This is a genomic window from Dokdonia sinensis (assembly GCF_003688895.1).
Classification (GTDB): Bacteria; Bacteroidota; Bacteroidia; order Flavobacteriales; family Flavobacteriaceae; genus Dokdonia; species Dokdonia sinensis.
In genome coordinates, this window is record NZ_REFV01000015.1 from 1 (window position 1) to 57671 (window position 57671).

The 57671-nt window shown below is 39.7% G+C and carries 50 protein-coding genes; 23 read left to right on the plus strand and 27 right to left on the minus strand.

All coding sequences use genetic code 11. The annotated features are described in order from the left end of the window. Positions 1–140: 140 nt before the first annotated feature. The 4 genes from EAX61_RS13430 to gldA form a co-directional block, all read right to left on the minus strand. Positions 141–572 carry a hypothetical protein gene (locus tag EAX61_RS13430; RefSeq protein ID WP_121918224.1) on the minus strand — a complete coding sequence of 144 codons (432 nt, stop codon included), beginning with the start codon at positions 570–572 and terminating at the stop codon, positions 141–143. 464 nt (positions 573–1036) lie between these two features. Then, entirely contained in the window at positions 1037–3265 is a 2229-nt protein-coding gene (locus EAX61_RS13440) for a polyribonucleotide nucleotidyltransferase (protein ID WP_121918293.1), read from the minus strand. 580 nt (positions 3266–3845) lie between these two features. Next, on the minus strand, positions 3846–4115 hold the full coding sequence (rpsO, locus tag EAX61_RS13445) for a 30S ribosomal protein S15 (protein WP_121918226.1): 270 nt from the start codon (positions 4113–4115) through the stop codon (positions 3846–3848). A 93-nt stretch (positions 4116–4208) separates the two neighbouring features. Continuing rightward, positions 4209–5105: a gliding motility-associated ABC transporter ATP-binding subunit GldA gene (gldA, locus tag EAX61_RS13450; protein ID WP_121918227.1), complete on the minus strand. Its 897-nt coding sequence runs from the start codon at positions 5103–5105 to the stop codon at positions 4209–4211. 332 nt (positions 5106–5437) lie between these two features. Between gldA and EAX61_RS13455 the strand changes: the two genes are divergently transcribed. The 4 genes from EAX61_RS13455 (at position 5438) to EAX61_RS13470 (ending at position 9546) form a co-directional block, all read left to right on the plus strand. Beyond that, positions 5438–6259, plus strand: coding sequence for a prephenate dehydratase (locus EAX61_RS13455; RefSeq protein WP_121918228.1), 822 nt, complete (start codon positions 5438–5440; stop codon positions 6257–6259). Next, positions 6256–7410, plus strand: a complete 1155-nt coding sequence (locus EAX61_RS13460; RefSeq protein ID WP_121918229.1) for a pyridoxal phosphate-dependent aminotransferase — start codon at positions 6256–6258, stop codon at positions 7408–7410. Before EAX61_RS13455 ends, EAX61_RS13460 begins: the two co-directional genes overlap by 4 nt. 154 nt (positions 7411–7564) lie before the next feature. Next, on the plus strand, positions 7565–8416 hold the full coding sequence (locus EAX61_RS13465) for a prephenate dehydrogenase (protein ID WP_121918230.1): 852 nt from the start codon (positions 7565–7567) through the stop codon (positions 8414–8416). Between the two features lie 38 nt (positions 8417–8454). Further along, positions 8455–9546, plus strand: a complete 1092-nt coding sequence (locus EAX61_RS13470) for a chorismate mutase (RefSeq protein ID WP_121918231.1) — start codon at positions 8455–8457, stop codon at positions 9544–9546. 225 nt (positions 9547–9771) lie between these two features. Here EAX61_RS13470 and xylA read toward each other — a convergent pair whose 3' ends face one another. Together xylA and EAX61_RS13480 are read right to left on the minus strand one after the other, a co-directional pair. Further along, on the minus strand, positions 9772–11082 hold the full coding sequence (gene xylA / locus EAX61_RS13475; RefSeq protein ID WP_121918232.1) for a xylose isomerase: 1311 nt from the start codon (positions 11080–11082) through the stop codon (positions 9772–9774). Further along, a complete protein-coding gene (locus EAX61_RS13480; RefSeq protein ID WP_121918233.1) occupies positions 11082–12581 on the minus strand; it encodes a xylulokinase in 1500 nt (499 codons plus the stop codon). Before EAX61_RS13480 ends, xylA begins: the two co-directional genes overlap by 1 nt. Before the next feature lie 71 nt (positions 12582–12652). Here EAX61_RS13480 and rsgA point away from each other — a divergent pair, with 71 nt between their 5' ends. The 8 genes from rsgA to rlmN all read left to right on the plus strand — a co-directional run bounded on the left by rsgA (position 12653) and on the right by rlmN (position 22090). Beyond that, entirely contained in the window at positions 12653–13606 is a 954-nt protein-coding gene (gene rsgA, locus EAX61_RS13485) for a ribosome small subunit-dependent GTPase A (protein WP_121918234.1), read from the plus strand. Further along, a complete protein-coding gene (gene dtd, locus EAX61_RS13490) occupies positions 13606–14058 on the plus strand; it encodes a D-aminoacyl-tRNA deacylase (protein ID WP_121918235.1) in 453 nt (150 codons plus the stop codon). Before rsgA ends, dtd begins: the two co-directional genes overlap by 1 nt. A 53-nt stretch (positions 14059–14111) precedes the next feature. Further along, the gene (locus tag EAX61_RS13495; RefSeq protein ID WP_121918236.1) at positions 14112–16004 is read left to right on the plus strand and encodes a DUF3858 domain-containing protein; all 1893 of its coding nucleotides are present in this window, start codon (positions 14112–14114) and stop codon (positions 16002–16004) included. 6 nt (positions 16005–16010) lie between these two features. Beyond that, positions 16011–18041: a DUF3858 domain-containing protein gene (locus EAX61_RS13500; protein WP_121918237.1), complete on the plus strand. Its 2031-nt coding sequence runs from the start codon at positions 16011–16013 to the stop codon at positions 18039–18041. 8 nt (positions 18042–18049) lie between these two features. Beyond that, on the plus strand, positions 18050–18376 hold the full coding sequence (locus tag EAX61_RS13505) for a nucleotide pyrophosphohydrolase (protein ID WP_121918238.1): 327 nt from the start codon (positions 18050–18052) through the stop codon (positions 18374–18376). 3 nt (positions 18377–18379) lie between these two features. Further along, on the plus strand, positions 18380–19651 hold the full coding sequence (locus EAX61_RS13510; RefSeq protein ID WP_121918239.1) for a 3-phosphoshikimate 1-carboxyvinyltransferase: 1272 nt from the start codon (positions 18380–18382) through the stop codon (positions 19649–19651). A 210-nt stretch (positions 19652–19861) separates the two neighbouring features. Next, positions 19862–20911 (plus strand): tRNA preQ1(34) S-adenosylmethionine ribosyltransferase-isomerase QueA, encoded by a 1050-nt coding sequence (queA, locus tag EAX61_RS13515; RefSeq protein WP_121918240.1) that lies wholly within the window; start codon positions 19862–19864, stop codon positions 20909–20911. Positions 20912–21049: 138 nt separating this feature from the next. Next, positions 21050–22090 carry a dual-specificity RNA methyltransferase RlmN gene (gene rlmN / locus EAX61_RS13520; protein ID WP_121918241.1) on the plus strand — a complete coding sequence of 347 codons (1041 nt, stop codon included), beginning with the start codon at positions 21050–21052 and terminating at the stop codon, positions 22088–22090. A gap of 83 nt (positions 22091–22173) precedes the next feature. Here rlmN and EAX61_RS13525 read toward each other — a convergent pair whose 3' ends face one another. Next, a complete protein-coding gene (locus tag EAX61_RS13525) occupies positions 22174–23076 on the minus strand; it encodes a T9SS-dependent choice-of-anchor J family protein (protein ID WP_121918242.1) in 903 nt (300 codons plus the stop codon). A 137-nt stretch (positions 23077–23213) separates the two neighbouring features. On the opposite strand from EAX61_RS13525, the gene EAX61_RS13530 reads away from it, so the two are divergent. From EAX61_RS13530 to EAX61_RS13545, 4 genes are all read left to right on the plus strand, one after another. After that, positions 23214–24188, plus strand: a complete 975-nt coding sequence (locus tag EAX61_RS13530) for a polyprenyl synthetase family protein (protein ID WP_121918243.1) — start codon at positions 23214–23216, stop codon at positions 24186–24188. A gap of 74 nt (positions 24189–24262) precedes the next feature. Continuing rightward, entirely contained in the window at positions 24263–24541 is a 279-nt protein-coding gene (locus EAX61_RS13535) for a twin-arginine translocase TatA/TatE family subunit (protein WP_121918244.1), read from the plus strand. Next, positions 24542–25102, plus strand: a complete 561-nt coding sequence (locus EAX61_RS13540; RefSeq protein ID WP_121918245.1) for a phosphatase PAP2 family protein — start codon at positions 24542–24544, stop codon at positions 25100–25102. It begins immediately after the preceding gene. 210 nt (positions 25103–25312) lie between these two features. Then, positions 25313–26842: a S8 family serine peptidase gene (locus EAX61_RS13545; protein WP_121918246.1), complete on the plus strand. Its 1530-nt coding sequence runs from the start codon at positions 25313–25315 to the stop codon at positions 26840–26842. Positions 26843–26922: 80 nt separating this feature from the next. Here the strand turns inward: EAX61_RS13545 and EAX61_RS13550 are convergent, their stop codons facing one another. The 10 genes from EAX61_RS13550 to kynU form a co-directional block, all read right to left on the minus strand. Then, entirely contained in the window at positions 26923–27564 is a 642-nt protein-coding gene (locus EAX61_RS13550) for an O-methyltransferase (protein ID WP_121918247.1), read from the minus strand. Between the two features lie 169 nt (positions 27565–27733). Continuing rightward, positions 27734–28819, minus strand: coding sequence for an amidohydrolase family protein (locus EAX61_RS13555; protein ID WP_121918248.1), 1086 nt, complete (start codon positions 28817–28819; stop codon positions 27734–27736). Positions 28820–28984: 165 nt separating this feature from the next. Beyond that, on the minus strand, positions 28985–29440 hold the full coding sequence (locus EAX61_RS13560) for a DUF1648 domain-containing protein (RefSeq protein ID WP_121918249.1): 456 nt from the start codon (positions 29438–29440) through the stop codon (positions 28985–28987). Between the two features lie 469 nt (positions 29441–29909). Continuing rightward, a complete protein-coding gene (locus EAX61_RS13570) occupies positions 29910–30689 on the minus strand; it encodes an SDR family oxidoreductase (protein WP_121918251.1) in 780 nt (259 codons plus the stop codon). Between the two features lie 282 nt (positions 30690–30971). Continuing rightward, a complete protein-coding gene (locus tag EAX61_RS13575; protein ID WP_121918252.1) occupies positions 30972–32465 on the minus strand; it encodes an aldehyde dehydrogenase in 1494 nt (497 codons plus the stop codon). Positions 32466–32501: 36 nt separating this feature from the next. Next, positions 32502–32819: a GIY-YIG nuclease family protein gene (locus EAX61_RS13580; protein ID WP_121918253.1), complete on the minus strand. Its 318-nt coding sequence runs from the start codon at positions 32817–32819 to the stop codon at positions 32502–32504. A 61-nt stretch (positions 32820–32880) separates the two neighbouring features. Then, the gene (locus EAX61_RS13585) at positions 32881–33312 is read right to left on the minus strand and encodes a RidA family protein (RefSeq protein WP_121918254.1); all 432 of its coding nucleotides are present in this window, start codon (positions 33310–33312) and stop codon (positions 32881–32883) included. 100 nt (positions 33313–33412) lie between these two features. Then, positions 33413–34840: an FAD-dependent oxidoreductase gene (locus EAX61_RS13590; protein ID WP_283806749.1), complete on the minus strand. Its 1428-nt coding sequence runs from the start codon at positions 34838–34840 to the stop codon at positions 33413–33415. A gap of 213 nt (positions 34841–35053) precedes the next feature. Beyond that, positions 35054–35668, minus strand: coding sequence for an FMN-binding negative transcriptional regulator (locus EAX61_RS13595; protein ID WP_121918256.1), 615 nt, complete (start codon positions 35666–35668; stop codon positions 35054–35056). A gap of 153 nt (positions 35669–35821) precedes the next feature. Next, complete coding sequence (kynU, locus tag EAX61_RS13600; protein WP_121918257.1) at positions 35822–37093, minus strand: kynureninase; 1272 nt, start codon at positions 37091–37093, stop codon at positions 35822–35824. A 145-nt stretch (positions 37094–37238) separates the two neighbouring features. Between kynU and EAX61_RS13605 the strand changes: the two genes are divergently transcribed. Together EAX61_RS13605 and EAX61_RS13610 are read left to right on the plus strand one after the other, a co-directional pair. Further along, positions 37239–37844 carry an OmpW family outer membrane protein gene (locus tag EAX61_RS13605; protein WP_121918258.1) on the plus strand — a complete coding sequence of 202 codons (606 nt, stop codon included), beginning with the start codon at positions 37239–37241 and terminating at the stop codon, positions 37842–37844. Between the two features lie 10 nt (positions 37845–37854). Then, the gene (locus tag EAX61_RS13610; protein WP_121918259.1) at positions 37855–39009 is read left to right on the plus strand and encodes an MFS transporter; all 1155 of its coding nucleotides are present in this window, start codon (positions 37855–37857) and stop codon (positions 39007–39009) included. Positions 39010–39104: 95 nt separating this feature from the next. Here EAX61_RS13610 and EAX61_RS13615 read toward each other — a convergent pair whose 3' ends face one another. From EAX61_RS13615 to EAX61_RS13660, 10 genes are all read right to left on the minus strand, one after another. Beyond that, positions 39105–39386: a DUF427 domain-containing protein gene (locus EAX61_RS13615; protein WP_121918260.1), complete on the minus strand. Its 282-nt coding sequence runs from the start codon at positions 39384–39386 to the stop codon at positions 39105–39107. Positions 39387–39513: 127 nt separating this feature from the next. Beyond that, positions 39514–40482, minus strand: a complete 969-nt coding sequence (locus tag EAX61_RS13620; RefSeq protein ID WP_121918261.1) for an L-histidine N(alpha)-methyltransferase — start codon at positions 40480–40482, stop codon at positions 39514–39516. Between the two features lie 34 nt (positions 40483–40516). Next, complete coding sequence (egtB, locus tag EAX61_RS13625; RefSeq protein WP_121918262.1) at positions 40517–41677, minus strand: ergothioneine biosynthesis protein EgtB; 1161 nt, start codon at positions 41675–41677, stop codon at positions 40517–40519. 132 nt (positions 41678–41809) lie between these two features. Beyond that, positions 41810–42235: an energy transducer TonB gene (locus EAX61_RS13630; protein ID WP_121918263.1), complete on the minus strand. Its 426-nt coding sequence runs from the start codon at positions 42233–42235 to the stop codon at positions 41810–41812. A 34-nt stretch (positions 42236–42269) separates the two neighbouring features. Continuing rightward, positions 42270–43094, minus strand: coding sequence for a thymidylate synthase (locus EAX61_RS13635; protein WP_121918264.1), 825 nt, complete (start codon positions 43092–43094; stop codon positions 42270–42272). 160 nt (positions 43095–43254) lie between these two features. Beyond that, a complete protein-coding gene (locus EAX61_RS13640) occupies positions 43255–44544 on the minus strand; it encodes a carboxypeptidase-like regulatory domain-containing protein (protein WP_201739463.1) in 1290 nt (429 codons plus the stop codon). Positions 44545–44810: 266 nt separating this feature from the next. After that, positions 44811–46211: a NupC/NupG family nucleoside CNT transporter gene (locus tag EAX61_RS13645; RefSeq protein WP_121918266.1), complete on the minus strand. Its 1401-nt coding sequence runs from the start codon at positions 46209–46211 to the stop codon at positions 44811–44813. Between the two features lie 20 nt (positions 46212–46231). Next, positions 46232–46843 carry a bifunctional nuclease family protein gene (locus EAX61_RS13650; protein WP_121918267.1) on the minus strand — a complete coding sequence of 204 codons (612 nt, stop codon included), beginning with the start codon at positions 46841–46843 and terminating at the stop codon, positions 46232–46234. A 152-nt stretch (positions 46844–46995) separates the two neighbouring features. Continuing rightward, complete coding sequence (locus EAX61_RS13655) at positions 46996–47961, minus strand: electron transfer flavoprotein subunit alpha/FixB family protein (RefSeq protein WP_121918268.1); 966 nt, start codon at positions 47959–47961, stop codon at positions 46996–46998. A 124-nt stretch (positions 47962–48085) separates the two neighbouring features. After that, entirely contained in the window at positions 48086–48826 is a 741-nt protein-coding gene (locus EAX61_RS13660; protein WP_121918269.1) for an electron transfer flavoprotein subunit beta/FixA family protein, read from the minus strand. Positions 48827–49223: 397 nt separating this feature from the next. On the opposite strand from EAX61_RS13660, the gene EAX61_RS13665 reads away from it, so the two are divergent. The 5 genes from EAX61_RS13665 to EAX61_RS13685 all read left to right on the plus strand — a co-directional run bounded on the left by EAX61_RS13665 (position 49224) and on the right by EAX61_RS13685 (position 57467). After that, the gene (locus EAX61_RS13665) at positions 49224–50201 is read left to right on the plus strand and encodes a pyruvate dehydrogenase complex E1 component subunit beta (protein WP_121918270.1); all 978 of its coding nucleotides are present in this window, start codon (positions 49224–49226) and stop codon (positions 50199–50201) included. 72 nt (positions 50202–50273) lie between these two features. After that, complete coding sequence (locus tag EAX61_RS13670) at positions 50274–52817, plus strand: DUF5686 and carboxypeptidase-like regulatory domain-containing protein (RefSeq protein WP_121918271.1); 2544 nt, start codon at positions 50274–50276, stop codon at positions 52815–52817. Positions 52818–53315: 498 nt separating this feature from the next. Further along, on the plus strand, positions 53316–53945 hold the full coding sequence (locus EAX61_RS13675; RefSeq protein WP_121918272.1) for a hypothetical protein: 630 nt from the start codon (positions 53316–53318) through the stop codon (positions 53943–53945). 457 nt (positions 53946–54402) lie between these two features. Further along, entirely contained in the window at positions 54403–54930 is a 528-nt protein-coding gene (locus EAX61_RS13680) for an inorganic diphosphatase (protein ID WP_121918273.1), read from the plus strand. 143 nt (positions 54931–55073) lie between these two features. Further along, positions 55074–57467 carry a sodium-translocating pyrophosphatase gene (locus EAX61_RS13685; RefSeq protein WP_121918274.1) on the plus strand — a complete coding sequence of 798 codons (2394 nt, stop codon included), beginning with the start codon at positions 55074–55076 and terminating at the stop codon, positions 57465–57467. The last annotated feature ends 204 nt before the right edge of the window (positions 57468–57671 follow it).

Here is a 57671-nt window from a genome sequence, read left to right on the forward strand (position 1 = left end):
TGTTCATTTTCTTTGAGAGCTTTGATAATCTGACTCTCACTAAATTTGCTGCTTTTCATAATGACAGTTTGAATTTAAAGTTAGTAAATTCGAATTAGTAACTGTCCTATTTATGGGGAAGTCTACATTTATGGGGAAGTCTACATTATAGCTGAAGAAAGAGAAGACATTCTTAATTCAAGAGAATTATGCGAACCCCAATTAAAAGTCAGAACGAATTTACAATCGGCGAGTTTTGAGTCAATTTCAGTGTTTGCGTATTCCACTTTTTTATTTGATTTATTCATCAACCTTTGGAAGAATGACTTTTTAGGCTGAAGAGATTCAAGTTCTTTTTGTAAATCAAATTCATCTTTGTAAAATTCAAAGTCCGAAATGAATTCCTTGTCCTTTAATTCCTCATTTTTTGGATTATTAAGTCGAATTTTAAAAGGTAAAAATCCACTATGGTCATTAAATGAAAAGTCAGGATGTATTTCACATTCCATATCAAATTGATTCATTCTTTCAATCCATTTAGGAATAATAGAATCATCAATTTTTTTTACATAAACATTTAAATCTAAACTCATATTTTCAATTTTGGTCTAATGGATGCTAACTCGTTATCTAACAATTTTTATTATCGATATACTGGAATATACTCAGGTTATCTTATAAGAATTGTTATCGTTATCTCGTAAAGATAACCCATTAAGTCCATTGTCTAAAGGGCTTCTTATCTGTTGTAAATCTTTATTTGTCACTTGGGTATATATCATAGTAGTTTCTGGTCTACCGTGACCTAATAGCTCTTGTATATAGCGTACATCTGTGCCCTTTTTTGAGTCGTTGTTGTATACGTATGGACTAAACCGTAAGGTGAAATATTCTTATTATTTATCTTTTAGCTAACATTTTCGCGAAAGCGAAACACAAAAAAATCGGCTACCCAATAAAGGATAGCCGATTCTCAGGATATCTAAGAGCAAGCTTTTAAAAGCTCACATTTATCATCTCAAATCTTAAAAAGATCCTGATCTACATCAGGAAAGTTTTAATCTCTCTTACGATCATCACGTCTGTTATCGCGACCTCCGCCACGATTATCACGACCACCACGATCATTGCTGCGCTCTCTAGGAGCAGGAGCTTTATAGCCTTCTGGCTTTTCCATAAGCGCCTTACGAGATACTTTCTCTTTGCGAGTACGCTTGTCTATACCGAAGTATTTTACCTCAAGTTCCTCACCCATAGAAAGTACGTCAGAAGCATTTTCTGTGCGTTCCCAAGCAAGCTCAGATACGTGTAGTAATACTTCATTTCCTGGAGCGTCCAGATATTCGACCACCGCACCAAAATCAAGCATCTTAATGACCTTAACCTTATAGGTGTCTCCTACAACTGGTTTAAAGGTAATAGAGTCTATTTTTGCAAGTACTGCGTCTATTCCTGCTTGTCCTGTTCCTAAAATTTCTACAACACCTTCTTCAGTTACTGGATCCTCGTTTATAACGATAGTGGTTCCAGTTTCTTTTTGGAGCTCTTGTATCACTTTTCCGCCAGGTCCTATTAATGCACCTATGTACTCATTTGCAATACGTACAGAAACCATTTTTGGAGCATATTCTTTTACATCTGCCCTTGGAGTGGCGATGGTATCCGTAAGCTTAGTCAGGATGTGTAAACGACCATCTCTTGCTTGCTTTAATGCAGCAACGAGAATCTCATAAGAAAGACCTTTTACTTTAATATCCATCTGACAGGCGGTAATACCGTCTGCCGTTCCAGTTACTTTAAAGTCCATATCTCCTAAGTGATCTTCATCTCCTAAGATATCAGAAAGTACTGCATACTTTCCAGTGTTACCGTCAGAAATAAGTCCCATCGCAATACCAGAAACTGGCTTAATCATTTGTATACCAGCATCCATCATCGCCATGGTTCCAGCACAAACTGTTGCCATAGAAGAAGAACCGTTAGACTCTAGTACTTCAGAAACTACACGTACTGTGTATGGGCAATCATCTGGTACCATTCCTTTAAGACCACGCTGTGCAAGATTACCGTGACCTACCTCACGACGTGAAGTCCCACGGATGGGTCTTGCTTCTCCTGTACAAAAAGGAGGGAAGTTATAGTGTAAGTAAAAACGCTCTTCACCTTCGTGAGATGGCATATCTATTTGATTTGCATCTCTAGATGTTCCTAGAGTTACCGTAGCTAGTGCTTGAGTCTCCCCACGTGAGAAAATTGCAGATCCGTGCACAGATGGTAAATAATCTATCTCACACCAGATGTCACGTACCTCGTCAGTCTTACGACCGTCCAGACGTAAGCCTTCATTTACAGTAAGGTCACGTACCGCAGCTTTCTCAGCCTTACGGTAGTAATCAGAAACTAAATCGCCAAATTCTTCCAGCTCTTCTTCTGTAAAAGAAGCTTTTACTTCTTCTTTAATAGCCGCAAATGCAGCACTACGCTCGTGCTTAGATGATCCAGCTTTTGCAACAGCATACACCTTATCATAAGCCATATCGTGCACTTTTTTTACAAGCTCCTCATTATCTACTGGCTCTTCGTACTCACGTACTTCTTTTCTTCCAAAAGCGTCTGCAAGACGGTGTTGCGCGTCTATCTGTACTTTAATAGCTTCGTGAGCAAATTTGATAGCCTCTACCATTTCTTCTTCAGAAATCTCGTCCATCTCACCTTCTACCATCATCACAGAGTCTGCAGAGGCTCCTATAATCATATCGATGTCAGACTCTGCAAGCTGTGCTCTTGTAGGGTTGATTATAAACTCACCGTTTACACGTCCTACTCTCGCTTCTGAGATTGCACACTCAAAAGGGAAATCTGATAACTGTATAGCCGCAGATGCAGCAAGACCTGCCATTGCATCTGGCATAACATCATCATCGTGAGACATTAATTGGATCATTACCTGCGTCTCTGCGCTGTAATTTTTTGGGAACAATGGGCGTAATACACGATCCACAAGACGCATCGTCAGTACCTCACCGTCAGACGGGCGCGCTTCTCTTTTAAAGAAACCACCAGGGTAACGACCTGCTGCTGCAAACTTCTCACGGTAATCTACCGTGAGCGGTAAAAAGGGTAAGTCTTTTTGTTCATAGTTAGAAACTACTGTACAAAGTAGCATACACTTTCCAGACTGTACAACTACAGATCCGTGTGCTTGCTTTGCAAGTTTTCCTGTTTCGATAGAGATTTCTCTACCATCGCCAAGGTCGATGACCTCTTTGTAAACTTTTGGCATCATAAAATAAATGTTTTTGTCTTTCCCGTGAAGACGGGAATCTCCTTGCTTAAGAAGAATCATAATAGTTATAATCCCGCTTTCGCAAAAAATGTTAATTCATCGAACACCCTTCGTGGGCATTCACTTGTGTCGTTGTGTTGTAGTTGTAGTTGATGTACTTTTTAAAAAGTACGGGTGATTAAGGGGTAGTTACTTCCCAGAATCGGACACCAATGAAAAACTAGCTGTTTAAGCTTTCTTTGTCTGACCTCGACTAGGCTCGGCCGCCAAACTTGTATGTTAATCCTATATAACTCTCGATGCCTGAGCGTAGTCGAAGGCGGAGATGTTATTTTGCCTTGCGGCAAAAAACTGTTTCTATTCCAAAGTTCTAATCATCATTGATAATAAGAAATTTTAAGTATCTACAGTTTTTAATCCGTTCTAAATATATTTTAGCAAAAGCGTAATTAAGAACATCAGTATTTCAAAAAAAATATCAAGAATATCACAATTTTGTCGCTTACTCTTGAGTGGGATTCCCACCTTCGTGGGAATAGACAAAAGAAAATGGGAGCCATACGGCTCCCATTTTAATAATTTATTTACGGATACCTAGCTCCTTAATAATAGCTCTGTAACGTAAGATGTCTTTCTTGATTAAGTAATCAAGTAAAGCACGACGCTTACCTACTAGCATTACTAGTGAACGCTCTGTAACGTAATCTTTACGATTGTTCTTGAGGTGAGCACTCAGGTGTGAGATGCGTTGTGTGAACAATGCTATCTGACCTTCGGCCGATCCTGTATCGTTCTTTCCTTTTCCGTGTTTTGCAAAAAGCTCTTGTTTTTGCTCTTTTGTTAAATACATTCCAATATTGTTTTAATGAGATTCATGTATATGATAGTATGTCTATCAGCGCGCAAAGATACATTTTTGTTTTTAATATAACACCTCAAAATATTAATTTGCAGTCAACTCCGCAAACAAACCTTCCAGACTCGCATTTTTCTGATTAAGCTGTAAAATCTTGAGTTCATTGTCGTGGGCAAAGTCAAAGACTTTAGCACGCATATCCTCCTTTGTGGCAAAGGTGATTTCATAAATGAAACCACTCGTATTTTTTGCAGATTTTACCTTGTCCAGTTTACTCAGAGCTACTTCCTCCACACGATAATCAAACTCTACGATGACTGTTTGCTCCTGCCCGTCGCGTAGCTCGCTCATTTTCTTGTCTGCAACGATGTGACCTTTGTTTATAATGATGACTCGGTCGCATATCGCTTCTACCTCTTGCATAATGTGGGTGCTCATTAATATGGTTTTTTCCTTTCCTATATTTTTAATCAGGTTGCGCACTTCCAGTAATTGGTTCGGGTCCAGGCCGGTGGTAGGTTCATCCAGAATCAACACTTCTGGGTCGTGCAAGAGTGCCGTTGCGAGTCCCACACGCTGGCGGTAGCCTTTAGAGAGTTGGCTTATTTTTTTATGAGCTTCAGGGGCAAGTCTCGTTAGATCTATGACTTCTTGAATTCTATTTTTTAATACCTTATACATGTCTGCATTAAATTGTAAATATTCCCGAACATACATTTCTAAGTACAGCGGATTGTGTTCCGGAAGATATCCCACGGCTTTACGCACCGCCTGTACGTCATTATGAGTGCTAAACCCATTTACCATCGCCGTTCCTTGAGACGGAGAAAGGTAGGTGGTGAGAATTTTCATCATCGTACTCTTTCCAGCCCCGTTGGGGCCAAGAAAACCCACAATCTCTCCTTTGTTTAATGTAAAGGAAACAGCGTCTAGTGCTTTTTGGGTGCCGTAGGTTTTAGAAATTTCAGAAACGGTGATGGACATAAGATTCGGTTTGCAACAAATTTAAAGAAAGATGTACGATTTATAACTAACGTTCGGTAGCAGGGAAAAGTGTGTTTTTACGCTTTCGCGAAAGCGTAATCTCAATATTTCTCCTTTTAATTGAAAATATGATAAAAGTGATTTTCTGGAATGGTCACCCACAAGATTTTTTCTACATTAGCAATTCAAAACATTTCATAATGACTAAGAACATTTATTACTGGAACAGCTTTTTTACTTTCTTCTTTTATAAGAAGCAAGCAGGACTGTTATAGTGTAAATGTAAAAACACTCAAACGTATTAGTCCTGATTCACCATCAGGACTTTTTTTATGCCTATGAAAATAGCGATACAAGGAATAAAAGGATCATTTCACCACAAGGTAGCTCAGGAGTTTTTTACTCCAGATGTCACCGTGACAGAGTGTGCTTCCTTTCCTATACTAATAGATGCGCTTCTTAGTGGCAAAAGCACGGACGCCGTGATGGCGATAGAAAATTCTATTGCGGGAGCCATATTATCTAATTATGCCTTGCTAGATCAGTATGACGTTAATATCGAAGGGGAATTTTATCTATCTATCCAGCATAATTTAATGGCGCTGGAAGGGCAGTCTATAAAAGATATTAAAGAGGTGTGGTCACATCCTATGGCGATTTTGCAATGTCGCGAATTTTTTAAAGATTATCCGCAAATAAAATTAGTGGAGGATATAGACACCGCAGATGTTGCTAGACGAATCCAGGAAAACCAACTCGAAGGCATTGCCGCGATAGCCAGCGAGGCCGCTGCGCAAATTTATGAACTGGAAATTCTCGCATCTTCTATCCAAACAATTAAGGATAACGCGACCCGCTTTTTTATTCTGAATACAAACGGAAAAGTAGAACATACCGAGGCGACCAAAGCATCCCTACGCATCACCACAGATCACAATCGCGGGAGCCTAGCCGCAGTATTAAACGTCTTGAGCGATTGTAAACTCAATCTTACAAAAATTCAATCAATGCCCATTATACAAAGGCCTTGGGAATACGCTTTTTTTATAGACGTCACCTTTGACAACTATAAAGACTATGCAAAGGCAAAAAAAGTGATGCACATCCTAGCCAAAGACTTTAAAGTACTAGGAGAATATAAAAACACAAAATGAGTATTAAACCAGCACATCGCCTCGCCGAAACAAAGGAATACTACTTCTCGAGAAAACTCAAAGAAGTACGTGCCCTCGTGGCAGACGGACACCCTGTAATAAATATGGGAATAGGAAGCCCAGATTTGCCAGCACCACCAGCGGTGACTACGGCCTTGTTACAAGGAATGCAGGATAAAGTAGCACATCAATATCAGAGTTACACGGGTATTCCAGCATTACGGGAAGCAATAGCAGCATTTTATAAAAAACAATATAACGTAAGTACAGACCCTGCCACCGAAATTCTCCCGCTTATGGGTTCTAAAGAAGGGATTATGCACATCAGTATGGCGTTTCTAAACCCTGGTGATAAAGTCTTGATTCCTAATCCTGGTTATCCCACATATAGTGCTGTAACAAAACTTGTAGAGGCCATTCCCGTTACCTACGATCTCGATGCGAGCAATGCGTGGATGCCAGATTTAAAAGCGCTTGCTCAACAGGATCTTAGTGATGTAAAAATTATGTGGGTAAACTATCCTCATATGCCCACGGGAGCAACTGCAGTAAAGGGATTGTTTGAGGATTTGATATCTTTCGCGAAAGCGCAATCCATACTAGTAATAAACGATAACCCTTATAGCTTTATCCTTAATGAAGAGCCACGTTCTATTTTAGATATAGACGGAGCCAAAGAAGTAGCACTCGAACTCAATAGCTTGAGTAAAACCTTCAATATGGCGGGCTGGCGTGTAGGAATGGTGCTGGGAAGTGCAGAAAATATAAATCATATTCTCAAAGTAAAGTCCAATATGGACAGCGGGATGTTCTACGGTATACAAAAAGGAGCCATTGCGGCATTGGGATTAGGAATAGATTGGTTTGAACATATCAATAAAATATACAATCGTCGCAGAGAAGCTATTTATAAACTCGCCGAAACCCTGAACTGCACCTTTGATAAAAGTGCTGTAGGAATGTTTGTTTGGGCAAAGCTACCCGCGGGAATTGATGCCGAAGATTTCATAGATAAGGTGCTTCTCGAGAAATATATCTTCATCACCCCAGGAACAATTTTTGGGAGTCAGGGAGAAGGATATATTCGATTTAGTTTATGTGTGGAAGAAGAAGAGATTGAGGAAGCGATTAGAAGATTAGACGATGAGTAGATGGGATGATTTGAAAATGAATAATTAAGTAGCACAATCAAAGGTGGTTGAGTGATTTTTATAAAGTGCAACGCACTTCATAAAAATTGTATCGAAACTACCTAAAACAAAAAGCCGAATTGCGGGAAGAGATTTCCGACTTCGCGGAAAATAGATGAAAAACATACACATCATAGGAATAGGATTAATAGGAGGCTCGTTTGCTCGGGACCTCCGAGTTGTAAATCCGAAGATGAACATATACGGGATCGATGCAAATCCAGAACACATTACTCAAGCCGTAGCGTTAGGAATTATTGATGCTCAAAGTTCGTTGTCAGATCTTAAAGATGCTGACCTTGTAGTGGTGGCAGTTCCCGTAGATATTGCAACGACCATTCTTCCAGAGGTATTAGATCATATAGGTAAGGATACGTTAGTTATCGATATGGGCTCGACAAAAAAAGCAATATGTGAGAGCGTTGCCACGCATCCTAACAGAAGAAACTTTCTAGCCTGTCACCCTATTGCAGGAACAGAGTTTTCTGGACCAGGTGCGGCAATTAAAGGGTTGTATGCGGGAAAGACAAATATCATTTGCGAAGTGGAAAAAACAACATTCAAGCTCCAAGAAAAAGCATTAGAGCTTTTTAAGAGTATCGGAATGCGTATACGCTATATGGATCCTGTGGCTCACGATAAGCATATTGCATATATGTCACACTTATCACACATAAGTTCCTTTATGCTTGGTAAAACAGTTATTGAGAAGGAGAAGAATGAGCGTGATATTTTTGATATGGCGGGTAGTGGATTTGCATCTACTGTAAGACTTGCAAAGAGTAACCCTACAACATGGACATCTATTTTTAAGCAGAACAAGGAAAATATTCTTGAAACGCTCGAGGAATACATTGAGAACTTAACCCATTTCAAACAACTGATGCAAGAGGATAATTTTGAAGGTGTCTATACAGAGATGGAACAAACGAATCATATTAAAGAAATATTAAAAGGACTAGAATAATTATTAAAATGGCTCTTAGGGCCTAAATTTGCAGGATTATGGAAAACAAGAAAGAATTAAGAAACTGGTTAGATGCTTACGGATTAGATCATCCGCTTGTAATCGCAGGACCTTGTAGTGCAGAGACAGAGGCACAGGTTTTAAAAATTGCTCACGAACTAAAGGATACGGATGCAACCGTATTACGTGCTGGAATCTGGAAACCTAGAACGCGTCCTGGAAACTTTGAAGGAGTAGGCGCTCTTGGGTTAAAGTGGCTTCAAAAAGCAAAGGAAGAAACAGGAATGCAAATCACTACTGAAGTGGCAAATGCAAATCACGTAGACCTAGCCTTAAAACATGATGTTGATATTCTATGGATAGGTGCGCGAACTACGGTATCTCCATTTATAGTTCAAGAAATTGCAGAGGCACTCAAGGGTACGGATAAACCTGTACTTATAAAAAATCCAGTAAATCCAGATCTAGCACTCTGGCTAGGAGCAGTAGAGCGTTTTTATACTCAGGATATTAAAAATCTAGGAGTAATCCATAGAGGATTCTCTACATACGAGAAAACGAGATATAGAAATAATCCAGAATGGCAAATTGCTATCGATTTACAAGCTAAATTTCCAGATTTACCTTTGATATTAGATCCGTCGCACATTGCTGGGCGTCGTGATATTATATTTGACCTTTGCCAGACAGGTCTCGATCTTAATTATGATGGTATCATGGTGGAGACACATTACGATCCAGATAACGCATGGAGTGATGCGGCGCAGCAAATTACCCCGTCTACACTCGTGCAGATGATGGTTGATCTTAAGATTAGAAAGGAAGAAGGAAACGATGCTGCTTACAATAATAAGCTCAACACCCTCCGAACTCAAATAGATGTTGTAGATCATCAACTGATTGAAAATCTGGGGAAACGTATGAAGATTTCAGACCAGATAGGAGCATTAAAAGCCGATAATAATGTGGCAATCCTCCAGACAAAACGATGGAATGAGATTTTAGGTAAAATGATTCTCGAGGGTGAGCAGAACAACCTGAGTGAAGAATTTATCCTTAGAGTTTTCAAAGCAGTACACCAAGAATCAATAAACCACCAGAAGAAAGTGGCAAAGATGGAGGAGGCATAAAAGCACTTAGTTAACATTAAAAAAGGTCAAAGACGGTTTACGAGTCTTTGACCTTTTTTTGTACAAATTTCATCTGGTGCGCCTTTGTAAGGCGTATCTGCTTAAGTTGTGCATTTCAAATGCACGCTACAAGTGGGAACGCGATGCAATCGCGCACCAAATTAAAATATCCACGCACTGCTATTCAACTTCAATTTCGATTTTCTGTTTCGATTTCAAGTTCCTCTAGATATATTGATTCATAATATTCTCAAATAGTTCTTGCTTTCCACTTTTTCGATCAATTGCACCTTGACCATTAGCTATTTTATAAAGTTCTTCGAGGCTGAGGTTTCCGTTTTCAAAAGCCTTTCCATCTCCGCTGTCAAAGGAAGAGTAACGCTCTTCTCTCATCTTTGTGTAATTTGAAGTAGAAATGATTTTATCTGCAATTAATAGTGCTCTTGCAAAAACATCTGCACCGCCTATATGCGCATAAAATATATCTTCAAGATCTGTAGAATTTCGGCGGATTTTTGCGTCAAAGTTCACGCCACCACCCTGCAATCCTCCAGATTGTAAGATGACGAGCATCGCCTGAGTCACTTCCCCAATATTATTCGGAAATTGATCCGTATCCCAGCCATTCTGGTAATCACCGCGGTTTGCATCTATGCTTCCCAGCATTCCAGCATTTGCCGCCACCTGAAGCTCGTGCTCAAAGGTATGGCTGGCAAGCGTCGCGTGGTTTACCTCCACATTCATTTTAAAATCTTTATCAAGTCCATACTCTCGCAGAAAACCTATTGCAGTAGCAGCGTCAAAATCATACTGATGCTTCATAGGCTCCATAGGCTTCGGCTCTATAAAAAATGTTCCCTTAAAACCCTGTGATCGCGCATAATCTCTGGCTTTGGTGAGAAACATTCCCATATGGTCCAGCTCGCGTTTCATATCTGTATTGAGAAGGCTCATATATCCTTCTCGACCTCCCCAAAAGACATAGTTCTCTCCACTCAGAGCAATCGTTGCGTCAAGTGCATTTTTAACTTGGCCGGCGGCGTGAGCCACCACTTTAAAATCAGGATTGGTCGCCGCACCATTCATATAGCGAGGGTGGGAGAAGCAGTTTGCAGTTCCCCATAAGAGTTTGATGCCCGTGTCCTTCTGTTTTTGCTTATGATAATCTACAATAGTGTGTAGGCGTTTTTCGCTTTCGCGAAAGCTATCTCCCTCAGCAACAAGATCAAAATCGTGAAAGCAATAATAGTCAAATCCCATCTTGCTTATGAACTCAAAAGCCGCATCTGCCTTAGCTCTCGCCGCGTCCAAAGGATCTGATGGTCTATCCCAAGCAAATTGTTGCGTGCCAGGTCCAAAGGGATCTGCGCCCTGACCGCAGAAGGTATGCCAGTATGCGATGGCAAACTTAAAATGCTCGCGCATCGTCTTTCCTGCGACAACTTGCTCGGGATTATAATATTTAAAAGCCAAAGGGTTATCGGATTCCTTTCCCTCAAATTGGATTTTGGAGATGTTTTTAAAATAAGTTTCCATTAAATGTTGGTTTTTAGTTTTTGAATTGCCTCTAGGGCATTTTTCCATTTGGAGTAGGCTTCGTGATAGGTGGCACCTTCTTGATCTGGAGAAAAAGTTGCTACCCTATCTTTTTCTATAATTTGTTGGAGCGTTTTGAAATCTCCCGTTGCAAGACCCGCACATCGGGCCGCACCCGTTGCTCCATTTGTTTCGTAGATTTCTATAGGCTGTTTGAGCAATGTGGCTAGGGTAGTAGGAAGTACGCTTGCGCGAAACAAGTTGTCATTCCCTGCCCGAATCACTTTTGCGCTAACTCCATCATTTTTGAGAATTTCCATTCCGTAAGCGTAGGAGAAAGCCAGTCCTTCTAATGCTGCTCTGAAAAAATGCGCCCTAGTATGGATGTTAAGGTTGAGGTTTAAAATGTGGGCACCTATGTTTTGATTATTGAAAATACGCTCTGCTCCATTGCCGAAAGGAAGTATGATTAACCCATCTGAACCTACGGGCACTTTTTCTGTCAGTTCATTCATTTCTTCATATCCATCTTCACTTACTTTAAAATTGTCTTTAAGCCAGCGATACAATATCCCAACGGAGTTGAGGCAAAGTAGCTTCCCAATGCGTGGTTTTTCTCTGGAGTGATTTACGTGAGCAAAGTTATTAATGCGCGTTCCCTCTTGTGTGTCCATACTGTCGGTCACCGCATAGAGAACGCCGGAGGTCCCACCGGTGGCAGCAATTTCACCAGGTTCCAAAACGTTAAGAGCCATTGCATTGTTGGGCTGGTCGCCAGCTCTGTAAACGATAGGCGTATTTTCGGTGAGGCCAGAGGATCTTGCTCCTTCTTTGTTTACAGTGCATTGATGTCCTAAAGATGGAGTGATCGAGGATAATACATTTTCCTCAAAACCAAAATGCTCCATAAGCATTGTAGAAACTTCGTCTTTTTTAAAATCCCAGAAAACCCCTTCGGAGAGTCCAGATTTTGTAGTGGTTGTTTCTCCCGAAAGACGGTAAGCGAGATAATCGCCGGGGAGCATTATCTTATGAATTTGAGCAAATTTTTTAGGTTCGTTATCTTTTATCCATTTTAGTTTTGAGGCTGTGAGGTTTGCAGGGGAATTCAACAGAGAGTTTAAGGATCTTGTCGAGCCCATTTTCGCGAAAGCGGAATCCCCTATATCTACCGCACGACTATCGCACCAAATAATTGCTGGTCGTACGATATTGCCACTCTTGTCTATAGTTACAAGTCCGTGCATTTGGTAAGCGATACCTATTCCCTTAATATCTTTAGGGACAATAGTCTTTTCCTTGAAGAGCCGTTTAGTGGCTATGCACAGGTTGTTATACCACAACTCTGGATCTTGCTCTGCCCATTCCGGTTGCGGGGTTTGAAACTCCATTTCGGTGGCGGGCTCTTGTGTAGTTGCGATATTCATTCCAGTACCAGCATCTATCAAAGATACTTTGAGGGAGGAAGTTCCTAAATCGTAACCTATATAGTATTTCATTAATGGTTTTGGTTTCAATAAAGCTACTAATAATCCATTAAAGATTCTATTTTTGTGGAAGAATAGAAACTATGACAGGAACTGTTTACAAATCTACTGGAAGTTGGTATACCGTTAAGGCGGAAGATGGACAATGGTTTGAGTGTAGAATAAAAGGTAAGTTTCGTATTCAAGGCATAAAAAGCACAAATCCCGTTGCCGTAGGTGATGTTGTAGATTTTGATATTGACACAAAAAGTGATGTAGAAACGGGTGTGATCACTACTATTCACGATCGTGAAAATTATATCGTGCGCAAGTCTGTAAATCTTTCTAAACAGACACATATTATTGCTAGCAATGTAGATCTGGTTTTTCTGCTAGTCACACTTAATAATCCTCCTACATTTACCGCATTTATTGACCGTTTTCTGGTTACCGCAGAGGCGTATCATATCAAAGCTGTTTTACTTTTTAATAAAATTGATACTTATACTGAAGACGAGTTGTTAGAGATAAAATATCTCGCAGCGATGTATAGAGAGGTGGGGTATGAGTGTATTGGGATTTCGGCGATTGAGAATAAAAATATTGATCAGGTTAAAGAAATGATGTTGGGTAAAACCTCAATGTTTACGGGTCATAGTGGAGTGGGTAAATCTACGCTCGTCAATGCCATTGAGCCATCGCTCGATATTAAAACAAAGCAGATAAGTGAGCAACATAAGCAAGGGCAACATACTACGACCTTTGCAGAGATGTTTGATCTGCACTTTGACGCAAGAATCATAGACACGCCAGGTATCAAAGGTTTTGGCATTGTAGATATGGAGCCAGCCGAAATCGGCAATTATTTTCCAGAGTTCTTTGCACTCAAGGATCAATGTAAATTCAATAACTGCTTGCACGATAAGGAGCCACATTGCGCCGTAAAGGAAGCACTGGACAATGACGAATTGCACTGGTCACGCTACAAAAGTTACCTCCAGATGTTAAGTGGAGAAGAGGAACACTACCGCAAGGACGTTTATCCAGAAGATCAATAATGAAAGCAGTCATTCAAAGAGTTTCTAAGGCCTCTGTCACTATAGATGGAAATGTAAATGGAGCCATTGATCAAGGTCTGTTAGTATTACTGGGAATTTCAAATGACGATTCCGCAGAGGATATCGAGTGGCTTACGAATAAACTTATCGGCCTCCGTATTTTTAGTGATCACGAGGGGGCAATGAATCTTTCGGTGATGGATGTAGATGGAGATATTCTTGTGATTTCTCAGTTTACATTGCACGCAAGTACTAAAAAAGGCAATCGTCCCAGCTTCCTGAACGCTGCAAAGCCCGATGTTGCCATTCCTTTATATGAGGAATTTTTGAGTACGCTTTCGCGAAAGCGTAACAAATCCATTCCCTCTGGTATCTTCGGGGCAGATATGAAGGTGGAGCTACTCAATGATGGGCCGGTGACTATCATTATTGATACGTTAAATCGTGCCTGAGCCATTGCGAACTAGAATACAATATTTATTTTCGCCGCACCAATCATAATTGAATGCGATTTTTAATATTTCTTATGACCTTGACACTATTACAAAGTGTGGCAGGTCAAAATTATTCTTTTCGAAATATTTCCTCTGAATTAATAGAGAATTCAAATAGTGTTGTCCGTTTGGACAGTACCGTCGTGACAATTCTCAATCAAGAAACCCTAGAGATTCACCGAAAAAGAATTGTGACGGTTCTCAATCATAAGGGAGATATCGACATTGATGCTTATGTTCACTACGATAAAGAAACTAAGGTTAAGGATATTGAGGCTCTTGTTTTCAATTCTAGTGGTAAGGAGATAGAGAAGTTAAAAAAGCGAGATTTTAATGATGTAAGTGCAATTTCTAATGGTACATTATTTTCGGACTCACGTGTTTTGTTTATGAATTATACACCAATTTCTTATCCGTATACGGTTGTTTTTAGTTCAACTACGAGGTCTGAAAATACAGCTTTTATTCCGAGTTGGGAACCTACAAGACGTTTCAATTCGAGTACTGAGAGAAGTGTTTATACTGTTTATCATAACGGTGACCTAGGTTTGAAGTACAAGGTGCTAAATGATACAGATTCCATCTTGATTAGTGAAGAACCTTATAAATTGACAATCTCTACTGAAAATTATTCATCTATTACACCAGAAGCCTATGGCCCTTCTTTTGATAAAATAGTACCTCAAATTATGTTCGGCCTTGATGAGTTTTACTTAGCCGGAGTGTCGGGAATTGGTACTGATTGGGAAAGTTTTGGACGGTGGATGGATGTAAACCTCTTAGAAAATACTCGAGATTTGCCCGAAAATACAAAGCAACAAATTATAAACCTTGTTAGTGGAATTGATGATAAGGTTGAAAGAGCAAGGAAGATTTATCAATATGTACAGGATAAGACACGCTACATAAGTGTTCAAGTAGGAATTGGAGGGTGGAAACCGATGCTAGCCTCGGAAGTAGATAAATTAGGCTATGGAGATTGCAAAGCTCTGACAAATTATACGAAGGCACTTCTAGAAGTGGCTGATATATCTTCATATTATACCATATTATATGCAGGACAAGAAAAAAAAGATATACAAGAGGATTTTGTGTCAATGCAGGGAAATCACGTGATTTTGAGTATTCCAATAGAGGATCGCTACATATGGTTAGAATGCACAAGTCAAGATTTACCCTTCGGATTTTTAGGTGATTTTACGGACGATAGAGAAGTCCTTCAAATTACACAAGATGGTGGTCAACTCGCTCACACCGATATTTACCAAACAAAAAATAATGGACAGCAGATAGATGGTTCTTATAGAATTAGGGATGATGGAAGTATTGAGGCTTCTGTAAGGCTCATTTCTTCAGGAGTACAATACGACAATAAATATTTTGTTGCTAGTAAAACAGATGAAGAAAAAAAAGAATTTTACTATAATCATTGGGATTATATTAATAATATGTCTCTTCATGATATTGATTTTGTAAACGATAGGAATGCTGTAGTTCTTACAGAAAAAGTAAATTTTACTGCAGAACGCTATGTGTCATTTGCAGGAGAAGAGATGCTTGTTCCATTAAATGCATTTAACAGAATGACTACAATTCCTAAAAAATATAAAGAAAGAAAATTTGATTTTCAAATTGATAGGGGTTTTGAAGATGCAGATAGGGTTTCAATCGCTTTTCCAGTAGATTACTTTCTAGATGAATTGCCTGAGGATGTTGAGATTGTAACAGACTTTGGATCTTACAATTTGTCTTATACAAGAGTTGAGGAAGGAATCAATTATTTCAGAAAACTTGTTGTAAACGACGGCTTATATCCTAAAGAAAAATATGAAGATTTTAGAAATTTTTTAAAGCGAGTAGCACGGCAGGATAAACAAAAAATGATCTTAAGAAAAAAGAAGTAAAATATTATGAATAAACTATTACTAGGAGTACTTATTTCAGTGGTTATGATCCAATTTTCAATAGCCCAAGATTATAGGTTTGGAAAGGTTTCTAAAGAGGAATTAATGGAAAATAAACATCCTCTCGAGAATGATGCAAATGCGGCTATTTTGTATAGAAGAATGCGCACAAGCTTTAATTACTCTCAAGACAACGGATTCGTTGCAAGGACAGAAGTACACGAACGAATTAAAATTTATAACAGAGACGGATATAATTGGGGAACAATAAGTATTCCATATTCAAATTCAGGAAGATTGAAGGAGAGTGTCGAAGGCTTGAAGGCTTTTACTTATAATCTTGAGGGAAAGAAAGTGGAAAAAGAAAAATTAAAAAATAAGGACATTTTTGATAAAGAAATCAACAAATACAGAGAAGAAAAGACATTTACGATGCCTGCTTTAAAGGAAGGAAGTGTTATCGAAGTAAGTTACATATTGAACACTCCCTTTATAGGAAAAATGGGGAAATATACATTGCAGGAAAATATTCCTATCAAAAAAGTAGATTTTCAATTCAATTCCTTAGAATGGCATTCTTACAAGCCTTATATCTACGGATGGACGAAATATGATATTGCTCAAGAGAGAGTCCCTAGGACGCTTAAATATACTTATACTAGCACAAATAGAGCGGGCACGTCAGGTAGGTTGCCCAGTTCTGTGACAAACAGATCTAATGAAGCTATAGAATTATCAGAAAATGTTTACCGTCTTGATGTGGACAATGTGGCTTCTTTAGGAAGCGAACCCCTCGCTCCAAATATTTCAGCATATCGGTTTGGAATAGAATTTGAACTCGCTCAAGTCAATTTACCTAATTCGCCTATAAAAAGATATTCCAAAAATTGGGAGAGCGTTGCAGAGTCTATTTATTTTTCCTCAGATTTTGGGAGTCAATTAGAAAAGTCTCGATTTTTTGAAAAAGACATCGATAATCTTATTTCTAATATTTCAAACCCTTTGGAGAAAACCATTCGAATTTTTGAATATGTAAAAAATAGAATGAATTGGAATGGTGTATATGGAGCTTATGCCGAAAATGGAGTTTCTAAAGCCTACGATGACCAATCTGGAAATGTTGCAGACATCAATTTGATGTTGGTCAGTATGCTTAAATATGCAAACATTGATTCTGCACCCATACTTTTAAGCACTAAGAGCAACGGCGTTCCATTATTTCCGACCCTATCTGGATTTGACTTTGTTATTGCCGCTGCAAATATTGGGGGCAACACAATTCTCTTGGATGGAACTGATAAAATGGGAGTTCCTAATCAATTACGTCCAGAATTAATAAATTGGTATGGACGATTAGTCCAGGAGGATGGGACTTCTGAAACTATTGGGCTTGATCCAGAAAAAGCGATACACCAAGTAATAATAAACGCTAGTATCAACCCTGAAATTGACGTCGTTGCTCAAGTAAAAAGCAGGTATTCGGGTCATTGGGCTAACAAATTTAGATATCAGCTTACAAACAGAACATTAGAGGATCAAAATAAAGCTTTATCCGATCATCACTCCATTGATAATTTAAAAAATTTAGAGTTTAGTGAACTATCTGATATTTATAAACCATTAGGTATAAACTACGATGTTATTTTAGAAGATGATATTGAGGATATGGAAAGTAAATTGTATGTAACCCCAGGACTATTTCTTACAATGGATCATAACTTTCTAAAAGCAGATACACGCTTGCTACCTATCGATTTTGAATTTCCTCAGGAAGAAAATTACATAATCAAAATAAAAATCCCTGACGGTTATAAAGTAAACTCATTGCCAGAATCCATATCCTTGAACACAGCAGAAGGTATTGGTAGTTATAAATACCAAGTTTCAGAAAATTTTGGAAATTTGCAAATTGCAATTACAAGAACAATTAATAAGTTTCTAGTAAGTTCAAGTTACTATGGAGACTTGAAATCATTCTATGACATAATAATTGAAAAAGAAGCTGAGAAAATCGTACTTTCAAAGGTTCAAGATTAAATTATTTTATGAACATTCAAGATTCCCAGAAAGCCGTAGATGAGTGGATTAAAAATCACGGCGTACGTTACTTTAACGAGCTCACAAATATGGCGCAACTTACTGAGGAAGTAGGAGAGGTCGCCCGTATTATCGCCCGTCGCTACGGGGAACAGAGCGAGAAGGAAAGCGATAAGGATAAAGATCTAGGCGAGGAGCTGGCAGATGTGATGTTCGTGGTATTGTGTCTTGCAAATCAAACGGGAGTAAATCTGCAAGAAGCTTTTGACAAAAAACTGGATATTAAGACTAAAAGAGACCACGATAGGCATCATAATAATGAGAAATTAAAATAGGCTATGTTATTAAAAGTCTCTCATAAAACTGTGTTGCCACCAGCCGAAATTGTAATCACAGGTTCAAAAAGTGAATCTAATAGATTGCTCATTCTACAAGCGCTTTTTGATAATCTTACCATAGATAATGTCTCTAATAGTGATGACGCTGCTGTGATGCAAAAAGCACTAGCATCCACTCAAGAAACGGTGAATATTCATCACGCAGGTACAGCGATGCGTTTCCTTACCGCATATTTCTCTATTCAAGAAGGTAGAAAAACCGTACTTACGGGAAGCGAACGTATGCAGGAACGCCCTATGAAAATACTCGTAGAGGCACTCCAAACTCTAGGAGCAGATATTTCGTATGTAAATAATGAGGGCTACCCACCTTTGCGCATTAAGGGAAAATTACTCCAAGAAAAGAAGGTAAGCCTGCAGGCAAATGTGAGTAGCCAGTATATCTCTGCATTAATGCTCATTGGAGGAGCTTTACCGGAAGGACTTGAGATACATTTGGAAGGAAAAATCACCTCTATACCCTATATCGAGATGACGCTTGCTTTACTTCTGGATGTCGGTATTCAGGGCTCATTTAAAAATCAAATAATTACGATTCAATCGCTAAAACAGAAACTGCCGGCTAAGAAAATAGTCGTCGAGTCAGACTGGAGTAGTGCGTCCTATTATTTTAGTATCGTCGCGCTCTCTGCGAGACAAGCTCAAGATAAATCGCAAAAGCAAAACCAATCAAATTCAACTATTTCCATTTCCAGTTATAAAAAAGATAGTCTTCAGGGAGACTCCGTTCTTCAGTCTATCTACGCGCAATTAGGGGTGTATTCTAAAATTGCGGGGCATCAATTGAATCTTTCTTTAATTGAAGATTTTAATTTCCCAGAGCAGATTAGGTTAGATTTATCTAAATGCCCAGACATTGCCCAGACCATTGCTGTGACTTGTTTAGGTCTCGGTATTTCCTGCGATCTTACGGGACTTCACACCCTAAAAATCAAAGAAACCGATAGGCTAGAGGCGCTACGTGAAGAAATATCAAAGTTAGGTGGCAACATTACAGTTACAAACGATAGTTTGCATTTAGAGGCTCAAACTACCCCGCTTACATCTGGTGTTTCTATCGCGACTTACCACGACCATAGGATGGCGATGGCCTTTGCACCTTTGGCAATGCTCGTGCCGTTACAAATTGAAGATGCCGGTGTTGTTTCAAAATCCTATCCAGATTTTTGGAGTGATCTTGAGCAACTTGGATTCTTGACAGAGCAAGTTTAGGCCACTCTTCCGAAGATATTTTTGGTAATTCAGGTGGACTAAAGCATAATATATGTGATGTACGCCGTATTAATGCCCAAAATACTTGACAACGCCTATCGCGAGATTGTATATTTGCAACTTTGTAAATAATAAGAGGGGGAAGGTGAGTACGCTTTCGCGAAAGCGTAAACCTAAAACACCACTTAAACTCAAAACACACGCTATTTAATGAAACTATCACACTTCCATTTTGACTTACCAGAAGAGCTCCTAGCCGAACGTCCCGCAGAAAACCGTGACGAATCCCGTCTTATGGTCCTCAACCGAAAGGAACAGACTATTGAGCACAAACAATTTAAGGATCTTATCAACTACTTTGATGAGAAAGATGTGATGGTGTTAAATAATACGAAGGTTTTTCCTGCCCGTCTTTATGGGAATAAGGAAAAAACTGGAGCGCGTATCGAGGTTTTCTTGTTGCGTGAGCTTAATCCAGAAACACGTCTGTGGGATGTACTTGTAGATCCTGCACGTAAGATTCGTATTGGGAACAAGCTATACTTTGGAGATGATGAAACGTTAGTAGCAGAGGTTATAGATAACACAACATCCAGAGGTCGTACACTTCGTTTTCTGTATGACGGTTCTTACGAAGAATTCCGTCAGAAGTTAACAGAGCTGGGAGAGACACCCTTGCCTAAATACATTCAGCGTGAAGTTGAGCCGGAGGATGAAGAGCGCTACCAGACAATTTATGCTACAGAAGAAGGTGCAGTTGCGGCTCCTACTGCTGGGCTTCACTTTTCAAAGCACCTGTTAAAGCGTCTTGAAATTAAAGGAGTAGATTTTGCAGAGGTGACCTTGCACGTAGGTTTGGGGACGTTTAGCCCTGTTGAGGTGGAGGATCTTTCTAAGCATAAAATGGATAGTGAGGAAGCTTATGTAAGAGCAGATACTGTTGCGACCATAAATAAGGCACTTACAGAAAAGCGTCGTATTTGTGCCGTGGGGACTACAGTAATGAGAGCGCTGGAAAGTTCTGTTTCAAGTTCAAATACCTTAAACGAATTTGGTGGATGGACAAATAAATTCATCTTTCCGCCATATGACTTTAGCATTGCAAACTGTATGGTGACAAATTTCCATACGCCTAAGTCTACGTTATTAATGATGGTTTCTGCATTTGCAGGGCACGATTTTATGAAGAGAGCTTATGATGAGGCAATCAAAGAGAAATACAAGTTTTATTCTTACGGAGACGCGATGTTAATCATCTAATCTGTACCTAAATTTTTAAATTGAAACCCAGTACAGTTGTGCTGGGTTTTTTAGTACGCTTTCGCGAAAAGAAAAGAAGAAAAATCCATTACGTTTTCTGACTATAGACTACCCACTAAAAACCCGTACTTTTGCCCTGTGCAGATAAAGAAAAAAGACATACGAGCATTATCAAAAGAGCAACTGCGTGACTTTTTTGTAAGCGAGGGAGATAAGGCCTTTCGTGGCAATCAGGTGTACGAATGGCTCTGGCAAAAAGGCGCTCATACCTTTGAGGATATGACAAACATCTCGTTACAAACAAGAGAGATGCTGGATACACATTTTGTCATAAACCATGTCGCTGTAGATCAAATGCAACGTAGTAATGATGGCACGATTAAAAATGCTGTAAAATTACATGACGGATTAACCGTAGAGTCTGTACTCATACCCACAAACAAACGTACGACCGCTTGTGTATCTTCTCAAGTAGGCTGTAGCCTAAACTGTAAATTTTGTGCCACAGCGCGACTCAAACGTATGCGCAACCTGAATCCAGATGAGATTGTAGATCAAGTTGTACTTATAGATAGACAGAGTAAATTGTATTTTAACCGTCCCCTTTCTAACATTGTTTTTATGGGAATGGGCGAGCCATTAATGAACTATAACAACGTACTCAAGGCAATAGATAAAATCACCGATCCAGAAGGTCTAGGGATGTCTCCTAAACGAATAACCGTTTCAACTTCTGGAGTGCCTAAGATTATAAAAAAAATGGCAGATGAGGAAGTGCGTTTTAACCTTGCAGTTTCTTTACACTCGGCGCTAGATGAGGTACGTACCGAGATAATGCCCTTTAACGAGCAGATGCCACTTAAAGATTTAAAAGAGTCATTAATATATTGGTATGAGAAAACAGGTAAACGTATTACCTATGAATATATCGTTTGGGGTGGGATAAATGATAGACGGGAAGATATAGATGCGTTGTTGGAATTTTGTAAAGCTGTGCCCAGCAAGGTAAATTTAATAGAGTATAACCCAATAGATGACGGACAATTCCAACAAGCAGCTCCAGAGATCATAGATCATTACGTAACCGTTTTAGAGGCAAATGGAGTAACAGTAACTGTACGTCGCTCTCGAGGGAAAGATATAGACGCAGCTTGCGGACAACTGGCTAACAAGTCTTAATATTTCTTAGAGAGGATATAAAGTATACCAATAAAAAAAAGCGACCCTCGGGTCGCTTTTTCAATATATTATAAGTTGTAAAATTATCTCTTTACAATCTTAAATGTTTCTGTTTGTCCAGCAACACTTACACGAGCGATGTAAACGCCAGCGTTAAGGTCAGAAAGGTTTACGGTCTCATTGTTAGAAGAAAGTGATTTATTTACCACTTGCTGTCCTACGATGTTAAAAAGGGCAACATTCTCTAAAGTTACGTTTGCACGTAAGTTAAGGTTTGAGTTTGTATCAAGGAATTGTGTGAAACCAGCAATGTTGTTATCATCTAAGCTTAAAGTATTGTCCGTTATTGTAAGAGTATCAACACCTACTGCGTTAGAATTATTACCACCTGGACCACCATCAGTAACAAAGTATCTAAAAGCCACGCGAGCAGCAGTTTCATCGGTTAATCCAGAAATAGTAACCGTGAATTCCTGCCAGTCCAACGGATAGTCAGTTGTATTCAAGTCAGGATTTATTTCGAGTAAAAGTGTTTCATAAGTTCCAACTTCGTCAGATGTAGTTGGTAATTCTGAATCATCACCGTCTGAACTTAAGCGTACTTCTAATCTGTCAGGGAATACAGTAGTTCCATCTTGACCAGTTGTGCTTCTAGTAAAGAATGTTAATTCGTCTCCGTCTTGTAACATTAATGTGGGAGTAGCTGCCCAATTACTAATCGTAAAACCTGTCGCAGCATTACCTGTAGTAGATTGAAAATTTGCCAATAGGTAGGCAGTTGGTTCTCCTTCTTGAGATTCAAAGATATTATCAGCGCCTTGTCTCCAGATAGCGGCTGCATCTGCCATATCACTTGCATTAGAGAAAGTCCAACCAGCCCCTTCCAAAGTTGTTGCATCGTCAAACGCCTCTTCAAGTATAACATCTTGAGCATTCATAGTAAAAACTGCAAATATTGCAGCAATAAGAGTAATTTTTTTCATCATTCAGTTTGTTTTAAATTAGGTTAAATTTTTAAAAAGGAAAGTTAATGATAAAAGTTAAGTATTACTACTAATTTAACATAGTGCTTACAATAATTTCAAAATGAAGTATAGGCTGTATTCTCTATCTTTACAAACCTATGAAAGTCGTTGCACAAATTAAAGAGCCCATTGCTTACGAAATGGAAATTTTTGAGAAAAAATTTGCACTTTCTATGCAGTCTAGAGTAGCACTTCTCAATAAGATAACTCACTACATCGTAAACCGTAAGGGAAAGCAAATGCGACCTATGTTCGTATTTCTTGTAGCAAAAATGTTTGGGGGAGGAGAAGTAAATGATCGGACATATAGAGGAGCCTCCGTTATAGAACTTATTCATACCGCTACACTAGTACATGATGACGTAGTAGACGATAGCAATAGGCGACGCGGTTTCTTTTCTCTTAATGCATTGTGGAAGAATAAAATTGCAGTCCTAGTAGGTGACTTTCTATTATCTAAAGGACTTTTGTTGTCTATAGACAATGAGGATTTTGATTTGCTCCAGATTATTTCTGTTGCTGTACGTGAGATGAGCGAGGGGGAACTCTTACAGATAGAAAAAGCACGACGCCTGGATATAACAGAAGATGTATATTTTGAAATTATCCGCCAGAAAACCGCAACGCTCATTGCAGCCTGCTGTTCCTTGGGCGCCTGCGCCGTGCACGCAAAAGAAGCTGTTGAGCCTATGCGTAAATTTGGAGAGCTTATAGGAATGGCTTTTCAAATAAAAGATGATCTTTTTGATTATGGGACCAAAAAAATAGGAAAACCTACTGGAATTGATATCAAGGAGCAAAAAATGACCTTACCATTAATTTATGTGCTCAATAACACTACCGCTAAAGACAAAAAGTGGCTTATAAATAGTATTAAAAATCATAACCTAGATAAGAAGCGCGTAAAGGAGGTAATCACATTTGTTATAGAAAATGGAGGGCTCGAATATGCCGTGACAAAAATGAAAGCATTACAGCAGGAAGCATTAACGATCCTTCTTGGTTTCCCAAAATCACCGTATCGTGATTCGCTAGAATTAATGGTTAATTATGTCATTGAACGTAAAAAATAAGATTTCAGGCAATGAGGTCTTAATAATAAACTTTGCTCACTTGTACTTCTCTACTTAATAAATATCTTTGCATTATGTTACTACCACTCTTTATAAGCGGCACCGAGATTGCCTTTATCATATTTATAGTGATAATAGTTTTTGGCGCAGATAAAGTTCCAGAAATCGCACGAGGACTGGGGAAAGGTATGCGCCAACTCAAGGACGCAACTAATGACATAAAATCAGAAATTACTAAGAGTGCAGAGAAGAACGGTATTGATATAGATGTTACAAAAGACATCCGTAAAGAGATAGACAAGGCAAAGGAAGATATAAATGACATTACTGGGCCCGTAAAAAGAAACCTGTAAATGTGGGAGCAGCTCAATCGGTGGGATAGAGAACTCTTTGTTTTTCTTAACAGTCTCGGGATTGATGATCACGATTCTTTCTGGATTTTTGTAACTCAAATAGAACATTGGACACCTCTTTATCTACTCTTCTTTAGTCTGTTCTTTGTCGTATTTAAGTGGCAGAAAGCACTTATAGCAGTTGGTCTCACCTTATTAACTTTTGCTGTAACACTCGCCGCTACAAATATCACAAAAAATATAGTCGGTCGCCTGCGCCCCAATAATACCCCAGAACTTGCAGACCTCATCCGTATACTACAAACACCAGATAATTTTAGTTTCTTTTCTGGACATTCGGCAGTTTCTTTTGCCGTGACGACTTTTGTAGTATTGGCACTCCGACAACGTTTTAAGTGGGTGTATATATTTTATATATGGCCGCTGCTTTTTATATTGAGTCGCATCTTCGTAGGTGTGCATTATCCGGGAGATATTTTGGTAGGTGCGCTCGTTGGGACACTTTTTGCAAATCTCATTTGGCGTTTTCTTGGTAAGCATTTATTGTTTGAAAACGGTTAAAGCTTTTCTATAAGCAGGGGTTTAAGTACGCTTTCGCGAAAGCGTAAGTCTCATCAAAACATTTAATTAAGGGTAGAATCCGCATCTTAAAAGGGTTTATTGTGAGGAAGTGGTAGTAAAAAGACCCATTTTTTGATAATATGATTACAGAGAAGCTATTCTGTTTGGAATCTTTTAATATATTGTCATTCTAAACAAAAACCACTCTCTATGAAAACACAATTATCCCTGCTGGCACTCGCGGCCACAATAATTATTACTTCCTGTCAAAAGGATGAAATCCAAAACTACGGCACTTTTGACCTGAATGTTGAAACACTCTCGCAAGAATCAGACACATTCCTTACCATCGAGCAAATAAACACTTACATCGATAAGTCTTTTTCTGAAAAAGGTAGCTTTTCTTGGGATGATGCACCAGCAAATGTTTTGTGGAGCGCCGCAGTGCACGGTCACGAACTCATAACCGTAGGTTACGGAGGAGAAGGTGAGAGTTTTAGAGAAGCAAAAAGTACTCGACTAGAAAACATCCAGGATGACATTGTAAATGTTGTTTCTGCTAGCGAAGGCTTGACTAAAAGCGCTGTAAAATACATTGCTGACGATGTGCTGAATGTAATAGATATACAAGTCACATCATTAGAAACTATACGCACCCTGCGCGCTACGCCAGATATTCGGTATTTGGAGCCCAATGGATATTCATTTTATGAACTTAAACCCGCGCAAGGACCCGCGGTAAAGTCTAGCAGTGGTTGTAACTTTGATGGAGCAAACCTTCTAGCTGCAGATTATAGAACGGTGGCTCCTAATGCGCTTGTGTCTTGGACCTTTGACAGACACAATATTGAGCAAGCTTGGAGCCTAAGTACGGGAGCAGGTATTACCGTAGGTGTAATTGATACGGGACTCTCTGCCAGTCAGCCCAAATTGGGAAGCGAGTTTACAGATGGCTTTTCTATAAATAGTAGAACCGTTCAGAAATATGGAACATTTATCGATTCTCCGTGGTGGTGGTCTAATAACTATGACGGACCTAATGACAAGTGCGGTCACGGTACGAGTATGGCGGCAACAATCGCGGCCCCACGTAACGATGAGAATATGCCAGTAGGAGTAGCGTATGATTCTAACCTTGTTTCCTATCGCGCTACAGAAGATGTTGTACTCAACGATTATCATGAGCGCAAGGGTGTATCTGATGCTCTGAAAGCATTAGGAAATAGAAGTGATGTGAAGATTATTTCTATGTCTGTAGGATATCCTTGGAGTATAGGTAATGTGAGAGATGCGGTAAAATATGCTTATAATCGAGGTAAATTGATCTTTGCTGCCGGAGGCACATCTCTCAATTTTACAAACTGGTATCCCGTAATTTTTCCAGCAAGTATGAGCGAGACTGTTGCAGTAACAGGAATTACAGATGCAATGGGTTATAATCAATGTGATACCTGTCACGATGGGAGTCAGATTGAATTTACAGTCGTAATGGAACGTGATAATGATAATGGCCGTACTGGAGTCACTTTAGGTTTTTATGATGGAGATAATGATTATGTAGGAGGATCTTCTGTTGCAACAGCAACCACGGCAGGGATTGCAGCGCTAGTATGGGCAAAACACCCCTCGTGGAGTAGAACACAGGTTCTAAATAAATTGCGTCAGAGCGCAGATTTATATCCTTATAAAGACAACAACTATGGCTACGGAAATATAGACGCAAATCTTGCGGTGCAGTAAGAAATCTTCGTATTTAAAAATGAAAAGCCCCACAATTGTGGGGCTTTCTGATGATTGCGCTTTTGTAAAGGGAAAAGAAACTATAGGACTCTACTTACCGTAAGTCCGTCACGTATGGGTAACAATACTGTTTCCAGTCTTGGGTCTTCATTAAGTAAATGATTGTACGCTAGAAGCACTTTTGTATCTATATCTTTTTCGTCTACAGGTTCAACTACCTTTCCACTCCATAAAACATTGTCAGAAAGAATAATTCCGCCGGAATTCATTTTTGGAATTATGGTGTTAAAGTAATTGATATAATTTCGCTTGTCTGCATCTATAAAAACAAGGTCAAATTTTACTTCTAACGTTGGAATAATTTCTAAAGCAGGTCCTAAATGTTGTTGTATCGCTTTCGCGAAAGCAGACTTATCAAAATGTTTCCGCTGGAAGTCTACAAGTTCTTCTTTTATGTCGATGGTATGTAGTATTCCATTATTCTGTAGTCCTTCTGCCAAACATAGTGCGCTGTACCCCGTAAACGTGCCAATTTCCAAAATTGTTTTGGGACGCACCAGCTTAGAAATCATAGATAGCACTCGACCCTGATAGGCTCCAGAGAGCATACGTGGTTGTAATATTTTTTGATATGTTTCTCGTGTGAGCGCCTCAAGATGCTCAGGCTCCTGTGCCGAATGAGTAACAACGTAGTCGTCTAGTTTTTCTGGAAGAAAGTGCATTCAGAGTGTTTTTTTTTGTCATTTCCGAGCAGGCGGAAATCTCAATGTATCTAATTCCCGTAAAGACAGGAATCTTAAGTTTAATGTCGTCTAAATTTGAAAGATGAAGCAAATATTTAAATAAATTTTAGAACTCTGAACTCTGAACTCTGAACTCTGAACTCTGAACTCAACCACCCATTATCCTTTTTCGAAACGCTTCCTTACGTTTGTCATCATTCCCGTATAGCCACTGCACCACATTATCATCCCAAATCTGGTCGTATTCTGTGGCATTTATAATTTTGCGGTCTAAAGCTAGATCTAATATTTTACCAGGATAACTACTTTGATCAATACTTTCCATTTCTCCTAGTGGATACGGGTCGTCCAGACCCATTACGACTTGTTTTGCTCCCTGATTTTCAATCACCATTTTGAGACTATTCGTATCGTGTACTAAGGTGTCAAAAAAGATATTGGGATGTCCTACAGATTTTCTCGGGTGCACTTTTCCTTCAAAGAGATCTGGTCTTCCATCAAAACCTTGAATTCTTCTACCTAGGTTTATTTGTGCGAGTTGACCACCGTGAGCAAAACAAACACGCATTCCCGGGAATTTTTGTGCATAACCATTAAGCGTCATAAAATGATAGGCGTCTGCGCATTGCGCCAGCATCCAGATGAGATGGAAACGCCAACTCGTATTTTCCAGTTTTATAAACTTCTCGCCATCATAAGGGTGAACCTCTACGGCAAGATTATATTTGCTTGCAAGCTCAAAAATAGGCTCGTTTTCTTCGTCAAAAATACAACGCCAAGTCCCAATCGTGTCCATATAATGTGTGGGAAGACATAACAAATCCATTCCCAATACCTCTACACAACGTTCTATTTCCCAAAGCGCACCGCGTACAAAGCCTGGGTGTACCACAAAACCTGTTGTAAATTTATCGGGATGCTCTTTCTGTACACGTGCATTAAAATCATTTTGAAACTTCAAAGCCTGCTTCATTTCTTCTAATCGCAGGCCATTGCCATAAAGCTGAGAAAGGTTAAGAACCACGGCGTGGTCTACCTTGTTACGCTCCATCCATTCTAGCTTCTCGTGTAAGAAAAAACTAGAGTCAGTCACCGGGCGACTCCAGTCTTTCTGAAGCATAAACTTGCGATCTTTATCTACCCAAAAAATCCCCTTATCCTTCATAAACTGAGGAATTTCCTCTGGATAAGGAAGGAGATGCGAGTGGCCGTTAATTCTAAGTTTTTTTGTCATTTCCGCGATACGCTAAAGTCGTATTTATAAAAGGCGGAAATCTCATCCGCTGTTGATATGTTTAGTTCTTAAAAATACAATTATTAAAAGTTTTATGTGGTTCAGACCTGATAGGTTTTTAAAGCCTGTCAGGTCTTTTGAGTTTACAATAGAGTGTCAGCTCCATTATTTCCATTTTAATCGATAAAAATACAAGCCATATATCACTAAAAAACCTACTCCCAGAAGTGGTAATATAAGTCCGCTTAATCGGGTATCACCAGTAACTGATAAAACCATAATCTCGTAAACGCCTGCTGTAAAAAGAATGGTGCAAAGTACTGTCATTTCGGCAATCATAATGCGTGATAATTGCAATTGCCTTTCATTTTTGGCACCGAGCTTATGAGGATTTATGGTCATTGCATTTTTAGAAATCCAATACATGAGTCCGCATAGGAAAATATTAATAATAGGTAAAATAAAAATCTCACTTCGGTCACCCCAGCGGTCTGCTTTTCCCTGCAAATTAAAGTGCATAGGCACTTGCTCGGGAAGTTGGCTCCAATGCACCGCAATCATCCCAAAGCCGAGAAGGGTGATGATAATTGCTAAAGTCCATAAAATTTTAGTGTAATTCATATCAAATAAATATTCAGGCTTATAGGGTTAGTGCAATTTTAAAGGCATTAAAAAATTGCTACCTACTTCATAACTTAGATCTTAAAAAGCTGTTTAAATCTCTCGAGATAGTATCACCATTACTCTTAATGTACAATTCAAAGTTCGAACCACGATTTTTAATTATCGAATCCCCAACACTCAACTCCTCGTATATATAAAAAGGTATTTCATACTGAGCGTAATTATTTATGAATATAATTCTCGTTGGTCCTTGTTGATTAGCATTTCCAAGACTTCTAATTATTGATCTATATTCCTTATTTCTTATCTTCAAATACTCATTTTCTGTGTCTCTAAAATAATTATCTCTTAAGTAACCTAAAGCTATAATCAGTATGAAAATAGGAATAAGGACTTGCGCTAGCACACGTCGTATTGTCCTATCTTGTTTTTCTAGGTCTACGTTCTGATTATAATCTTTTGGCATTTATAAGCTTTTAGTCCGTCCACCATCTACCGGCAAGTTAATCCCGTTAATAAAAGATGCTGCCTCACTAGCAAGAAATACAATTGCATTTGCAACTTCTTCTGGTTGTGCAAATCGTTTTGCAGGCGAAGCATTTGCCATTGCTCGCGATACTTCCTCTGTAGACTTCCCAGTCTTCATTGCTTTATTTTTGATAATTTCAGAAAGTCTGCCTGTTGCCGTTGCGCCTGGAAGCACGTTGTTTACTGTGATCCCAAATTGTCCCAATTCATTTGCCATCGTCTTGCTCCAGTTTGCCACCGCACCCCTTATCGTATTACTCACGCCCAGTCCGTCCAGTGGTTGTTTTACCGAGGTAGAAATCACATTGATAATCCGTCCATACCCTTCGGCTTTCATACCTGGGATTACGGTTTGAGTTAACAGGTGATTGGTTTGTAGGTGTTGTGTAAACGCTTTCGCGAAAGCGTCTACGTCTGCATCCACAATAGGTCCACCAGGAGGTCCGCCAGTATTATTTATCAAAATATGATACACATTCCCCGTCGCCGAAACGGCATCTGCCACCGCCTGCGGATTTGTGAAATCTGCTACGACGTAGCTGTGTTTTTGAGTTCCATTATTAGGAAGCTCGGCGAGTACAGCTTTAAGTTTTTCTTCAGTCCGTGCGGCGAGAGTTACATTTGCTCCTTCCTCGGCAAGTCCCATTGCTGTCGCGAGTCCTATTCCTGCGGTCGAGCCGCATACTAGAGCGTTTTTGTTTTTTAAGTTTAATTCCATATTGTCATTCCCGCAAAGGCGGGAATCTCATCCCGCTTTGGCGTATTTTTTTGTTACTAATTTCTCCCGTCGAGCGTAGCAAAGTAAACTACTCAAGACGACTCATATTTAAATAAATATGTAACTGTTTCATCCCAACTTACAAGGTTGCCTACATCTCGACTACGCCGGATGACCACGGCAAAACCTCGCAGGTTAAAAATGCTAGTTTTCAAAATCTCCCAGCGCAGCGTCCTCCCAAGAAACCGAAAGGTTTCTGTCCTACTCGCAACCAACTAAATTCTACTGACTATAAGAAATACAAACATTCTTAGCCTCCGTAAAAAATCGTAGCACTTCAAATCCTCCTTCACGCCCGACACCACTCGCTTTTACACCACCAAAAGGCGTGCGTAAATCCCGATTCATCCACGTATTTACCCAGACGATTCCTGCTTGGAGAGAATCGCTCAATCGCATCGTACGATCTAAATCCTTTGTCCACACGGTCGCAGAAAGTCCATATTTGGTACCATTTGCAAGCTGTAAAGCTTCTTCTTCGTTGTCAAAAGGCATAATCGTTACTACAGGTCCAAAAATCTCTTCTTGGTTGAGTTTACAATCATTTGTTGTCACTTCAATCACCGTAGGTTCTAGATAATAGCCTCCCTCATATCCCTCAACACTAACGCGTTTTCCGCCGCATAATACTGTTCCTCCGTAGGCTTTTGCATTGTGTATATAGTCTTCTACTTTTTCTAAATGTGATTTTGATACAAGCGCACCCAAGTCAACTTTCTGCTGTACACTGAACGTTGCAGGTTTTTCCCGCCCACTGAGCGTAGCCGAAGTGAAGGGATGTCCAACAACCAATTCTTTAACTCTAGAAACAAAATCTTCTTTAAAAGAAGTGTACAGCGATCTTTCCACAAAAATCCGACTTCCGCAAAGGCAGATCTGGCCTTGATTTGCAAATGAACTCCGCAGCGTTGTGGCGAGCATTTTATCGTAATCACAATCGGCAAAGATTAAATTAGGATTTTTTCCTCCTAACTCTAGTGAGAGCTTTTTAAACATAGGCGCACAAGTACGTGCTATATGTTCGCCAGTTTTCGTGCCACCCGTAAAACTAATCGCTTTAATTTCTGGGTGTTCAAGAATGGCTTGTCCGGCAGTGGTTCCTAGACCGTGAACGATATTAAGTACTCCTGGAGGTAATCCAGCCTCTGTACAAATTTCACCTAGCAAGTAGGCTGTCATTGGGGTGACTTCGCTTGGTTTCGCTATTACACAATTTCCTGCGGCGATGGCTGGTGCAATTTTCCAAGTGAATAAATATAAAGGCAAGTTCCACGGTGAAATACATCCCACCACACCTAACGGCTTGCGCAATGTAAAATTCATGGCTTTCAACCCAACACTCTCGTGGCTCTCTGAAGCAAACTGCGCAATGGCGTGCGCAAAAAATCTAAAATTACTCGCAGCTCTTGGGATGTCTACAGTTTTGGCAAGTGACAGCGGTTTTCCATTGTCTCTACTTTCGGCTTCGGCAAGTGTGTCCAGTCTCGACTCAATACCATTTGCGATGTTCATTAGGATACGACTACGTTCTTCGAGTGTTGTATTGGACCATTTTGGGAATTCCGCTTTCGCGAAAGCGGTTGCCTCCTCAACATCTTCTGCATCACTATTAGGAATTTGCCCGTAGACTTTACCAGACGCTGGCTCGTAATTATCTAGCCAATCGTTTGATTGTGGATCTTGGAAGTCGCCGTTTATGTAGTTTTTGATTTTCATTGTTCAATTTGTTGTCCGTTCGAGCGCAGTCGAGAACTAAAAGTCAGGTTTATATTTAGAATGACTCGCATTGCGACATTCTGCCAAAATCTGAATCATATCGTAATCTTCTCTTGCTAAAGCTATTTTCTTTTTAGCACTCCATTTTTTGATTTTCTTTTCGAATGAAATAGCTTGTTCTGCATCATTAAATACTTCGTGCCAAATAAGTTCTACAGGTCTTCTTTTATAAGTGAAGCTATCCTTGTTTTTACCAAATTGATGTTCTTCAAATCTTCTAGATAAATCATTTGTGATTCCAGTATACAAAAGGTTATCACTACATTTCAAAATATAAACGTAATAGGTTTTCAAATTGTTAATATGAAAAGAGTTCTCGACTGCGCTCGAACGGACATTGCTATTGAATTCATAATCAAAGCGGCTTATACGCCATCACCTTAATCTCTACCACCAGATGCGGGTGCGGTAATTGATGCACCGCAACCGTCGTTCTCGCGGGCCCCGTTTCTTTATTAAAAAACTCGCCATAAGCTTCATTATACCCAGCAAAGTCGTTCATATTTACAAGAAACGAAGTCACGTCGACCACATCTGCCATCGTAGCATCTGCTGTGCTGAGGGTTTTTTCTATGTTTTTAAGCACAGCTCGGGTTTGCTCTTTGATGTCAAGATGCATTGTACCCATCTCGTCTATCACGTTTACGCCGGCAAAGGTGTTATCTGCTTTCCGGCTACTGGTGCCTGAAACAAAAAGGAAATCTCCTGCTCGTTTTATATGTGGGTAAGCCCCTCTTGGTGTTACTGAATTCCCGTGGAGGCGGGAATCTTGTTCTGAATTAGACATAAATAGTATTGTTTATCATTTTTTCTAAAGCGGGAATATTAATCGCTTCTGAAATAGGTTATTGTAAACTGACCTCTCGACTGCGCTCGAGGGGATCGTGTTATAAATTTTGAAGAACCGCATCATCGTGCAGTATATCGTTAGTTGCTTTTAGTACGGCTTCTAGTTGTTGCTTTCGCGAAAGCGTACCTGGTAAAACTCCATCATCTAACAAGTTTAAAATCGCTTTATTCTGCGCACGTCCGCGTATCATTGCTTCCCGATACCCTATCTCTTCCTTGAAAGTTACTAAACTATATTTAGAATAGTACTCCTCTGGAAATTCCTTTTCAAAAGCGGTTTCTAGTTTTCGCTTTTCTTGAAACATGGGGTGTGCCGTGTGCTCTTTCATCTCGTGAAAGTTGTCTACCGCAAGATCTGCAATGGCATCGGTGTCTGGTTTTCTCGTTTTTTCAAATTCTTTAAACACCTTTTCCCATCCTTGATCACCAAATTTATCAAGCGTTTCATCAAAAACAACCACATCTTCAAAACTCGCATTCATCCCTTGACCGTAAAAAGGAACAATAGCGTGCGCTGCATCTCCCATAATACAAACTTTGCCAAATGCATTCCAAGGATGGCATTTTATAGTTCCTAAAGGTCCTACAGGATTTTCTTCATAATCTTTTACAAGGTCTGGCATCATAGGCACTGCGTCGGGAAACTGGCGAGTAAAATACTCGGTAATAGCTTCTGGAGAATTTAAGGATGCAAAACTATCTGGGGCGTCTTCATAGTCAATAAAAAGTGTGACTGTAAAACTGCCGTCAAGGTTAGGAAGCGCGATAATCATATCTCGACCGCGTGGCCAGATGTGTAGTGCATTTTTTTCTGTTCGGTAACCACCATCTTCGGCAGGAGGGAAGGTGAGTTCCTTATAACCGTGCCCGAGATAATCTTGAGAAAAGCTAAACAGGAAATCCCTGCTCATATACATACTCTTGCGCACTGCTGAGCCTGCACCGTCAGTGCCCAGAATGATGTCTGCAGCGATAGTTTGCTCTTCTTTAGTATGATAATCTACAAAAGTGGCGGTTGCGTTTTTAAGATCTACGTCTGAGCAGCTTTGGTTGAACAACACTTGTAATGTGTCATATTCATCTGCTGCGTTAAGTAACATAATGTTGAGGTCTGTACGCGAGATAGAATTGATAAACTCATCCGTACGACCCGAATACGGACTAAAAAGTGTGTTACTTTCCTTGTCGTGTAGCATTCGTCCATTCATTGGGATGCACAACTCTCGCACTCGATCTTCTAAGCCTACAAGCTTAATGCCTTTCAAACCACGATCTGATAACGCAAGGTTTATAGACCTACCCGCGTCTTGGTGGACTTCTCGTAAATCTGGACGTCTCTCTATAAGTGTGACTTTATAACCGCGTTGCGCCATACGTAATGCGAGTAGGGAGCCGCATAAGCCTGCTCCGATGATTAATATGTGTTCTTGTTTGCTCATTTTTGTCATCTCCGCGCAGGCGGTGATCTCATCCGGCTTGCGCTAAATTAATATTATTCAGATAGGTGCTCACTGTTGCGAACATCCACCCCAGCCTTTCTTCAAAGGAGGGAGTTATTAAATTATTTTCATTCCGGAGGTATCGATACATTTCCAACTTACCCTTCGACTACGCTCAGGGGGCGTTGGAATCTATGAACCTTCATAAATTTTTATTCTTTAGAACTCTGAACTCTGAACTCAATTCCTCATCTTCTTCATTTCTTCAGCCACTGCTTTATCTTGAACACTCCCATTTTCGCGTAAGCGTTCTACCACCGCTGCGTGATTTTTATCATCTCTGTTTTGAGACATCTTTTTTGCGGCTTCTATACTTGTGATTTCAATTTCAAAACCTACAACACCGTTGATTTGGCGCATTGTTTTTTCAGAAAGCTTGTCCATATCGATCGGCTGTTTTTGACCCGATTCGTATTTGTCCATGAGTGCTTTTATAGATTTATAAACGCCTTCCTTATCGAGAATTTTGAGGGTGCCACGGACTTGTACAGCAATGTAATTCCAAGTAGATACTTCTTCAAAATCATACCAACTCGCCGAAATATAGCTGTGTGGGCCATTAAAAATACAAAGTGCCTCGGCTCCATTTCCTAAATGGGCTACTTGCTCGTTTACTTTTGAAATATGACCGTGTAAAATTTCTGTTCCGTCGTCTCGTGTCCCTAGTTCTAAAGGAATATGAGTTGCACAGGATTTTCCGTCTTTGTTTGTGACTAGAATGCCGAATGCGTTGGCTCTCAAGAAATCTCTGATTTCTTTTGGGTCTTCATTTTTATAGATTTCTGGTATGTACATATACTTTTATCGTTGGGTTCCCACCCACTTTGTGGGAGGAATGTCAGAACAAAGTTCTGACAGGGTGGGGTGTTTTTTGTACTCGCTACCTTAAAACACCCCGCTCCGCCAAAGCGAAGCTTTGCCACCTCACCCACAAAGTGGGTGAGGAACTTAATTGTATTTCAATATTTTCTTTAATCGTTCTACCATCTCAAATACATCCTCATAACTATTATACAATGGCGCAGGAGCAACTCTAATCACATCTGGCTCACGCCAGTCTGAAATTACTCCGGCTTTTGTGAGTTTATCGTGTAACGATCTGTCTGCGTTTTTTACTTGAATAGACAGCTGACAGCCGCGTTGTTTTGGGTCGCTTGGGGTGATGATTTTTATATCATCATTATTCAAGTCATTGATTAAAAACTCTAAATACCCAGTCAGTTTTTCAGATTTTGCGCGTATGTTTTTCATTCCCGCTTCCGCGAAAATGTCTAAACTAGCACGCACGGCCGCCATACTCAGTATAGGCGGGTTTGATAGTTGCCAACCTTCTGCCGTCGGGATTGGGTCAAAGCCTTTGCGCATATTAAAACGCGTGTCTTTATTCTGTCCCCACCAGCCTGTAAATCGCTGAATGTTTTTGTCTTTGTGATGGCGCTCGTGTACAAAGCAACCGCCCAGACTTCCTGGGCCACTATTCAAATATTTATAAGTACACCATACTGCAAAGTCAGGTCCATTATCGTGCAAGTCTGGCATTATGTTTCCCACGCCGTGGGCGAGGTCAAAACCTACTTTGCTGCCGTTTTTATGACCGAGTGCTGTAATTTCTTTGACGGGATAAAACTGTCCTGAGTAGTAATTTGTATTTCCTATAAGCAAAAGGGCTACGCTGTCACCGTGCTCATTTACAAGCGCTTCCAGATCTTCAAGTCTACAGAGTTCTTCGCCCGCTCTGGGTTGCCAGAGGAGTAAACTATCGCTCGGGTCGTACCCTCGTTGTCTAATCTGACTTTCTACTGCATACTTGTCTGACGGGAAGGCGTCACTTTCTATGATGATTTTATGCCGGTCTGGTGTTGGGTTGTAAAAGGAGACCATCATCAGGTGCAAGTTGGTCGTGAGCGTATTCATAATGACCACTTCGCTGGGTTTTGCACCTACGATATCTGCCATAGGTTTTGCCAGTTTCTCGTGATACGGCATCCACGGGTTTTCTGCGTCAAAATGGCCTTCTACTCCCAGATCTGCCCAATCATTCAGCTCTTGCTCGATGTAACTGGCGACTGATTTTGGCTGGCAGCCCAAGCTGTTTCCGCATAAATAGATAAGCTCATTGTTGTCGCTATCTACTGGAATATAAAACCGATTTCTAAAGCTAGAAAGTGGGTCTTTTTCGTCTTGCGCTTTCGCGAAAGCGTAATTGTTTTCAAACTTCATGTTCTATACGGCTAGCGATTGATGATTATTCTTTAAAAATAAGAATTTATGAAGGAGTATTGCTCAAAATTATGGTCTCATTAGATGCAGTTTTTTTATATCAGATAAAGGGGTTAGCTTTAAGTCATAACAAAAACCTATACTTATGAGAAATTTTCTAATTATTTTGGGACTATTTTTTATAGCATTTGGAAACGCTTACGGACAAGAGGCTGGGAAGTTTCGATTTGATATAAGTCTAGGCTACGCCGCCATCGCCGATACGGATAGTGACGGACTGACATTTTATCTAGAACCCAAATGGACTTTAAATAATCGTATGAATGTAGGTTTGAGAATAGGAGGGTCTGTTATTGGGAAAGAAATAGGAGAAGATGCCGAGGGTGATTTTGCAGTGCCTGAAGTTGCTTTTAGTGGTTCGTATGTTGGGACTTTTGATTACTATTTTCATAAAAGTGGATCTGCTTTTGCACCTTTCGTAGGCGCTGGTTTTGGATATTACGAGGTTGCAAATGTTGAAACAGAAAACGCTCAAGGCGAAAGCGTTGAACTTAAAACAGATAGCAAGGCCGGAGGCTTGGTTAGACTTGGTTTTGACTGGTATAAGTTTCGATTGGGCTTTGAGTATAATTTAATTCCTACTTCTGATTTGCGAGATTTAGATAATGTTGTTATAGGTACATCTAAAAATAATTATTATGGTGTGAGTTTAGGATTTTACTTTGGTGGAGGTAAATGGAAGCGTAACTAACTTTACTTGAATGCATTCATTAGTTCTTATTCTTGCTAACAAGCGTTATTTTGCCCCCTCCTGGGTTTTTGCCTCTCTAAACATTATGATAGGCACTTGGGTGTTATATATACCTAGGGTAAAAGATGCTTTGGGACTGGATGATGGGGAAATAGGGATTGCACTTTTTTGTCTAGGTCTTGGTACACTTACGAGTTTGACCTTTGCCTCGAGAGTTATTAAAAGTTTAGGTGTTGGTAAAAGTACTATTGTTGGTATCTCAATTTTTGCATTGTTATACATTTTTCCATTGCTGGCACCTTCTTATTTATTGCTTTGCATAGCCTTATTTTTAGTGGGTATTTTTTCTTGCTTTACAGATATTGCTATGAACGCATTAGTCTCTGACCTTGAGACCGAAGATGAAGTTCATTTTATGAGCTCGGCTCACGGCTTCTTTTCCATAGGTGGCGCGATTGCCGCTGGGGTGGGATATTTTATTATTGACCACATAGAAGTTCCTGTGTATCACATAATGGGAGCCGCTGTAGTAGTTTTAATCACAAATGCCTTCTTAGCCAAAAACTACATTCATATCAAAGCCCCAGTAGAAGAAAATGAGGGAAAGGTGAATTTAGGGTTGCTAAAACCGCTTTTAGGGTTGACCATCATCGCTTTTATTATAATGGGGAGTGAGGGAGCGATTGAGCAATGGAGTAAATTATATCTGGAAGATGTTGTACAAGTTACCTCGGAAAAAACCGCAGGGATGGGTTTTTTAATGTTTTCCCTATTTATGGCATTAGGAAGGTTTTTTGGTGATGGTGTGAGTAAGCGTTTTGGTGCTTTGAAGATAATAATTGGAGGTTCTACGCTCGCATTGCTAGGCTATATGCTGGTTCTTACTGCAATCACTTATACCGCAATTATCGGTTTTGCAATCATAGGTTTGGGTTTTTCTGTGGTTATTCCAGAGTTACTACGACTAGCTGGTAAGGTGAAAGGCGTGTCTAGTGCTGATGGTATTTCCTTTGTCGCGGGAGCAGGGTTTATTGGCTTTTTAGGAAGTCCGCCACTCGTAGGTTTTCTGGCAGATATGTCTAGCTTAAAGTTGAGTTTTATGGTGCTGGCCGTAGGGAGTATGATTGCTACTTTAGTGGGGCTTGTGAAAATGAAAAATTCTTAACGCTGCTTAAAATATTTTGTAAGGTTTTATTAAGCTTAAAGAAAATTGCAGATCGAGTTCTGCACCTTATATGTTAATTTTAAAAATTTTAGTTTCTAGGATACAACCTCCACACCCCGCCAAAACGCCACGCGGTTTTTTATTCCTTTTGCTAGTTCACTCACTTCTGGATAAAACCAAGCTGCGTCTTTATTTTCTTTTCCGTTTACTTCTAGACTGTAATAATGCGCTTCTCCTTTCCAAGGGCAAGTGCTGTGCAAGGAGCTCGATTTAAAATATTCTTTTTTTATAGCGTCGTGAGGGAAATAATGGTTGTTTTCTATAAGTACGGTGTCGTCACTTTCGGCGATAATGGTGTTGTTCCAGATGGCTTTCATATTTTTTTACATTTGTGCGAAAGTGTAATTCTCATTAACTAATCGCAATTAATAATTTGTTTGATTTTTATCTTTTAAATTCCGTAATTAAAACGAGAATAAGCACAGCTCTAGCAAAAGCGCAGTCCTATCTCTTCTTAAAAAGATAATTCTTATAATATTTTTTACTGTCTGTGAACTGATTTACAATTTCCAGCCCTGATTCTTCTGCAAGCCAACTTACAATATCATCATCATATTTCTGACTGATCTCTGTATGGATAGATTCCCAAGGAGCAAAATTTATACTTAAATCTAAGTCATTTATGGCGACTGTTTGTGCTTGCGTGCTTACAAGAAAACTTTTTGCAGTTCCAGTTTCTGGGTCATAAACTTCCCAATGTTTAAAATGGTCTACATTAAAATCTGCATCCATTTCTCGATTAATGCGATGAAGTATATTTTTGTTAAAAGCAGCAGTAATCCCAGTCTCATCATTGTAAGCATCAAAAATTGTCTGCGGATTTTTTTTCTGGTCAAAGCCCATAAAGAGCATATCCTTATTACTCATCGCGTCCTTAATATTCCTTAAGAAATCTATGGCTTGCGGGTGCAATAAATTCCCTATGTTAGACCCTAGGACCATTATAACTTTCTTGCGACTATTATAGCTTGCCACCTCTGACAATACTTCAAAGTAAGTGCCTTGTTGGGGTTTTATAGTTACTCGAGGGATTTCATCATTCACACTTCTTTCTAGACCGTCCAGAACATTCTGGCTAATGTCTATGGGGAGATATACAAAATCGCACTCTGTTTCTATAAGGTGTTTTAAGAGGATTTTTGTTTTCTTCCCATCACCGGCACCCAGCTCTATAAGGTCAAAACCGTCATCACTAGCAAAGGATTGGGAAATGTTTTCTTTTTGGGTTTCCAAGATTTCAAACTCGCAGTCCGTAAGATAGTAGGACGGCATTGCCATAATATCCTGAAAGAGTTTATCTCCAGCTTTATCGTAAAAATATTTTGAGGATAAATATTTAGGAAAAGTAGTAAGTCCTTCGGTCACTTCCCGGTGAAAGGATGAGGTGTATGCTGTTTTGGTTTCCGTTTTCATAGTTGGTTTTGTCGTTCAAGATTCTCTTGCCTTTCTATTTGGCTAGGCGCAATCCTGTAAATTGCCAGCGCAGTCCTGTCTGGAAGAAATTGCGATAGGTGTGACGCGTATGTTTGTCTGATGTTGCTACTGAGCCACCGCGTAGAACTTTCTGGTTGACCATAAATTTACCGTTGTATTCTCCCAAGGCACCTTCTTCTTTCATATAGCCAGGGTAGGGTAGGTAGGCACTTTCTGTCCATTCCCATCGCTCACCCCAATTAAATTTTTTATTTGCGATTTCCCACTCAAATTCGGTGGGGAGTCTTAATCCCTTCCATTGGGCATAAGCAAATGCTTCGAAGTACGATATGTGTGATACTGGAGCGTCTTGGTCTATTTTACCCAGTCCTTTTTCTAGAGTATATTGATACCACTCATTATCTACAAGATGCCAATACATTGGTGCTTTAATGCCATTTGCATTTACCCAGTCCCAACCTTCGGCGTGCCAGAGGAGTGTTTTATTATATCCACCATCATTTATAAAGTCTATCCACTCGGCATTTGTGACTAGATTATTAGAAATAGAATACTCGTGTGTATAAACTTTGTGTTGGCTTAACTCGTTATCATAACAGAAATCTGTGCCTGAGTGGCCTATGATATAAACTCCCTCCGGAATATGAATCCATTGTTGTGCGTTTTTTACGCTTTCGCGAAAGCGTAACCCACCTCCATATTCAGGCATTAATGGATTGTTGCCCAAAATATACTTTATATCTGTAATGAGCAATTCTTGATGCTGTTTCTCGTGATGAATACCGATGGTCACGAGTTTTTCTATCTCTGGTGTGATTTCTTTTTCTAATACTTCCAGTAACGCATTTGTAACATACGCACGATAGGCATATACTTGAGCCACGGTAGGTCGGGATAGATTGCCGCGGTCTGTGCGCACTACGCGCTTTCCCACGCTCTCGTAATAGCTGTTAAAAACAAACGCAAAATCATCGCTAAAAAGCTTATAGCCTTTCTGATTTTTTAAAATAAATTCTTCAAAAAACCAGGTAGTGTGCCCTAGATGCCATTTGGGCGGAGAAACATCTACAATAGGCTGTACCACATAATCTTCAATTTGTAGGGGTTTACAAATGGTTTTGGTATGTGTCCGAGTTTCAAGAAAAAAATCCAATAACGTTTGGGTAGCGATCATAAAAAAGAGCGACCGTTTGTGGTCACTCTAAATTTCGGGTTTTTTACGCTTTCGCGAAAGCGTAATCACGTTAAGACCGCGTTAAAAGCAAAAGAGCCCGTGAAGGCTCTATTTATATATGAAAAGTATACCTTAAAATGTAAACGGCATCGTGTATTGAATCTCTTTGGGAGTTCCGCCTATGTGTCCAGGTTCCATTTGTGGTAGGGAGGTAATTTGTCTTTTTACTTCATCTTGAAGCGCCTTGTTACCACCTGTTACTTTTTTTACAACAGCTTTTCCGGTTTTATCGATCACAAATGCTACTGTCACTTTAGTACCTCGTTTGTGTCCTGGAGGAAATTTAAATCCTTTTACAACGTGTTTTGCAAGGTTTTGATTAAAGCAGTTTCCTCTTTGAGTTCTAGACCCTTTACAGCCCGGCCAGGTAGGAGGGTTTTCACTCATTGTGAGCGTGTTCCCTTTCATTGAGATTCCATCTTGACTAAGTTTTGTTGTGCGTTGCCCTAGGGCTATTGCGCTTACTAAAAAGAGCGCAATCATTAATAAATTTTTCATCTGGGGATTAAAATTTGTAGGTTAAGATTTATAGTTAAACGGCGACCATACCCTTTATATGCGGATGTGGGTCATAATTTTCCAATGTAAAGTCATCAAAAGTAAAGCCAAAGATGTCTTTTACCTCTGGATTTATTTTTAAAGTGGGTAAACTACGACATTCTCGGGATAGTTGCAACTCCACCTGTTCCATATGGTTACTGTAAATATGAGCATCGCCAAAGGTGTGGATAAACTCTCCAGGTTCATAGCCGCACACTTGAGCCATCATCATCGTGAGCAGGGCATAGCTCCCTATGTTAAAAGGTACCCCCAAAAATATATCTGCACTACGCTGGTATAGCTGGCAGCTCAATTTTCCATTGGCCACATAAAACTGGAAGAACGCGTGACAGGGTGGGAGTGCGGCCTTACCATTTGCCACATTTTCCGAAAAGGAAACCGACGTGTCTGGAAGTACCGAGGGGTTCCAAGCACTCACAAGCATACGTCGCGAATTAGGATTTTTCTTGAGTGTTTCTACTATTTCTTTTATTTGATCTATCTCATCTCCGTTCCAGTTACGCCACTGGTAACCGTATACAGGCCCCAAGTCTCCTTGTTCATCTGCCCATTCGTTCCAGATACGTACACCGTTTTCTTGAAGGTATTTGATATTAGTATCTCCTTGTAGAAACCAAAGAAGTTCATAGACAATGGATTTGAGATGTAACTTCTTAGTGGTGACCATTGGGAATCCCTCAGCGAGATCAAAACGCATCTGGTATCCAAAAACACTTTTGGTTCCCGTACCGGTACGGTCTCCTTTTTCATTTCCGTTCTCGAGAACGTGTCGTATAAGGTCGTGATATTGTTTCATTAATGAGGCTGTGTGCGTTTAATACGTATAAATTTTTAGGTTGCGACCGCATATTAGGGCTCTAACCGCTGTTTTTTAGTAGCGTACTAAAATAAAAAACACCTTTCATTCCTAAGAACGAAAGGTGTGTTGAGTTATTATGAGTTATTAACTAGAGGCTTTATTTTCCGCCCAATCCAGAGCCCTGTGGAGTTGTTTTTTCTAGGCGTCTCTGTATTTTTCTAATTGCACTCTCTATAGATTTCTCAGGCTCTATAACATTGTATTCTCCCCAGAATTCTGGGTCATTAAAACCTGAACTTTGATCTGCCATTATAATAGACTCAGATATGTTTTCGCCCGTTGCAAGCGAACCAGAGGTGGCAACTTCCCAATCTGTAACTGCCATCTCACAAGAAAGCGTATAGATTGATTTAAAGAGTTTTTTGCGTTTTTTTACTTCAAAAGAGAGTTCTGCATTACTATATCCATAATACCACTTTCCATTTTTCTGACGGTAATTAACCTCATAAGAAATATTACGTGGTTTAATGCGTACGTCATTAGGTTTTCTTCTAACAAACATTTTTACAACTTCTGAGTTGTTTGTAATATTTAAATTATAAGTAGCCTTGACGAGTGCTAGCGAAGAGCCGTTTATATAAAGCTTTCCTTCATATAATGGCGTGACAACATTGTCGCCTTGTTTAAAATTAACGGTATATACCATCTTATTATCAACCTCAGTCATTTCGCCAAATTGGAACTCGTATGCATCCATAGTTTCGGGTGTAAAAATATACTCAGGATATTTCATCACATCTACATAGAGTGTACTAAAAGGTCCTCCTTGTAATTTTAAAGCAATAGTGTCAAGCCTGCTATAATCTGTATTTTTTCTAGATTTAATTAAACTAATTCCATCTTTAGAAGGCGAAGCATAAGGTTCTTTATGGATGTTCAGAACAGCCTCAGCCAGAGATGCGTTTTTATTACGTTTTTTAATCGTTTCACGGTAGAAGGCAGTCATAACGGTTTTATCAGATAAGTAATTATCTCTTTTCTCATTAAAGACCTTCTTTACAAGCTCTTTTGCATTTTTATACGTTACTACATTTACTTCATTCAGATTAATGGAGCTTGGAGCAAGTGAGATTTTTATTTCTTTTTCATCTTGCGGTATTGCTATCATTTGTTGGTCGTGACCTATAGCCTTTATAAGAATTTTACCAGAGAGATGTTTTGAGGGAACTTTGAGAAGAAAATCACCATCCATATTAGTTACGGTACTAATGTTAGTGCCTACAATTGTAATGGTGGCGGAGGCTATTTCTTTGTTTGTGTCTTGGCTTTCTACAGCGCCTTTTACCTCTTTAAAGCCATCTTGACTAAAAGATATGAAAGGAATTAAAAAAGCAATCATAAGAACAAATGTCTTGATCGTCAGTCGGGAATGTGAGCGCTTTTCCATAATTTAAAAGATTTGTTAGGAGTATTATCCTAAATTATATCTTATGAAGTTACAAAAAAAATGAAGACGCCCGACGAGCAAATGTCAGGTTTATAGATTGTTAAATATATCTTTAAAACAGGGGCTTAGAACTTTGATCTAAGAAAATAGAGTAGATTATTGTGTTTTTTTGTCCGCTTTCGCGAAAGCGTAACTTTTCACTCATTATAGATTTGAGTACGACGCATCAGGTAGTATATTACTTTTCTTACTTTATGTAAACCCGATTATCCGATTATCATCCCAGCGATGGTTGCCGAAATCAAGGAAGCAATGGATCCTCCTATAAGAGCTTTCATACCAAAACGAGAAAGTTGTGTGCGTTGTTTAGGAGCAAGAGAGCCTATACCTCCTATCTGAATTCCAATAGATGCAAAGTTTGCAAATCCGCAGAGCATATAAGTTGCCATTATTATAGACTTCTGGTAATTGAGGTGTACAGCGTTGGACGTATCTTTGAGTTCTGCAAGCTGTATGTACCCTACAAATTCACTAGCTGCAAGTTTAATTCCAAGGAGCTGTCCCATCATAGTTGTATCTTCACTAGCAACTCCTATAAGCCACATAAGAGGGGCAAATATAGTTCCAAGTATAGCCTCGAGAGAAAGTTTGGGATAAGTAGAGTTTTCTGCAATCCAATTATTAATAGAGGTAACCTCGCCTAGCCAGCCTAAAACACCATTTGCCATTGCGATAAATGCAACAAATACGAGGAGCATCGCACCTACGTTTACGGCTAGTCTTAGACCTTCAGTCGTACCGTTTGCTATGGCGTCTAATACGTTTGCGCCTATTTTGTCATTAGATACAGTAACGTCTGTATTAATCTCTTCGGTTTGCGGATATAGAATTTTTGAAATTACAATTGCACCTGGTGCAGCCATAACAGAGGCTGCGAGAAGATGTTTTGCAAAAATGAGACGTAAGGCTTCATCTTCTCCACCTAGAAAACCTATATAAGCAGCAAGAACGGCTCCCGCCACAGTCGCCATTCCTCCTATCATCACGAGAAGGATTTCAGACTTATTCATTTTTTCTAGGTAAGCCTTAATAAGTAATGGTGCTTCTGTTTGTCCTAAGAAAATATTTCCAGCGACACTTAAACTTTCGGCACCAGAAATCCCTAAGAGTTTTGATAACAACCATCCAAAAGCTTTTACCACTTTCTGAATCACTCCAAAGTAATACATTACAGAGGTGAGAGCAGAAAAGAATATAATAGTAGGCAGCACTTGGAAAGCAAAAATATAACCGAATGTGGTTGTGTCGCTCACAAGACCTTTAAAGAGAAAATCGCTACCAGCTAGAGTAAATTCTAGAATACTCACAAAAATACTCCCAATGAAGTCAAAAATCGTTTCAATAAATGGAACCTTTAGTACTCCAATGGCTATAATTAATTGAAAAGCTAATCCTATACCAACAGTTTTCCAGTTTATCGCTTTGCGGTTACTACTAAAAAGAACAGCAACAAAAATAAGTGTAATCATCCCTAAAACACCGCGGCCTAGACTTTCTAATGAGAAACCTTGAGATGGAATTACATCTGTCATAACCTGAGATGTTTCCTGCGCAAAAGCTGTAAATGAAATTAATAAGACTAGTAACGTGAGTAGTAGTTTGCGCATTTAGATATTATTAATAGGGTTTAGTTCCTTTTTGAGATTTCATCTCTTAGTTGTGCCGCCTTCTCGTAGTCTTCATTATTTACGGCTTCATCTAAACTTGTGTGCAATTCCTGAAGGGACATTTGCTTATAATCGTTGTCACTGGAGAAGTCATCTTCTAGTACGAGCTCGTCCATAAGTACTTCGTCATCATCCGTGTATTCTGTAGGGTCAGTATTTCCTTTGAGAAAAATCCCCGCTTTGTCCAGAATATTTTTATAAGTAAAAATAGGAGCTTGAAAACGCAATGCCAGAGAAATGGCATCGCTGGTACGAGCATCTATAATCTCTTCTATCTTGTCTCGTTCACAGATGATACTTGAGTAGAACACACCATCTACAAGTTTGTGAATGATTACTTGCTTGATGATGATGTCAAAACGGTCGGCAAAATTTTTAAAGAGATCGTGGGTTAGTGGTCTGGGTGGTTTTATCTCTTTTTCTAATGCAATAGCGATGGATTGCGCTTCAAATGCACCTATAACAATAGGAAGTTTGCGCTCACCATCTGCTTCATTTAAAATAAGCGCATACGCACCATTTTGTGTTTGACTATAAGAGATTCCCTTTATGTTTAACCGAACTAGACTCATAAGTTGCAAAAATAGGAAAAAGGGATTATAAAGTAAGATTATTTAAGAGTCGAGAAGTTATGAGGATTCCTTTGAGCACTAATATGGAGCTTAAACTAAAATGAGCCTAAGAAATCTTAAGCTCATTTTTTAAATATCTAAATATTTATGAATTAACTATTGGCTGCTTTAAAAGCTTTTAGTTTCTCATTAAGCTTCGGTACAATTTCAAAGGCATCACCTACAATTCCATAGTCTGCTGCCTTAAAGAAAGGTGCTTCTGGGTCGTTGTTAATTACCACTTTAGTTTTTGAAGAGTTAATCCCTGCAAGGTGTTGTATGGCTCCAGAGATTCCAATTGCGATATACAGATTTGCCGCTACGGGCTTTCCTGTTTGTCCTACGTGTTCTCCGTGAGGTCTCCATCCTAGGTCAGAAACTGGCTTAGAACAAGCGGTTGCTGCTCCGAGGATATCTGCCATTTCTTCTATCATTTCCCAGTTCTCAGGTCCTTTGAGACCACGACCTGCAGAAACAACAATCTCGGCATCTGCAATAGCAACTTTATCTGTTGCTTTGTCTATAGATTGTACTTTTACTCCAGAGGTGTCCCCTAAATCTACTGCGAAATCTTCGGTTGCTGCGGCTCCTGATGTTTCATTAAGGCCAAAAGCGTTCTTTCCTAATCCTACGATTTTCACATCGGTTGTAATCTCGGTATTACTGAAGGCTTTATTTGTAAATGCTGTGCGCTTTACCACAAATGGACTTGTACTTTCTGGTAATCCTACCACGTTAGATGCATAACCTGCTTCAAGTTCTATCGCGAGTAGGGGAGCGATGTATTTTGCATTTGCACTTTGGCTCAATACAATGACCTTTGCTCCTTCGGCTTTTGCTGCTTGGGCAATCGCTTTCGCGAAAGCGGACGCATTAAAATCTCCCAACGCATCATTTGTTATATTAAGAACTTTATCTATTCCGTGTGCGCCTAGTGAGATCGTGTCTCCGCCATTTATGGCAACTGCCGTAGCGGTAGTTCCCATCATATCTGCAATTCCCTTTGCGTAGCTGGCTACCTCGAGGGCGGTCTTTTTATAAGTACCGTTTTCTGATTCTGTATATACTAAAACTGACATAGTGTTTTGAGTTATGAGTTAAGAGCTATGAGTTCAGAGTTAAAAATGCTGAAACCATAACTCGACTGTAAGCGAACTTGCTGTGCGCGTCGCTTTTCTAATTTCTTTTTTCGACTTTCTACTTTTAGATGGCTTTTGCTTCGTTATGAAGTAAATCGATCAGCTCATCTACATTATCTACAAGCTTTACGGCTCCCTTAGGTGCTGGTTTTTCGAAGGATATTGCTTTTGTTTCGGCTGCAGCTCCTGTGGGTTCTACTACGTTAAGTGGCTTTTTACGTGCCATCATAATTCCTCTCATATTAGGAATACGAAGGTCACTTTCTTCTACAAGGCCTTTTTGACCACCAATGACTAGGGGCAAACTTGTTGTTGCGATTTCCTTTCCTCCGTCTATCTCACGTATTGTCGTTGCGGTATTTCCATCTACTTCTAAGCTTATACAGGTATTAACAAAGTTTGCTCCTGTAAGTCCTGCGAGCATTCCTGGTACCATTCCTCCATTGTAATCTATGGATTCACGTCCTGCGATTACAAGGTCGTAGCCTCCATCTTGAACAACTTTTGCCAGTTCTTTGGCTACTTGGTAACCGTCGGTTGCCGGAGTATTTACGCGTATTGCGCTATCTGCTCCTATGGCGAGTGCCTTGCGCAAGGTAGGCTCGGTTTCTGGTCCTCCTACATTTACAACATCTACAGATGCGCCTTGTTTTTCTTTAAACCACATTGCTCTGGTTAAACCAAATTCATCATTCGGATTGATTACAAACTGTACTCCGTTTGTGTCGAACTGAGTATCGCCGTCTGTGAAGTTGATTTTTGAAGTCGTATCAGGCACGTGACTGATGCATACTAGTATTTTCATAAGAATATTTTATATAAAGGTACGCTTTCGCCCCTCGACAGCGCTCGGGATAAACACGCGATTTGCGTACTATTTCGTTTTCGTAACAAAAATATGATAAAAAACTTTGATTTGCTATGCGTGCATAGTAAAATTTTAAAGAAATGTAATTTTTTGAGGTTTTGGAATTGCTTATTTTTGTCTTCCAGAAAAAATAGTAATCATCTTTGAGAGTGAAATCAAGGATTTAAAAGATACTCGCCTGCGGCGTATCTCTGACGAGTGAGGTGCGAGCAAGAGTTATTATATTTTGAACTGAGTCTTTTCTTAAGTAAGAAGAGGTTTGATAATTAAAAAGATACCCGCCTACGCCATATCTCCGACGAGTGAGGCACGAGCGAGAGGAAGATAAAAAAGTATGAGAACAATCCAATTTAGAGAAGCCATCTGTGAAGCAATGAGCGAGGAGATGCGTCGTGATGAATCCGTGTACCTTATGGGCGAAGAAGTTGCCGAATACAATGGAGCTTATAAAGCCTCAAAAGGGATGCTAGACGAATTTGGTGCAGACCGTGTGATCGATACGCCCATCGCCGAGCTTGGTTTTGGAGGAATAGGTGTAGGAAGCACAATGACGGGATGTCGTCCTATTATAGAGTATATGACGTTTAATTTCTCACTCGTAGGGATTGACCAGATTATAAATAATGCGGCGAAAATTCGCCAGATGTCTGGAGGGCAGTTTCCGTGTCCTATCGTTTTTCGTGGTCCTACGGGATCTGCAGGGCAACTGGGAGCGACACACTCACAGGCTTTTGAAAATTGGTTTGCAAATACACCAGGATTAAAAGTAGTTGTACCGTCTAACCCTTATGATGCAAAAGGATTACTTAAAGCCTCTATACGCGATAATGATCCCGTAATATTTATGGAGTCAGAGCAAATGTATGGTGATAAAGGCGAAGTGCCAGATGGCGAATATGTTCTGCCCATAGGCGTTGCAGATGTAAAAAGAGAAGGAACAGATGTAACTATTGTTTCTTTTGGGAAAATTATTAAGGAAGCATACAAGGCTGCAGAGGAGCTTGAGAAAGATGGTATCTCTTGTGAAATTATAGACTTACGTACGGTAAGACCTATGGACCACAAAGCAATTTTTGATTCGGTTAAGAAGACCAATCGACTTGTAATTCTGGAGGAAGCGTGGCCTTTTGGGAACGTAGCGACTGAGATTACATATCAGGTACAAGAAAATTGTTTTGATTATCTAGATGCACCAATTATAAAAATAAACACAGCAGATACGCCAGCACCGTATTCGCCCGTTCTACTAAAAGAATGGTTGCCTGATCACGAGGATGTGGTGAAGGCTGTTAAAAAAGTGTTGTATAGATAACGCTTTCGCGAAAGCGGACTCACCCTTAACAAGCTTCTGTCTCAATGACGGGAGCTTTTTATTTTAGAACTTATGCGCACAAAGTTATATTTTCTTTTTCTATTACTTCCTGTTGTCGCTCTTGCCCAAACTAAGGTGAGTGGTCTGGTCAAAGATGAAAATGGGGAATCTGTTCCCTTTGCAAACGTTCTGTTTGTAAACTCAAATGAGGGAACAATTACAAATGAAGACGGTCGTTTTTATCTAGAATCTGACGAAACGTGGTCTACACTCCGCGTGTCTTTTATAGGTTTTGAAACACAAGATATCGAGCTTGACCAAAAAGTAAATTACAAAATGGAAATTGTTCTAGGCTCTGGTGCTGAGGCAATGAGTGAAGTAGTTATTTTTTCAGGAAAAACATCAAAAGACGAAGCTGAGAATCCTGCTATTAAGATGCTACGCAAAATTTGGGCTAATAAACGTGAGAATGGACTGCGCCAGTTCAAGCAATATAAATATGACAAGTACGAGAAACTTCAGTTTGACCTAAATACAATAGATAGTGCGCTCATAAATAGTAAACTATTCAAAGGAATGGAGTTTATTTTTGATCAGACAGATACTTCACGAGTAACTGGAAAAACGTATCTACCCATCTTCGTAAACGAGGCGTTTTCTAAAGTGTATGGAGATAATGTAATTAATAAGGAGAAGGAAATTTTAGAAGGGAACAAGAATAGTGGTTTTAGTGAAAACCAGACCATCATCACCTTTGTAAAAGACCTTTACAATGATTACGACGTTTATAGTAATTACTTACAGTTTTTTGACAAGAGTTTTACGAGTCCCATATCTCGTACGGGAATCCAAACATATAACTACGTACTGGCCGACAGTACGTTTATAGATAATAAGTGGTGTTATAATATTATCTATTATCCGCGTAGGAAAAACGAGCTTACATTCAAGGGAGATTTTTGGGTAAATGATACCACTTGGGCCATTAAGGAGATCAATATGCAACTCTCTAAAAGTGCAAACATAAACTGGGTCAAGGAAATCTATATGGAGCAAGAGTTTGATATTGTAAACGACTCCACCTTCTTGCTTGCTCGTGATTATTTCCTTTCTGATTTCTCATTCCGTAAAAAAGAAGAATCTCGTGGAATGTATGGTAAGCGCACGACACTTTATGAGAATTACGATTTTGATAAAGAACTGGACAAGGATTTTTATGATAGGGAAGTGTACAACTACGATAAGGATGTATACAATCGCGACGATGCCTTTTGGGAAGAAAATCGATTAGAGTCTTTGAGTAAGGATGAAGCTGGTGTCTACAAGATGCTAGATACACTCAAGACGGTCAAGAAGTTTAAAAACCTGTACAATGCGGGTTCCATACTTGCCTCTGGATATTGGGAAATCCCTAGTTTGAATTTTGATTACGGCCCTATTTTCTCTACGTTTGGGTTTAATGATGTAGAGGGATTACGTATTCGTACCGGAGGTCGTACCTATTTTGGGCAAAATGACCTGTGGCGACTAGAAGGATTCCTTGCGTATGGATTTAAGGATAAAAAAGGCAAGTTTGGATTATCAGGTAAATGGCTTGTAGATAAAAAAAGCAGGCTTATTTTCTCTGGAGGATACCGTCAGGATGTAGAACAAATAGGGGCGAGTCTCACCACATCTCGGGATGTATTGGGTCGTAATCTCGCATCATCTTCCCTTGTTAATACCGCAGTAAATGATAAGTTAACATCAATAAAACTTGCAAATGTTGCAGTAGAGATAGAACCAATCCAAAATCTAAAATTCCGTACAGACCTTTCTTTAAGAGAACTGGCATCTGCATCGCCTACGTTTAGTTTAGACTATTTTACGGATGAAGCAATGACAACCACCACGGGTGAACTTAAACAAGCTGAGGTCGTGTTTACCACTATATGGGAACCAGGTAAGAAAACTTCTGGTTTTGGAGTAGAGCGTCGTACGGCAAATGAGTGGTTTCCCACATTCTTTGTGAGTTACACTCGAGGATTAGAGGGAACGCTAGATAGCGACTTCGAGTACGATAAATTACAATTCTCATTTAAAAAATCAACGCGTTTAGGTGGTTTTGGACAATTAAGTATCTCAACGGAGGTGGGTAAGATATTTGATGAGGTGCCACTTGCCTTATTGAGTCCCGTACCAGGAAACCAATCACTATTCTCTATATTCAATACGTATAGCCAGCTCAATTTTTATGAGTTTGTGACCGATGAGTATGCTTCTGTGCAGTTAGAACACAATTTTGGCGGGCGTATTTTCAATAGAATTCCATTACTAAAAGGTTTAAATCTGCGTGAGATTATAGGAATACGCGGAGTGATAGGTAATATTTCTCAAGGAAATATCGATTTAAACAGACCGGCTTTTGAAGATTTACTTTTTGAAGACGGTATGATGCCTACAGCAATCACACCTAATCTTATTGCACCTTCTAGCGAGCCTTATTATGAATATAGTTTTGGGGTGGGGAATATCTTTAAAGTCTTTCGTATCGATTTAAATATCCGTGGGAATTACAATTTCTTGCCTGATGCTAGGAAGGTTGGGGTTACTGGGAGTTTTGGGTTTTATTTTTAAGCGCAGGGTAGCCAAAAGTTTGTGCTTCTTATAATTCAGGTTTTGAATTGCTTTGCCTTCGGTGAACCTCGTGGGTCGCGCTAGTGTTTTTCGAAGTTATATTATACGAGCTGTTGACGATTTTTGGCGGGAGATTGTTGATTCAGGTTTCAGTTCTTTAATTTTAAAGTTCAATCACAGTGCACTCTTTCTTTGTTAAACTAGAAGGGAGATCCTAGATTCCTTCATCATTCTAGTCAAGTTCCTCCAGAGATATGCCCATAATGATCATCTTTTAAGTGCATCCCTTCCCATAAACTATAATCCTCCCATAAAGACTTGGTTTATACCTCCATAAAGACCAATTACTCATAGTTGAAATTAACCCCAACTAGGTAGTTCCTAGAGTATTTCTAACATCATATCGAAAAGTTGTCCTGATACTACGACAAGCTGATCCTAATTTCTATATTGGATCAGAATTCAATTGATTATCCCCCAAATTAAAACAACAATACGATGAAAAAACTAGCACTATTGGTTTTGGGGATATTACTTCAGACAACAGCAATCTCCCAAGTATATCAAACTAAAGACGGACTTACGGTCACTTTAAAAAAAGTAAAAAATGTAAGGGATAAAGGAGATTTAAAATCCAATGTAAAAATCACAGATCAAGATGTGGATAAAATAGTAGTAAAATGCTACATCGAGTCCAATGATAACGAATCGGTAGATGTTAATTCCTTTGCCCTCGTAGATCAGGAGCATAAGCTACGTTACAGGATGGTAGATTTTCTGGATTATCGCGGTTTCACTTCCTTTGGGAGCGAAAACAAGATAGCGAGAAAAATGCTTAAGGAACCTGTTGAAATCCAAAGTCCTTACGGCGATAGGATAGGGGCAGTATATAATCCCGAAGTTAAGGACACCTTTTTAGACTTTGAAATGGGCGATTATGAAAACGTAGAGACTAAGGTAAATCTAGGCTCAAAGCGCAACCCGCACTGTAGCTCCATTTATTACTCACCTACAAAGTTAAATGAGTTTACTGCAGAATTCTTCTATGCAGTTTCTAGAGAGAAAACGGCTTCCTCTTATGACCTATATTATAAGGGAGAAAAACTGTTTGAGGTTGGAATGCCTTAATGGACTACCCTCACAGTCTATAAGTTAGATCTTATTGCTATTTCAGGTTTTGCCTTTTAAAGATTAATAATCTTATTAGGATGGCTTATATTCTTCATCGCATTGATTTTTTGACGAAACGGGAATTTGTATAAAATCTTTCTTTGTCATTTATTCTCTGTTGGATGGCGATATGATTAGAATGGAGCGTGTGTCCTCACATAACCTAAACTTAACACGCCAAATTTTGTCCAATCCACCATTTCAGCGTATTTTTGCATCCCGAAAGAAGAGATTTTTGCTGGAAAGCGTTCATAACAATTTGGTTTTCAGTTTTTAAGAGTCCGTTCCCGAAATGAATTCGGGATAAATTTCGCGAAAGCGTAATACAAATTACATAGTGCTATCTAAAGATTCTAGCTATTTAGAATTGGGTAGGAGCATTCTTTAAAACATACCCGCGTGCGCGGGCAATATTATGACAGCAGATAAAGTAAAAACATTTGACGTACTCATTGAGATTCCTAAGGGAAGCCGTAACAAATACGAATACGATTTTGAATTGAAGAAAATACGTTACGACCGTATGATTTTTTCTTCAATGATGTACCCGGCAGATTATGGGTTTATCCCAGAAACATTAGCCCTAGATGGAGATCCCCTAGACGTTTTAGTACTGGTTACAGAGCCTACTTTTCCAGGTTGTGTGATTGAGGTAAAGCCTATTGGAGTGTTCCATATGGCAGATGAGAAAGGACCAGATGAAAAAGTAATCTGTGTGCCAGTGAGTGATCCGTCTGCAAGTAAGCTTACTGATCTTTCTGACTGTAATCCACACCTTATAAAAGAGATTGAGCATTTTTTCCAAGTATACAAAGACCTTGAAGAGAAGAAAGTAGACGTTGGTGGATGGGGAGATGTGCACGAAGCTCGCGAGATTGTGGCAAAATGTATAGATCGTTATCAAGACTCAGACGTGCCTCGCAGTGAGGTTAGCATCTACTAGGTGACACATTTTTAACGAATTAGCTTTAAGCCTCAACACCTTGCGTTGAGGCTTTTTTTGTTTGGTCTATTTTCCTACTTTAGCGGGAATGTAAAATGTTAAGGATTTTTTAAAATATCCTTTATAAAACCAAACAAAAATTTATGGAATCAATAATGATCTACGTGCCTATCGCGCTGGCATTACTAGGGCTTATCTATATGCTCGTAAAACAATCTTGGGTAATGAAACAAGATGCCGGAGACGGTAAAATGAAAGAAATTTCAGATCACATCTACGAAGGCGCACTCGCTTTCCTTAATGCCGAATATAAATTACTGACCATTTTTGTGGTCATCGTGAGTGTCTTGCTCGCCATAGTATCATTTGTAGTACCTACTACACACTGGCTCATAGTTATTGCTTTTATATGTGGTGCTGCATTTTCTGCATTTGCAGGAAATATTGGGATGAAGATAGCAACTAAAACAAATGTACGTACTACGCAAGCAGCGCGTACGAGTTTGCCTAAGGCACTTGGTATCTCTTTTGGTGGAGGTACTGTGATGGGGCTGGGTGTTGCAGGACTTGCAGTATTAGGACTTACAGCATTCTTTATATTTTTCTTTCACTTCTTTATGGGAGGTGTGTGGACAAACACAATGGATATGACCATAGTACTTGAAACACTAGCTGGTTTCTCGCTAGGTGCAGAGAGTATAGCACTTTTTGCAAGAGTAGGTGGAGGAATCTATACTAAGGCGGCAGACGTAGGCGCAGATCTTGTGGGTAAAGTTGAGGCTGGTATTCCAGAAGATGATCCACGTAACCCTGCAACGATTGCAGATAATGTGGGAGATAACGTAGGAGATGTTGCGGGAATGGGAGCAGATTTATTTGGTTCCTATGTGGCAACAGTACTCGCGGCAATGGTCCTGGGGAACTATGTTATAAAAGATATGGGTGGAAGTATTGCCGACGGTTTTGGAGGAATAGGACCTATCTTATTGCCTATGTCCATTGCAGGTGTGGGGATTATCATTTCTATTATCGGTACAATGCTGGTAAAAATTAAAAATAACGATGCAAAAGAATCTCAAGTTATGGGAGCACTTAACATCGGGAACTGGACTTCTATAGTTCTTGTAGCAGTTGCTTGTTTTGGTCTATGTGTGTGGATGCTTCCAGAAACAATGCAAATGGAATTCTTTGGAGAAGGGTTACAAGAAATTTCTTCTATGAGAGTATTTTATGCAACACTCGTTGGGCTTGTTGTAGGAGCAGTTATTTCTTCAGTAACCGAATATTATACGGGATTAGGAAAGAAGCCTATTCTTAAAATTGTACAACAATCAAGCACAGGTGCGGGAACAAATATTATTGCAGGTCTTGCCACGGGAATGATTTCTACTTTCCCATCGGTTTTACTTTTTGCTGGTGCGATTTGGGCATCGTATGCATTTGCAGGATTTTATGGAGTTGCGCTAGCGGCTTCGGCGATGATGGCTACTACGGCAATGCAACTTGCGATTGACGCCTTTGGACCTATATCTGACAACGCTGGTGGAATTGCCGAAATGTCTGAGCAAGAGCCTATCGTACGTGAGCGTACAGATATTCTTGATTCTGTAGGAAACACAACAGCAGCAACTGGAAAAGGATTTGCAATTGCTTCTGCAGCCCTTACTTCGCTGGCACTTTTTGCGGCTTATGTAACTTTTACAGGAATCGACGGAATTAATATTTTTAAAGCTCCTGTCCTTGCGATGCTCTTTGTAGGAGGTATGGTGCCCGTTGTTTTCTCTGCACTCGCAATGAATGCGGTAGGAAAAGCAGCAATGGAGATGGTGCAGGAAGTTCGTCGCCAGTTTAGAGACATTCCAGGGATTATGGAAGGAACAGGAAAACCAGAATACGATAAGTGTGTGGCGATTTCAACAGAAGCTTCTCTTAAGCAAATGTTGCTTCCTGGTGTATTGACGATTGGTTTTCCACTCGTGATTGCATTTGTACCGCTTGCTTTTGGGATGAATAATCTTGCCATTGCAGAGATGCTAGGAGGTTATATGGCTGGAGTTACCGTTAGCGGTGTGCTTTGGGCTATTTTCCAGAATAATGCTGGTGGGGCCTGGGACAACGCAAAGAAATCATTTGAGGCTGGCGTAATGATTAACGGCGAGATGACTTATAAAGGGTCGGACGCTCACAAGGCGGCCGTAACTGGAGATACGGTAGGAGATCCATTTAAGGATACTTCTGGACCTTCTATGAATATCTTGATAAAGCTTACGTGCCTTATCGGTCTTGTGATTGCCCCTATATTAGGAGGTCATAGCGATGAGGGTGAGACCGCTTTCGCGAAAGCGGAAATCTCAAAAGAAATACGCGTAGAGATGAATGCAACTGATGACAACCAGGCAACTGCAGTAGTGACAACGGTTACCACAAAGAATGGAGAATCGACCACAGATGAAAAGGTAATCACAGGCACCACCGAAGAAGTGGAAGCCCAAGTGAATGCAATGAAAAATGTAGAGGTAAAGGTGGAAAAGAATTAGTTTTCTCTCTTGTAAATATTAGAAACGCGAGCTTCACGGCTCGCGTTTTTTATTTTTCAAGTTTTGGGATTATGGACGTAGGACTTATGTCGCTGCGCTCCATTGACATAGGACGTAGGAAAAATTAGCTGGTATTAGAATCAACTCTACATCAAGCAAGCATTCAAATTTTGATTTTAGTATTCTATCTTTTGAGAACCATCT

Coding starts and splice junctions, on each gene's coding strand:
- EAX61_RS13440 (WP_121918293.1), bottom strand. CDS start 3,265: ATGATGCCAAAAGTTTACAAAGAGGTCATCGACCTTGGCGATGGTAGA.
- EAX61_RS13570 (WP_121918251.1), bottom strand. CDS start 30,689: ATGGAATTAAACTTAAAAAACAAAAACGCTCTAGTATGCGGCTCGACC.
- EAX61_RS13665 (WP_121918270.1), top strand. CDS start 49,224: ATGAGAACAATCCAATTTAGAGAAGCCATCTGTGAAGCAATGAGCGAG.
- EAX61_RS13630 (WP_121918263.1), bottom strand. CDS start 42,235: ATGAAAAATTTATTAATGATTGCGCTCTTTTTAGTAAGCGCAATAGCC.
- EAX61_RS13680 (WP_121918273.1), top strand. CDS start 54,403: ATGACAGCAGATAAAGTAAAAACATTTGACGTACTCATTGAGATTCCT.
- EAX61_RS13560 (WP_121918249.1), bottom strand. CDS start 29,440: ATGAATTACACTAAAATTTTATGGACTTTAGCAATTATCATCACCCTT.
- EAX61_RS13455 (WP_121918228.1), top strand. CDS start 5,438: ATGCCTATGAAAATAGCGATACAAGGAATAAAAGGATCATTTCACCAC.
- EAX61_RS13655 (WP_121918268.1), bottom strand. CDS start 47,961: ATGTCAGTTTTAGTATATACAGAATCAGAAAACGGTACTTATAAAAAG.
- xylA (WP_121918232.1), bottom strand. CDS start 11,082: ATGGAAACTTATTTTAAAAACATCTCCAAAATCCAATTTGAGGGAAAG.
- EAX61_RS13650 (WP_121918267.1), bottom strand. CDS start 46,843: ATGAGTCTAGTTCGGTTAAACATAAAGGGAATCTCTTATAGTCAAACA.
- kynU (WP_121918257.1), bottom strand. CDS start 37,093: ATGAAGTTTGAAAACAATTACGCTTTCGCGAAAGCGCAAGACGAAAAA.
- EAX61_RS13645 (WP_121918266.1), bottom strand. CDS start 46,211: ATGCGCAAACTACTACTCACGTTACTAGTCTTATTAATTTCATTTACA.
- EAX61_RS13540 (WP_121918245.1), top strand. CDS start 24,542: ATGTGGGAGCAGCTCAATCGGTGGGATAGAGAACTCTTTGTTTTTCTT.
- EAX61_RS13595 (WP_121918256.1), bottom strand. CDS start 35,668: ATGTACATACCAGAAATCTATAAAAATGAAGACCCAAAAGAAATCAGA.
- EAX61_RS13480 (WP_121918233.1), bottom strand. CDS start 12,581: ATGAAATACTATATAGGTTACGATTTAGGAACTTCCTCCCTCAAAGTA.
- EAX61_RS13505 (WP_121918238.1), top strand. CDS start 18,050: ATGAACATTCAAGATTCCCAGAAAGCCGTAGATGAGTGGATTAAAAAT.
- queA (WP_121918240.1), top strand. CDS start 19,862: ATGAAACTATCACACTTCCATTTTGACTTACCAGAAGAGCTCCTAGCC.
- EAX61_RS13555 (WP_121918248.1), bottom strand. CDS start 28,819: ATGACAAAAAAACTTAGAATTAACGGCCACTCGCATCTCCTTCCTTAT.
- EAX61_RS13430 (WP_121918224.1), bottom strand. CDS start 572: ATGAGTTTAGATTTAAATGTTTATGTAAAAAAAATTGATGATTCTATT.
- EAX61_RS13660 (WP_121918269.1), bottom strand. CDS start 48,826: ATGAAAATACTAGTATGCATCAGTCACGTGCCTGATACGACTTCAAAA.
- EAX61_RS13495 (WP_121918236.1), top strand. CDS start 14,112: ATGCGATTTTTAATATTTCTTATGACCTTGACACTATTACAAAGTGTG.
- dtd (WP_121918235.1), top strand. CDS start 13,606: ATGAAAGCAGTCATTCAAAGAGTTTCTAAGGCCTCTGTCACTATAGAT.
- egtB (WP_121918262.1), bottom strand. CDS start 41,677: ATGATCGCTACCCAAACGTTATTGGATTTTTTTCTTGAAACTCGGACA.
- EAX61_RS13525 (WP_121918242.1), bottom strand. CDS start 23,076: ATGATGAAAAAAATTACTCTTATTGCTGCAATATTTGCAGTTTTTACT.
- EAX61_RS13610 (WP_121918259.1), top strand. CDS start 37,855: ATGCATTCATTAGTTCTTATTCTTGCTAACAAGCGTTATTTTGCCCCC.
- rsgA (WP_121918234.1), top strand. CDS start 12,653: ATGACAGGAACTGTTTACAAATCTACTGGAAGTTGGTATACCGTTAAG.
- EAX61_RS13685 (WP_121918274.1), top strand. CDS start 55,074: ATGGAATCAATAATGATCTACGTGCCTATCGCGCTGGCATTACTAGGG.
- EAX61_RS13640 (WP_201739463.1), bottom strand. CDS start 44,544: ATGGAAAAGCGCTCACATTCCCGACTGACGATCAAGACATTTGTTCTT.
- EAX61_RS13675 (WP_121918272.1), top strand. CDS start 53,316: ATGAAAAAACTAGCACTATTGGTTTTGGGGATATTACTTCAGACAACA.
- rpsO (WP_121918226.1), bottom strand. CDS start 4,115: ATGTATTTAACAAAAGAGCAAAAACAAGAGCTTTTTGCAAAACACGGA.
- EAX61_RS13545 (WP_121918246.1), top strand. CDS start 25,313: ATGAAAACACAATTATCCCTGCTGGCACTCGCGGCCACAATAATTATT.
- EAX61_RS13510 (WP_121918239.1), top strand. CDS start 18,380: ATGTTATTAAAAGTCTCTCATAAAACTGTGTTGCCACCAGCCGAAATT.
- EAX61_RS13605 (WP_121918258.1), top strand. CDS start 37,239: ATGAGAAATTTTCTAATTATTTTGGGACTATTTTTTATAGCATTTGGA.
- EAX61_RS13470 (WP_121918231.1), top strand. CDS start 8,455: ATGGAAAACAAGAAAGAATTAAGAAACTGGTTAGATGCTTACGGATTA.
- EAX61_RS13465 (WP_121918230.1), top strand. CDS start 7,565: ATGAAAAACATACACATCATAGGAATAGGATTAATAGGAGGCTCGTTT.
- EAX61_RS13550 (WP_121918247.1), bottom strand. CDS start 27,564: ATGCACTTTCTTCCAGAAAAACTAGACGACTACGTTGTTACTCATTCG.
- EAX61_RS13535 (WP_121918244.1), top strand. CDS start 24,263: ATGTTACTACCACTCTTTATAAGCGGCACCGAGATTGCCTTTATCATA.
- EAX61_RS13575 (WP_121918252.1), bottom strand. CDS start 32,465: ATGAAAATCAAAAACTACATAAACGGCGACTTCCAAGATCCACAATCA.
- EAX61_RS13500 (WP_121918237.1), top strand. CDS start 16,011: ATGAATAAACTATTACTAGGAGTACTTATTTCAGTGGTTATGATCCAA.
- EAX61_RS13635 (WP_121918264.1), bottom strand. CDS start 43,094: ATGAAACAATATCACGACCTTATACGACACGTTCTCGAGAACGGAAAT.
- EAX61_RS13530 (WP_121918243.1), top strand. CDS start 23,214: ATGAAAGTCGTTGCACAAATTAAAGAGCCCATTGCTTACGAAATGGAA.
- EAX61_RS13460 (WP_121918229.1), top strand. CDS start 6,256: ATGAGTATTAAACCAGCACATCGCCTCGCCGAAACAAAGGAATACTAC.
- EAX61_RS13585 (WP_121918254.1), bottom strand. CDS start 33,312: ATGTCTAATTCAGAACAAGATTCCCGCCTCCACGGGAATTCAGTAACA.
- EAX61_RS13615 (WP_121918260.1), bottom strand. CDS start 39,386: ATGAAAGCCATCTGGAACAACACCATTATCGCCGAAAGTGACGACACC.
- EAX61_RS13670 (WP_121918271.1), top strand. CDS start 50,274: ATGCGCACAAAGTTATATTTTCTTTTTCTATTACTTCCTGTTGTCGCT.
- EAX61_RS13620 (WP_121918261.1), bottom strand. CDS start 40,482: ATGAAAACGGAAACCAAAACAGCATACACCTCATCCTTTCACCGGGAA.
- gldA (WP_121918227.1), bottom strand. CDS start 5,105: ATGTCCATCACCGTTTCTGAAATTTCTAAAACCTACGGCACCCAAAAA.